The organism is Serratia sp. TMDUHS_CL (assembly GCF_037137105.1).
GTDB classification, from domain to species: Bacteria; Pseudomonadota; Gammaproteobacteria; order Enterobacterales; family Enterobacteriaceae; genus Serratia; species Serratia nevei.
The window spans coordinates 510491-568161 of record NZ_JBBBDV010000001.1; the positions used below are offsets into that span (position 1 = coordinate 510491).

Below are 57671 nucleotides of genomic sequence, written 5' to 3' on the forward strand. Positions count from 1 at the left end.
CCTCAACCAGGTGGAGGAGCAGGGCTTTGAATGGCAGATCCCCGGCATCCGCCGCGAGCTGGTGATTGCGCTGATCAAATCGCTGCCGAAGCCGGTGCGCCGCAACTTCGTGCCGGCACCGAACTACGCCGAGGCGTTCCTTGGCCGCGTCACTGCGCTGGAATTGCCGCTGCTGGACGCGCTGGAGCGCGAGCTGCGACGCATGACCGGCGTGACCGTGTCACGTGATGATTGGCAGTGGGATCAGGTGCCCGATCACCTGAAGATGACCTTCCGCGTGGTGGGCGAGAAAAACCAGACGCTGCGCGAAGGCAAAGACCTGGCCGCGTTGCGCCTGCAGCTGAAAGAGAAGGTGCAGGAGACGCTGTCGGCGGTGGCCGACGACGGGCTGGAGCAGAGCAATCTGCATGTCTGGAGCTTTGGCCAACTGCCGGCGTTTTACGAGCAGAAGCGCGGCGGCTATTCGATGAAGGCATACCCGGCACTGGTGGATGAAAAGGACAGCGTGGCGATCCGCCTGTTCGACAGCGAAAGCGAGCAGCAACAGGCGATGTGGCAGGGTACGCGCCGCCTGCTGTTGCTGAATATTCCTTCGCCGATCAAATACCTGCATGAAAAGCTGCCGAACAAGGCCAAGCTGGGGCTCTATTTCAACCCGTACGGCAAGGTGCTGGAGTTGATCGACGACTGCATTTCATGTGGCATCGACAAGCTGATCGCCGAACACGGCGGCCCGGTCTGGCAAGAGGAAGGCTTTGCCCGCCTGCAGGAACAGATCCGCGCCGAGCTGAACGACACGGTCGTCGAGGTGGCCAAGCAGGTTGAGCAGATCCTGACGGCGGTCTTCAACATCAACAAACGGCTGAAAGGCCGGGTGGACATGTCGTTGGCGCTGGCGCTGTCGGACATCAAGACCCAACTCGGCGGGTTGGTCTACCGCGGTTTCGTGACCGGCAACGGCTGGAAACGCCTGCCGGACACGCTGCGTTACCTGCAGGCGATCGAACGCCGGTTGGAAAAACTGGCTATCGATCCGCATCGCGATCGCGCGCAGATGTTGCGGGTGGAGCAGGTGCAGCTGGCGTGGCAGCAGTGGCTGAACAAGCTGCCGCCGAAGCGACAGCAGGAGGAAGAGGTAAAAGCGGTGCGCTGGATGATCGAAGAGCTGCGCGTCAGCCTGTTCGCGCAGCAGTTGGGCACGCCTTACCCGATCTCCGACAAGCGTATTTTGCAAACTATCGAGCAGCTTTCGGGCTAAGCTCAGGTGTGCCGGCCGGCAAGCGGCCGGCACACCACAGGCTCAACAGACCGCACAGCAGCAGCGTGGCGGCCAAATCCTGCCCGCGCGCCGCGATCGTCAACCCCAGGCCGATCAGCAGATAGTACAGCAGCCCGAATAACGCGCCGGCAGTGCCGAGTTGCTCCCGGTAGCGGGTCAGCGCCTGGCTCAGCACATTCGGGATAGCCAACCCGAACGCCAGCATCACCAGCGCGCAGGGAAGCAGCATCCACAGGCTGTGTTGCCACCAGAACAATGCCACGCCGCTGGCCACCGCCAGCAACCCGCCCAGCAGGATCTGACGCTTGGCGCTGACGCCGCGCGCCAGCAGGTGGCGGTTCAACAGCGCTCCCGCCAGGCTGCCCAGCGCCAGCATCACGCCCGAGTAGCCAAACTGCTGGCTACTCAACCCAAGCCTTTCGAACATGAACGGCGCCAGGCTGAAGTAGCTGAACACCATGATATTGAAGCTGGCGACCAGCAGTGCCGAACACCAGATATGCCGATCGCGCAGCATCGTCGTCAGGGCAATGCCCGGTGCGGCGGCCGCTGCGGTCTGCCGCTGCCGCGTTTCCGGCAATGTGCCGTAGCTCCACAGCAGCAGCGCCAGCGCCCAGGCCGCCTGTGCGATGAAGATCGCCGCGCTGCCGCCCCAGGCGACCAGCGCGCCGCCGGCAAACATTCCCAGCAGCGGGCTGATGGAAAGCGCGATGCCGACCAGCGCGAACATGCGCCCCAGCGCCGGGCCTTGATAGACGTCACGCAGCATGGTTTGCGTGACGATGGAACCGACCGCGGCACCGAAGGCGATCAGCGCACGGGCGACCAGCAACAGCGTGAAGCTGCCGCTCAGCAGCGCGATGCCGGCGCCGACCAGATAGAGCGCCAGGCCGGCCAGCATCGCCGGACGGCGGCCGAATCGATCGCAGAAGGCTCCCCAAAAGGCGACGCCGAGGGCGAAGGCGAAGAAATAGATGGATAACGTCTGCCCGGCCTGCGCGGCGCTGATGCCGAAATCGCTGCGGATGGCGGTAAGCGCCGGGCTGTACAGCGTTTCCAGGATCTGCGGCGTCATGATGGCGGTGACGAGCAGCGGTAAAGATAAGCGTTGCATGATGCACATTCTCCCTAAAAGTTAATGCGGCCAGTATAGGGAGCGACGCTTTGTTCGATTACAATCATTCGGACAAAAAACAACGGATATAGGACAATCTGATGGCGCTGATTCAACAGCATCACCCGTTCGACCCGGATCGGCTGCCGGCGCCGGTGCTCGGCATTGCGGCCGAACTGGCGGAGCACGACTCCGGGCTGCATTGGCATCAGCGCTCGCAGCTGCTGTATGCGCCGCAGGGGTGCATGACGGTCACGTTGGCGCTGCAGTGGCTGATTCTGCCGCCGACGCGCGGCGTCTGGATACCGGGCGGCATTGCGCATCGGGTGCAGCTGTGCGGCCGCGTCGCGTATCGCTCGCTGTATTTCGATCCGGTGCTGACCGCCGCCATGCCGCCACAGGCTGCGGTGCTGGCGATGAACCCGCTGTTGGCGGCGATCGTCGAGCGCATCGCGCACTGGCCGCTGGACTCTGCGTTGGCGCAGCCCCAGGCGCGCGATTTGCTGGCGGTGCTGATCAATGAGCTGAGCGAGGCGCAGCGCGAGAATACCCAGCTGCGGCTGCCGCAGGATAGGCGTCTTGCCGCCTGGCTGGCCACGCTGCCGGAGAGTGACGAATTGCCGGGGTTGGCGGCGTTGGCGCAGCGCTTGAATCTGCACGCCAAAACGTTGACACGGCTGTTTGTGCGGGAAACCGGCCTGAGCTATCAGCAGTGGTGCCAGCAGTGGCGGTTGATGCGCGCGATCGAACTGCTGGCGACGTTGCCGTCGGTCAGCGCGGTGGCGCAGCGGTTGGGGTTTTCCAGCGACAGCGCGTTTATCGCCTTTTTCCGTCAGTTCACCGGCACCACGCCGCGACGCTATATGCAAGGGGGCTGAAAAGCACAACGGCGCATAATGCGCCGCTGAGAGAGGATTATTTGCCTGCGGCCAGGGCGTCCAGCGCTTCGCGGATGCCGGGTACCGCCAGGGCGCGGTTATCGGCGCGATAGCGATCTTTCGCCGCCGGCGCCGAACTTTGGATGGCGATCAGCTGCCAGCCGTCGGCGGTTTTCAACAGCAGCGGTGAACCGCTGTCGCCGGGCAGGGTATCACATTGGTGCGACAGTACGCCTTGCTGGGCCCAGCCGGTCACCTTGCAGTTTTGGTGGCTGTAAAGGTCATCCAGATGATCTTCCGGGTAACCCGCCTGAGTAATCAGCCGTTTGGCCTGTTTCAGGGCCTGGGTCAGCGCCTTGCTGTCGCCTTGCCACAGCGGCAACGGTGCGATCGGCAGCGGCTTTTTGTCTTTCAGACGGATCAGCGCAAAGTCATAGGCGGCGGCGGCGGGCGGCACAATCCAGCCATCACCGTCCGGCTTCAGCTTTTTGCCCAGTTTGCTGTCGACCAGGGTCTCGATATTGCCGGTTTGATACTGCCAGGATTTATCGCCTGCCACGAAGCGTAGCGCGATGGCTTTATCCAGTTGTCCGGGCGGTGCCAGTACGCAGTGGCCGGCGGTCAACGCCAGGTGCGGGGAGATCAGCGTGGCGGTGCACAGATTACCGCTGGCGGTTTCGACCTGGCCGATGGCCTGCCACGGCTGGGCGGCGGTATCCGTGACCTTGATTCGTTCATCTTTGCCGAAAAACAGACGCGTTTGCTCGGCCTTGGACGGGCCGTCGGCGCGTGCCGCCTGAGCAGCGATGAGCGGGAGTGAGCACAGCAACAGTAAAACGGATATGCGCATAGATCTCTTGCCTGACAAATACGGATCATCCATAAACACACTGAATGCTAACTATAGACTGATTTAGCAGCCATGTGGATGGGCAATAATTGATTTTTCAATAATTTCCCGCCGGCGACGCGGCAGGCTACAGATAAAAAAAGACGGCGATCAGTCCACAAAGGATCAGGGCGGTCAGAACGATCTCGAACAGGTAGCGGCGCAGCATCAATGAGAACCCCCCGATGAAAAAACACCCGGCGAACCGGGTGTCGTACACGTCAAGCCTGAAGCGGTGAGGGGACCCTCACGTCATTACGCTTTTTTGTGGCTGGCTTTCTTGTGGTGCTTTTTAGCCGCCTGGGCTTTTTGAGCCGGGGCTTTCTTACCGGCTTTTTTGTGATGCTTTTTGGCCGCCTGAGCTTTCTGAACCGGGGCTTTCTTGCCGTGGTGTTTCACCTGAGCTTTAGCCGGCGCAGCGGTGGCGGTGGTTGCGGTAGCCGCAGGTGCGGTGGTGGCAGCCTCGGCAGCGAAAGCCACGGAAGACAGACCCATTGCAGCGGCAACAACCAGAGCTAATACTTTTTTCATCGCAGAATCCTCAACATGACTTTTGGGTATCAACCCCACTGCGGGGCCGTTGAGATGATAGTAGGCAAACGGCGCCCGGCTTTCCGTGAGTGATTGGTTTCGGCTTGTAACCTAATGTACAGGGCGGCGGCGGCAAGCGGGATTGCTGCTATAATGACCGCCAAGCGCGATAAAAGGGATTTAAAATGAAAGAGATAACGATTCGCTGTGGCGTGACTGAACAGGGCGAGGTGCCGCTGGCCTATGAGGACTGGGGCGATGAGGCGCACCCGCCGCTGCTGCTCATCATGGGCATCGGCGCACAGCTGCTGCTGTGGCCTGACGATTTCTGCCGTGCCCTGGTGGCCAAGGGATTTCGGGTGATCCGTTATGACAACCGCGACGTTGGCCTTTCCGGCAAAACGCAGGCGCAACGCACGCAGCCGTTGTGGCTGCTGATGCTGCGCGCCCAGCTCGGTTGGCAAACGCCGGTGCCTTATACCCTGGCGGACATGGCGGCGGACGCGACGCATCTGCTCGATCACCTGCGTATCCCACAGGCCCACGTCTTGGGCGCCTCGATGGGCGGCATGATCGCGCAGGTGCTGGCCGCCGACTATCCGCAGCGCGTCGCCTCGTTGTGCATTTTGTTCTCCAGCACCAATCAGCCGCTGTTGCCGCCGCCGGCACCTTCGCTGCTGTGGCTGTTGGTGCGCCGGCCTGCGGCCGATCTGACGCTGCAGCAGCGCCGCGAGGGGATGAAAGCCTTCCTGCGCGCGCTCGGCACCCGGTTTTACCCACCGGAGGAGGCGGAGCTGGATGCGTTGGTGCATCGGCTGTTAAAGCGGGGCGTGGATCCGGAAGGCATGCAGCGGCAACTTTCCGCGTTGCTCGGCAGCGGCGATCTGCGTCGCTACAGCCGGCGCATTGCCGCGCCGACGCTGGTCATTCACGGCGATCGCGATCGGCTGGTGCGCAAGGCGGGCGGGGTGGCGATCGCCCGCGCGGTCGCCAACGCCAGATTACATATTATGCCGGGCATGGGGCATGACCTGCCGTCCCCGTTGAGGCCGCAGCTGGCGGCGATGATCGCCCATCATGCGCTGGGATGAGAGGCCGGAACGCCGGCGTTTTTTGCTATTTTAGTTACAACATACAAATGGAGGGAGGCCACCCGCCACTCTGTAGCCAAGGCGATGTCGGCACAGAACGTGCGTTATGAAGCATTATCCGGTCTTGCAGGCGAGAAAAGGGCGCGGCAGGGCCGCGCCAGCGGAGATTACAGGTAGCGGTTTTCCAAATGCTGACGGAAATAGCGTGGGTTGAGCGCTTCGCCGGTTGCGTTGGCGATCAGCGTCTCGGTCGGGAAACGGCTGCCGTGGCGCCAGATGTTGTGCTGCAACCAGTGGAACAGCGGCTGCAGGTTGCCGGCGGCGATGTCCTCGCCGAGAGAAGGCAGGGCCTGACGCACGCTGTGGAACAGCTGCGCGGCGTACATCGCGCCGAGCGTGTACGTCGGGAAGTAGCCGAAAGCGCCGTCGGTCCAGTGAATATCCTGCATGCAGCCGTTGCGGTAGTTGCCGATGGTGTCGAGGCCGAGGTAAGCATGCATCTTCTCATTCCACAGTGCCGGAATGTCTTCCACTTCGATATCGCCTTCGATCAGCGCTTTTTCAATTTCGTAGCGCAAGATGACGTGGGCAGGATAGCTCACCTCGTCGGCGTCGACGCGGATCAGGCCCGGTTTAACGCGCTGGTTGAGGCGAATGAAGTTGGCTTCTTCCAGCGCCGGCTGTTCGCCAAATTGCGCGGTAACCAGCGGACGCAAAATTTTCAGGAATTCGTTGCCGCGCGCCAGCTGCATTTCGAACAGCAGGCTCTGCGATTCATGGATAGCGGTGGAACGGGCCAGGGCGACCGGCTGGCCGAGCAGATCGCGCGGCAGATTCTGCTCGTAGCGGGCGTGGCCGGTTTCATGCACGATGCCGAGCAGCGCGGTCAGAAACTCTTTCTCGTTGTAACGGGTGGTGATGCGCACATCTTCCGGCACGCCGCCGCAGAACGGGTGGGCGCTGACGTCGACGCGGCCGTTGTCGAAGTTGAAACCGAGCAGTTTCATCACGCTGAGGCTCAGCTGGCGCTGGGTGTCCACATTGAACGGGCCCTGCGGCGTCTGGCAAGGCTCATTGGCCTGTTTGGCCACCACGCGCTGCAGCAGATCCGGCAGCCAGGTTTTCAGATCGCCGAAGATACGGTCGAGATCGCTGCTGCGCATGCCCGGTTCATACAGGTTGAGCAGGGCGTCGTAACGGCTGGTGCCGGCTGCCTGTGCGCGGATCTGCGCCTCTTCCCGACTGAGTTTGACCACCTCGCGCAGATTCTCGACGAAACCGTCCCAATCGTTGGCCGGGCGCTGGGCGCGCCAGGCGTGTTCGCAACGCGCGCCGGCGAGCGACTTGGCTTCGACCAGCGACGCCGGCAGCAGCACGGCGTCTTCATATTGGCGGCGCATTTCGCGCAGGTTGGCGCGATCGAGTTCGTCCAGCGTCTCTTGCTGTGCGCGATCCAACAGCTCGCCGGTGCTTTGTGCCGTTAAAATTTGGTGCTGCAGCACGCTCAGCTCGGCCAGCGCTTCGGAGCGCGCCTTGCTGCCGCCAGGCGGCATCATGGTTTGCATGTCCCAACCGGCGATGGCGGACAGGTGGCCGAAACGCGACAGCCGGCTGAACAGGGCGCGCAGGTGATCGTAAGCAGACGTGTTGGAATGTGCAGATGTCATTATTATTCGGCTCCAATGAGAAGGTCCGGCGGTATTACGCCAGATCGGCTTTTAAACTGAATGTCGGCTTCACCGGCCAGCAGAAACGGAAGCTGGCGCCGCCGAGCGAACTGCCTTCGACGAACACCTGTCCCTGGTAGGCGACGGCGATGGAATGGACGATGGCCAGCCCCAACCCGCAGCCGCCGGTAGCGCGATCGCGGCTGGGGTCGAGACGGACGAAAGGTTCAAACACCCGTTCGCGCTCTTCCGGCGGGATGCCCGGCCCGTCATCCTCGACCTGCAAGCAGGCGAGGTCGCCGTCAAACCACAGCCCCACGCGCAGACGCTGTTCGGAATAGCGCAGCGCGTTGTTGACCAGGTTGTCGAGCACGCGCTCCATCAGGCGCAGATCGACGCCGCCGAAGTCGCCGACGTGCGGGATATCGAGCTGGATGTCGCGTTCCTGATGAATAAGACGGATATCATCGACCTTGTCCTCGAGCCACTTTGGCAGATCGATGGGTTCAATGTTTAACGCAACCTGCGGACGGTCCAGACGGGCATAGGTCAGCAGCTCGTCGATCAGCGACTCCAGCTGGCCGATATCGCGGTTCAGCGCCTGCTGTTCGCTTTCGGACAGGTTATCGCTCATTTCGAGCCGGTAACGCAGGCGCACCAGCGGCGTGCGCAGCTCGTGGGCGATGCCGTCGATCAGCTGTTTCTTGCTGGCAATCAGGGTGTTGACGTTGTCGGCCATCTGGTTGAACGCCACGCCGAGCCGGCTCAGGCTGGAGGTGGGATCGAAGTGGGTACGTTCATCCAGATGCCCGGCGCCGAGCCGCTGGGCGGCGTTTTCCAGCTTGAGCAGGTCTTGCCAGTGCGGCCGCATCCACAGAAACACCGGCAGCGCCAGCGACATGCCGATAAACACCAGCAACACCAGATCCAGCAGGCGCATCTGATGCAGATAGAACAGATAAGGAATGGGGCCGACCACCAACACGTAGTGGCTGCGCGGAATGCGCTGCATAAAGGTGTACTGATCGTCGAGGGCGATGATTTCCCCCAGCCGCAGCCGTTTTTTCAGATCCTCGCTCAGCGCCTGTTTGCCGAGCGGCTCGATATGCAGCTTGAACGACAGGTTGAGATCCAGCGTAGCGATGGTCTTGTTCCAGTCCTTCAGCGGGATTTCGCGCAGCTCGCTGCGCATCAGATACAGCGAACTTTTCATCAGATCGTCCATCGACTGGCGGCCGGCGCGCTCGGCGGTCACTTTGTACACCAGGCCGACCAGCATCGCCATCACCAGAAAACAGACGAACAGCAACAGGAAGAACTGGACGAAAAGTTTTCTCATTGTTGCACCGATGCCCAGGCGTTAGGGGCGAACAGATAACCTTTATTGCGCACGGTCTTGATACGGAACGGTTCCAGCGCATTGTCGTACAGCTTGCGGCGCAGGCGGGAGATCGCCACGTCGATGCTGCGGTCCATACCGTCATAGCTCACGCCGCGAAGGTTTTGCAGCAGCGCCTCGCGATCCATGATCTGCCCGGCGTGGGTCGCCAGTTCCCACAGCAAATCGAAATCCGAGGTGGACAGGGTGACGGTTTCTTCGCCCAGTGTGACCTGCCGGTTGACCGGATCGATGCACAACAGCCCGAAATGCAGCGCGTTGTGCTGGGTGAGCGGCTGAACCGACTCTTCTTTCGGCTGCTGGCTGTGTTGGCGCAGGTGCAAACGCAGGCGCGCCAGCAACACCGCCGGCGGCGTGGTTTTCAGGATATAGTCGTTGGCGCCCATCTCCAGTGACAGGATATGGTTCATGTCGCTGTCGAGCGAGGTGAGCAGCACGATCGGGCCGGGGAAGGTGGGGCGCAGATCGCGGCACAGCGTCATGCCGTCTTTGCCGGGCAGCATGATGTCCAGCAGCACCAAATCGGGTTGCTCGCGCTCGATGCGCGCCTGCGCGCTGTCGCCGCGCGGCTCGATCAGCACCTCGATGTCGTGTTTGCCCAGATAGGCGGCGATCAGTTTGCCGACTTCAGGATCGTCTTCCACAAAAACAATTTTATGCATATGCCCGTGTTTTAATAAGAAAAGCGGATTTCAGCATAGCGCGGCCCGCGAGGATGCGCCATGCGGATCTTTGCATCAGCGTAGCGGCCGCCCGCCGTCGACGCCGTGGGTGCGGCCGGTCACGTAGCGACTCTCCAGCAGGTAGTTCACCAGGTTGACCACTTCGCTCTCGCCCGGCGCGACCTTCATCAGCGACTTCGCCAACGCCTGCTGGCGATAGGCTTCATCGTCGCCCGCATTGAAGATGATCAGCGCTGGCGCGATGGCGTTGACCTTGACCTCCGGCGCCAGCTTGCGGGCAAATGAACGGGTCATATTGTCCAGCGCGGCCTTGCTGGCGGCATAGGCGATGTGTTTGTCGCTGCCTTTTTCCACCACGTAGTCGGTCAGATGGATGATGTCGGCACCGGCCTGGCCCTGGCCGGTCAGGCAGGATTCGAGCAGCTGATTGAGCAAATAGGGCGTATAGACGTGAATCTGCAGCATCGCCGCCATTACCTGCTCCGGCGGCACCTCCGGCGACTCGGCCTGCCAGGCGCTGGCGTTGTGGATCACCGCGCGCAGTTTAGGCGCCACCTGCCGCACCCGGTCGGCGAAAAGGTAGATGCCTTCGTGCGTGGAAAAGTCGCCCTGAATGCAGCAGGCGCCCAAGGTTTTCAACTCGGCCATCGCCGGATATTCGCTGCGATAGGCGATGATGACGGGAACGCCGCGCTCGAGAAACGCTTTGGCGAGCGCCAGCCCGATGCGCCGCGCGCCGCCGGTAATCAGCACCGGGGCAGAGTTGGGGTGTTCCATTGATTAAAGCTCCTGGACAGACTGGCAAACAATAGGGGAATTATGCCATTATACGGCGGAAAGTCGTTAAAGCTTCGCATGATTATCCATTTCTGGATGTAAGATCCCCAATGCATTTCAGGTTGTCGCCCGGCGGCGGCTTGAAAGACCACGGGTTAACACTGGCCATGAGAGGAATGAGGGGATGAACAGCAATCACCTTGCATCCATCGCGCGCAGTGAGAAAATCTGTTTCGACTACATGGATTTTCTGTCCGCATCGTGCAGGAAGCACTGGCGCTTTGTTGATGCTATTTATGGTGTGATGCCGATCTTCGGCATGGTGTTGAAATCGCGCGTGACCACGTCACAAACGCGCAAAGAGCAGTTGAAAGAGCTGGCGCTGCAGGTGGTGTCAACGCAGGTCAGCGATGAAACCAATATCGTGCGCCTGATTGACCTGGCGCAGCAGCAGGGCCTGACGGTGTTTGATATTCAGCTTCCCTATGCGCTGGAGACTCAACAGCTGGCGGCCATTCAGAAAGAGTGCGCGGAAGGCATCGCGATTGCCCTGGTGGGTGAGCGTATGACCGTCACCATTCCCCCTAAAAGCTGACCGGTTGCATCGACCGGCCGCCCGTTCATGGTTAGGCAATTGACTGACCGCGATGGCCTAACCATGAACGTGAAATTCCGCGCTGCGTAGCGGCCTGCCTTTAAAGCCGGGTCCCGGCATTGGGGCCGGAGCGCAGGGTATAAATACTGTCTATATGAATGAGCACCGCGTATTTCGGCGGCTTCATTCCATTTTTTTCTGCAAATGCCAACGCGTCGTCAAACGGCTTGCCCGCCAGGAACAGTTCCGGGGTGCCGACGAAGCGGTAACCGTCCAGCGCCTCGCGGTCGATGACCACGACGGCCATTTTCGATCCCTCCCTGATATTTTGCAGCGTCTGGCCACCGGTATTTTCGTTGTAAATCAGCGTACGGTCATCATAGAGGCGCAGAGAACGTTTGGGGCCGATATCGGGCACGCCGTTCGGGCTGCTGGTTGCCTGTACAGGCAGCTGTTTGGCCAGCATTTTCTTCATGTCGTCATTCAATTCATTCATTGGCAGATTACCCCTCAGGTCGTGGTGTCGTTGTTAATGCACGGTGGCGGAATGGTTTACCGTGGGTGCGCAGACGCTGGTTTCCGGCAGCCGGTGTTCGCGCAGCACCTGCAGCGTCTCTATTCGGAAACGCAGCAGGTGCCGTTCGGCGACCTGCTGCATCTGTTCGCACAGCGAGGTATCGTCCATCACCTGCTCGATGGCGAGCCGGGCCTGATGCACGTGCGGCTCAACGCCGCGCAGGGGCTTTTGCCGCAGGCGCAGATGGGTCATGTTGTTGAACGTGACGATCAGCGCGGCAAGGGCTGACTCGAAAATATTCAGCGCTTCAAATCTGGCGGTATAGTCCGCATTTAACCAGGGTTTCTCGGCGAGGATCGCCTGAGCGACTTCCAGCGCCTGTTGATAGTGCGTCATTGCCAGGCGATCGCGTTGCTGATTGAACGCCGTGTTGCCTTCGGCGATCAGCGCTTCCCAGGCGGCAAACAGGGGGAGTGCGTGCAGCAGTTTTTCAGCCATGAAATGCCTTCCATTTTCAGCCTGTCTTAACAAGACCTCCTGATGTTTGCCATCGGGGGCCTCACCTGTGTCCTGCCGGTGATGCTATAAATGATAATGATAATTAATTGCATTTAAGATCGCAAGCATGGCAATTGACCGATCAACAACGGGGAGAGAGGTAAAAAAGAGGGAAGCGGCGAAACGAAATGCGGCTGCAGGGCAGCCGCATTGGCAGACGATGTTAGTGCAACATAAACCAGCCGGCAGGCAGCGTGGCCACCAGCAGCAAGAAGATGCTGCTCTTTTCCAGGCGATTCAGTAGATTGATATCCCGGTGGCCGCGGCGGGCATACATGAACACCAACAGCCCTGGCGCATACAGCAGCACCGACATCAGCAGGTGCATCAGCCCGGACGCGTACAGCAGCCACAGGCCATAGACGCAGGCGCCGGTCGCGGCGAAGATCAGGCGCTTGTCGCGGCGGCGGTAAGCCACCTTGAACAGAAACGCGCCGACCAGGAAGTAAGGCACCAGGATCATTTCTGAAGCGATGGTCAACAGCGAGTTGTAGTTGCTGCCGGTCAGCCAGATCAGCACCAGCGCCAGCTGCACTGCAATGTTGGTCAGCCACAGCGAAGAGGACGGGGCGTGATGGCGGTTCTGCTTGCCGAACACGCGCGGAAACGCGCCGTGCTGCGCGGCCAGCAGCGGCACTTCGGCCGCCATGATGGTCCAGCTCAGGTAGGCGCCGCACACGGAAATGATCAGGCCGGCGGCGATAAGCACGTCTCCCCACGGGCCGATCAGTTCCACCATCAGCACCGCCATCGACGGGTTGCGCATTTCGGCCAGTTCGCTGCGCGGCACCACGCCCAGCGACAGCAACGTGACCATCAGATACACCGCCAGCGCCGACAGCACCGCCAGCATGGTGGCGCGGCCCACGTCTTTCTTATTGCGGGCGCGGGCGGAAACCACCACGGCGCCTTCCACGCCGATAAACACCCACAGGGTGATCAGCATGGTGTCCTTGACCTGTTCCCACACCGGCTTGCCGAGGGCGATGCCTTTGAAATCCAGCGTGAACACGTCCATTTTAAAGGCGATCGCCGCCAGAACGGCGAACATCCCCAGCGGCAGCAGCTTGGCCAGGGTGGCCGCCAGATTGATGCTGGCCGCGGTTTGCACGCCGCGCAGCACCAGCGCATGCACGATCCACAGCAGGGCGGATTCGGCGATCAGCGCCTGCCAGGTATTGCCGTCACCGAGAATGACGCTGCCGCCGCGATCGGTGAAGATACTCAGCGCCGCGAACACGATCACCAGATACGAGACGTTGGCGATCACGGCGCACAGCCAGTAACCCCAGGCGGAGCAGAAGCCCACCAGCTCGCCGAACCCTTCCTTGGCGTAGGTGAAGATGCCGCCGTCCAGATCCGGACGCAAACGCGTAAGCAGCAGCATGGCGAAGGCCAAAAACAGAATGCCGACGCCGGTGATCCCCCAGCCCAGCAGCAGCGCGGCGGGGCTGGCGACCTGCGCCATGTTTTGCGGCAGACTGAACACGCCGGCGCCCAGCATCGAGCTGAGCACCAAAGCGGTTAGCGCGGTAAGACCGAGTTTTTTTTCCAATGACGGATCCTGAACGCAGAATAAACAACTGGAAGGGAACTGCTTGGCGGCAACAATGTATTAACAACCACTGCGCGAATAGACAATAGCCCTAAAAATTGGCGCAAATTTTACGGAGGGATGATTAGAGATGCAATGATTGAATATGCGGAATTTACAAAAAACTATTCAACGTGCGATGAAAAAAGCGGCAATAAAAACGGGCAGCTCAAGGGCTGCCCGATGGTAAACCGAAAAGCGGGTTTTATTTGAACAGATCGGCGCTGACGGTCAGGTTGCCGCCGCTCTTGTTCTGCCACTGGCGGGTGACGTGGTAGTACTTGGCGCCTTTCTCGGCCGCGCGTTTCGCCACTTCGGTGGAGACATCGGTCATGCTGTTGAAGTGGCCGGTGAAGGTGACGGAATCGAACGGTACCATCTGCGCGGCGGTCACGTTGTTCACTTCCTGGATCTTGGTGCCGTTAGGCAGCGTGACGGTATAGCGCTGGCCGGTAGAGGACTGGGTTTCGAAGAAACGGCCCACGTCGCGGCTTGGCGAACCGGAAGACGCGACGCCAGGAATTTCGACTTTCGCGGCAGCGGCGCCACCGGCGGCCAGCGCGGCGCGGCCGGCGTCAGAATCGGCCGGAATGGCATCCGGGCTCTGCACGCGGCGTTTTGGCGCATCGGCCTTATAGATGTAGGCGGTGACGAACTGGTTACCGCCGGAGTTGGCGTCAACCTGGCGCACGATGAAGAAGGATGCAGCGCCTTTTTTCTTCGCTTCTTTGGAGATGGCGTCGTTGATGTCCGGCTGGCTGCGGTAGAAACCGCTGACGCTCACGGTATCGTAAGGCTCCAGCAGATAGGCTTCATCTTTAGGCAGTTCGTTCACGCCGTTAAATACGCGGTATTTTGGTGTTTTGCTCACTTCTGGCGCATCTTTATGATAAAGGTCTGCGGTGACGCGCCAGTTGCCGCCGTTGTTGCTGTTGTTGCTGTCCTGGATATAGAAGGAATCGGCACCCAGTTTGTCTGCACGGCGGGATACGGCGTCGACGGCTTCATTGATGGCATTGAAGCGGCCGGTAATCGTGATGCGATCAAACGGCTTCAGCGCCGCTGCTTTCTCAGGAGTTAACTCTTGCGCCGCATGAGCAGACAGCGCGGTGAGTGATAACAAGGCTGACGCGATGATCGTGTTCTTCAGCTTCATAAAAAATCCTTTCGCCTAGCGCATTAACGTTTATAACGTACTGAACTGTTTAAGTGTAATTCAGCCGTCGATTATTACATGTAATTCTGAAAACTGTCTCAGCATTTTATGTTATCCCGTGCGACAAATCGCCGACGTTGACGCGGGCCGCACGGATGGCGCCATCGTCATAAGTTTCCATAATAAAGGCTCTGGTGTCATTAATGTTAATTATTCACAAAATGATAACTTTTATGCTTTTTCGCCGCGCGTGGCCATAAATCGTTACGCCGAGCGTAAACCTCTTGTCACGCAGAATGCGCTGTTCTGTATGGGTTTTTTCACGGTAAATTGCGATTTGTCATATCACGCGCGGCGTTTTTATGTAAAAACAGAGCTGAATGCGTAAGCAATTATGGATCATCGACCTTATTTTCAGTAGGTTATAGTTGGCGTCTGAAATCAGTGCGGGCAAGTTAACGCCTCGCTCGCCGCTGGCGTCATGCTATGGGCAGGAAAATAATAAACATCATCCAAGACAGGTGAGAAGGGAACATTATGCGTATTGGTGTACCAAGAGAGCGGTTGGCCAATGAAGCCCGGGTCGCAGCCACGCCGAAAACGGTGGAACAACTGCTGAAGCTGGGTTTTACCGTCGCGATTGAACGCGGGGCGGGCAAACTGGCCAGTTTTGAGGACGTCGCCTACGAAGCCGCCGGTGCGGCGCTGGTCGACGAAAGCGAAGTGTGGCAGTCGGATCTGATCCTGAAAGTCAACGCGCCGAAAGACGACGAGATCGCCTTGATGCGCGAAGGCAGCACGCTGGTCAGCTTTATCTGGCCGGCGCAAAACCCCGAATTGATGGCCAAGCTGGCGGCGCGCAACGTCACCGCGCTGGCGATGGACTCGGTACCGCGCATCTCGCGCGCCCAGTCGATGGATGCGCTGAGCTCGATGGCCAACATCGCCGGCTACCGCGCGATCGTCGAAGCGGCGCATGAGTTCGGCCGCTTCTTCACCGGCCAGATCACCGCCGCCGGCAAAGTGCCGCCGGCCAAGGTGATGATCATCGGTGCCGGCGTGGCCGGCCTGGCGGCGATCGGCGCCGCGGGCAGCCTCGGCGCCATCGTGCGCGCCTTCGACACCCGCCCGGAAGTGAAAGAGCAGGTGCAGAGCATGGGCGCGGAATTCCTCGAGCTGGATTTTGAAGAGGAAGCGGGCAGCGGCGACGGCTACGCCAAAGTGATGTCCGAAGCCTTTATCAAGGCCGAGATGGCGCTGTTCGCCGCGCAGGCCGCGGAGGTCGATATCATCGTCACTACCGCGTTGATCCCGGGCAAACCGGCGCCGAAGCTGATCACCAAAGAGATGGTGGCGTCGATGAAACCGGGCAGCGTGATCGTCGATCTGGCGGCGCAAACCGGCGGCAACTGCGAACTGACGGTGGCCGACACCATTACCGTGACCGACAACGGCGTGAAAATCATCGGCTATACCGACCTGCCGAGCCGCTTGCCGACGCAATCTTCGCAGCTTTACGGCACCAACCTGGTCAACCTGCTGAAGCTGCTGTCGAAGGAGAAAAACGGCGAGATTGACATCGATTTCGACGATACGGTGATCCGCGGCGTTACCGTGGTGCGCAGCGGTGAAATCACCTGGCCGGCGCCGCCGATTCAGGTCTCCGCCCAGCCGAAAGCGGCACCCGCCGCCGCACCGGTGGCCAAACCCGAAGCCAAACCGACCTCGCCGTGGCTGAAGTACGGCCTGATGGCCCTGGCGATCCTGCTGTTCGGCTGGCTGGCGGATGCGGCGCCGAAAGAGTTCCTGTCGCACTTTACCGTGTTCGCGCTGGCCTGCGTGGTCGGTTACTACGTGGTCTGGAACGTCAGCCATGCGCTGCATACCCCGTTGATGTCGGTCACCAACGCGATCTCAGGAATTATCGTGGTCGGTGCGCTGTTGCAGATCGGCCATGGCGGCTGGGTGAGTTTCCTCTCCTTTATCGCCGTGCTGATCGCCAGCATCAATATTTTCGGTGGGTTCACCGTCACTCAGCGCATGCTGAAGATGTTCCGCAAGAACTAAGGGGTAACAAATGTCTGGAGGATTGGTTACAGCTGCATACATTGTTGCCGCTATTTTGTTTATTTTCAGCCTGGCGGGCCTGTCGCGCCATGAAACGTCGAAGCAGGGCAACCTGTTCGGCGTCGCCGGTATGGCGATCGCGCTGATCGCCACCATTCTGGGGCCGGATTCCGGCAACGTCGGCTGGATCATCATCGCCATGATCATCGGCGGCTCGATCGGCGTCTATCTGGCCAAAAAGGTCGAGATGACCGAAATGCCGGAGCTGGTGGCGGTGCTGCATAGCTTCGTTGGCCTGGCAGCGGTGCTGGTCGGTTTCAACAGCTACCTGGATCACGGCGCGCCGATGGAGCCGGTGATGGCGAATATCCATCTGACCGAAGTGTTCCTCGGCATCTTTATCGGCGCGGTAACCTTCACCGGTTCGATCGTCGCCTTCGGCAAGCTGCGCGGCATCATCTCTTCCAAACCGCTGATGCTGCCGAACCGCCACAAGCTGAATCTGGCGGCGTTGGTGATCTCGTTCCTGCTGCTGGTGGCGTTCGTGCGTACCGACAGCGTGGGCTGGCAGGTGGTGACGCTGCTGCTGATGACGGCGATCGCACTGGCGTTCGGCTGGCATCTGGTGGCCTCGATCGGCGGCGCCGACATGCCGGTGGTGGTGTCGATGCTCAACTCCTACTCGGGGTGGGCGGCGGCCGCGGCGGGCTTCATGCTGAGCAACGATCTGCTGATCGTCACCGGTGCGCTGGTGGGCTCCTCGGGTGCAATCCTGTCTTACATCATGTGCAAGGCGATGAACCGCTCGTTTATCAGCGTGATCGCCGGCGGTTTCGGCAGTGACGGTTCGTCCACCGGCGACGCCGAAGAGATGGGCGAATACCGTGAAACCACGGCGGAAGAGGTGGCCGAGCAGTTGAAGAACTCCACCTCGGTGATCATCACGCCGGGTTACGGCATGGCGGTGGCGCAGGCGCAATATCCGGTGGCGGAAATCACCGAGAAACTGCGGGCACGCGGCGTGAAGGTGCGTTTCGGCATTCACCCGGTCGCGGGGCGTTTGCCGGGCCACATGAACGTGCTGTTGGCGGAGGCGAAGGTACCGTACGACGTGGTGCTGGAGATGGATGAAATCAACGAAGACTTCCCGGATACCGACACCGTGCTGGTGATTGGCGCCAACGACACGGTGAACCCGGCGGCGCTGGAAGATCCGCGCAGCCCGATCGCCGGCATGCCGGTATTGGAAGTGTGGAAAGCGCAGAACGTGATCGCGTTTAAACGCTCGATGAACACCGGCTACGCCGGCGTGCAGAACCCGCTGTTCTTCAAGGAGAACACCCAAATGCTGTTCGGCGATGCCAAAGACAGCGTGGAAGCGATTCTGCGGGCATTGCAGAAGTAGTTGAGCAACCAAAAAAACGGGCCGCTTATTAGCGGCCCATTTTTTTATGCGTGAAGGCTAATCTTCGTCGTCGTGCTCATCGTCTTCATCCGCCTCGATCGGGCAGTTGAAGTTCTCCGGCTTAATCACCAGCAGATCGCATTTCAGATGGTCGATCACATGTTCCGCGGTGTTGCCGATAAAGGCCGCCGAAATGCCGGTGCGGCCCAGGGTGCCCAGAACCACCACGCCGGCCTGCAGGTGTTCGGCCAGATCGGGGATCACCTCTTCCGGCAGGCCTTTTTCCACGTGGGTGAACTCTTCCTTAATGCAGAATTTCTGCCGCAGCGCCTTCATGGCGATCAGGTGCTGGCCGCGAATGGCGTCGTTGTAGACGCTCGGATCGAAGTCGGGCAGCTCGATGGCGATGTTGATCGGGGTAACGGGATAGGCGCCGACCAGGTGAACCTCGGTCTGGTTGACGTTCTGCGCCAGTTCGACGGTTTCTTGCACCAGTTTGATATTGAGCGGGTCGTGATAGGGTTCTTCGCTGGCCAGGTTGACCGCCACCAGCGCTTTGCCGTCTTCTGGCCAGGGTTGGTCTTTTACCATCCACACCGGGCAAGGGCATTTGCGCAGCAGGTGCCAGTCGGTGGGGGTGAAGATCACCGACTCCAGCCGGTCGTGCTGGTGCGCCATTTTCAGCAGCAGATCATGCTGGCCGGAAAGCACTTCCTGAATGATGGCTTCGAAGGGGCGGTTATGCCAGACCACTTTGATTTCGATCGGCACGCCGTCGTTGAGATAGAAGCGGCACTGCTCGTTGATCCAGGCGGCGCGTTGGCTGATCACACCTTGCCGCATCGCCGTTCTTTCGTCCGGGGAGAGCAGGGTCGTCATTTCGTAAGAGAAGTCATAAATGGGCAGGAAGGCTTTGATGCGCCCGCCGTTCCGTTTTACCAGGTACACAGCGCGGCGCAATGCCGGCTGGTCGTCCTGATTGGGGTCAATAGCCACCAGAAGATTCTGATACTTCGCCATAGGGCCTCCTTACAGCTGAAATCAACAGTCTGTTAATTTACAGAGTAACCCAACATTGAAAAACAGAACAACAACAGAAGCGTGCCGGATCAACAATTTCGGTGAAATGTTGATCCGGCAGGGGAATCAGGCGTTGACGGTCACGTTGATGCGTGGCGTACCGGCCAGCACCGACAGGGCGTCGGCGTTTTCGATGGTGATGTATTTGCCTTTCACGCTGAGGATTTCGCTTTTCTGGAAGCGGCCCAGCAGGCGGCTGATGGTTTCCACCGTCAGGCCGAGGTAGTTGCCGATGTCGCCGCGGGTCATGGTCAACCGGAACTCGCGCGGCGAGAAGCCACGCTCCGCGAAGCGGCGCGACAGGTTGTAAACGAACGCCGCCAGGCGCTCTTCGGCATTTTTCTTCGACAGCAGCAGGATCATGTCCTGGTCGCCTTTGATCTCGCCGCTCATCAGTCGCATGATCTGCTGACGCAGATTAGGCATTTTGCCGGACAGATCGTCGAGGGTTTCGAATGGGATCTCGCACACCATCGAGGTTTCCAGCGCCTGAGCGAAGCTTGGGTGCTTCAGACCGCCGATGGCGTCGAAGCCCACCAGGTCACCCGCCAGGTGGAAACCGGTGATCTGCTCGTCGCCTTGCTCGGTGATGGTGTAGCTTTTGATGGTCCCGGAACGGATCGCGTACAGCGATTTCAGCTCGTCGCCGGCCTTGAACAGGGTCTGGCCTTTCTGGATGGGCTTTTTCCTCTCGATAATGTTGTCGAGCTGGTCCAGCTCGTGGGCATTAAGGGTGAAAGGAATGCACAGCTGGCTGATGCTGCAGTCCTGGCAATGGATCGCACAACCACCAGACTGGATACGACGAATCACGCGTTTTTCCGGGATCATAGATTACGCTCATTCAATAATTGATATGAGTCAATTTTAACATCTTTTGCTGCAGCTGATAAGGGTGGCATTAGCATGAATAGGGGTATTGTGTGCGAATTTTGCGCACACATGCCGCCGATTATTCTGTATCGCGCTGAAGTCGCTAGATTTATTTGGCACTTATGCGCAACGTGCGGTCGCCATTCCGGCGGCATAAGGCAGGGCAATCGGCGCGGGTGGTCTGCGCGGCTCGCATTGACAGGTTTTAGCGGCGTGAATCAATCATCCTTTGACACATTTACTGGCGAAAGCTTGTCGCATTCATCCGAATCCTCACCGCAAAGCCGCGCCGCATCGGCGTTAAGCTGAAGGTCAGAAAGGCAGGTGAACGATCCTGTTCGGGAGTGGATGATGAAAAAGCGCATACTGTTGATGGCGGCCGCCGCGGTGTTGATGACGGCCAGCGCCGCCGCCTTCGCCCACGGCTATTACGGCCACGGCTACTACCGGCACGGCTATTATTACGGCGGGCCGCGCGTGGTGATCGGCGTGCCCTGGGGGCCGCCGCCGCTCTATTACCCGCCGCCGCCGGTGGTGTATGTCACGCCGCCGCCGCCGCAGACCTATATCGAAAAGCCGCCGAGCTATGCCTACTACTGCCGCCGCCCGGCGGGCTATTACCCCCAGGTGCCGCGTTGTCCTGACGGTTGGATGAAAGTGGTGCCAGACGGTCCGTTCTCCCGGTGATTAAAGGCGGTGCGTGATGAGACACTCTTTTGCTTTCCCGATAGTGGCGCTGGCCGGGCTGTTGGCCGGCTGCGTCTCTGCGCCTTCCGGGCCCGGGGTCACCGCGCTGCCCGGCACGGGGAAAAGTTACGAACAATTCAATCGCGATGAGGTCATGTGCCGCGGCTATGCGCAAAACAGCCTTGGCAGCGGCGCGCAAACGGCGGCCAATTCGGCGACGGGAACGGCGGTGGCGGGAACGGCCGTCGGCGCGGCGGCAGGGGCGTTGATTGGCGCCGCATCCGGTCATGCCGGCCCCGGCGCGCTGATCGGCGCGGGCGGCGGGTTGCTGGTCGGCAGCGCGATGGCCAATAACTCGGCCTGGCGCAGCAGCGATGACCTGCAAGACCGCTACGATACCGTGTATACGCAGTGCATGTACGCCAAAGGTAACAAGGTGCCGGTGGCCTACGGTTATGGTGAGGCCACCTCATCGCCGGTGCCGCCGGACTACTATCCCGCCGCCCCGGCGGAGGGCGTCCCGCCGGACTATGTGCCGCGCTAGCGCGAGAGCAGATCCTGCGGCAGGTACCCTTCGTGCTGCAGCAGCCACTGCTTGCGCTGCACGCCGCCGGCATAGCCGGTCAGCGCGCCCTGCGAACCGATCACCCGGTGGCAGGGCACCACGATGCTGATCGGATTCGAACCGTTGGCCATGCCGACCGCGCGTGAGGCGGTCGGGCGGCCGATACGTTGCGCCAGTTGGCCGTAGGTCAGGATCTCGCCGCAGGGGATTTGGCGCAGCTGTTGCCACACGGTGCGTTGGAACTCGGTGCCGGCGGTCATCACCGGCAGCCGATCGATAATGCCCAGTTCCCCGGCGAAATAGCGTTGCATCGCGTCGGTCAGCCCGCTGGGATCGCGCTGCTCACGCAGGGTGAAGCGATCGGCGCGGTAGTGGGTATTCAGCAGCTTCATCAGGCGCGCTTCGTGATCGGTCCAGTCAATCGCCCGCAGGCGCCCCTGTTCATCGGCAATCAGCACCAGTTCTCCCACCGGCGTGGCGGTACGATCAATCAAAAAAGTCTGCATCTGGATCACTCCTCGGTTTGGTATGGCGATTATCGCATGAAAGCGGAGGAAGCGATGGCGGATTTCGGACATGCTGATGGGCAACCGCAGGGTTGCCCAAATAGCCGGCTCAGGGTAAGCCGGGGAGTCATTGCACGTTAAATTTATAAAATAAATTTATAAGTCATCAAGACAAGTTGTGTCTTGTTTATTATTTCATCAGACATTAACGCGTTGGCGTTACTTATAGCTGATGGTCACGCGCTTTAAATGGGGATCGTTATTCACCATTTCGCTGGTGACGGCAGAGACTAATTCTTTTGGCATTTCTTTTAACGAAGAGGAAATATACCCGTTCTGATATTCCGTCACTTTACCGAAGCAGTTGGAGATAAGCTGTTCATCCTGATGTGTGATGGTGCAGGCCGGGGTGGTAATGGCGCCGGTGAAGCGCACGACGCCGGAGGCGACCGGGCTGCCGGAAAGCGGTTTTGCTTGCAGAGCGAAGGGCAGAATGACCAATGCGCTTAATACGGCTAAGTAATGGTTCATACGCTGTTCCTCTCAGAGTAAAAATGCTGCCAATTAAAAAACAAGCACGCTTGTTTTCATCAAATAAGCTATTTCGCCTGGCGAAATAAAAACGAATGAGCAAAAATCCTACTGCCTGCATCCAATGAATTTGATAATAGGGAGGTAGGGTGAGTAAAACCATGATTTGGATCATAGTGAAGACCGGTTAATGGTTTCCGGCGCGGGCAGGGTAAAAGGCTGTGATCGTTCTCTCAGGAAAGCGGGAAATGGCGGGATGTTTTCGCCCCCGTGGTGCAGCCACGAAACCGGGGGCGAGCGCGGGGTTACAGCATGCCGCTGCTGCCGCAGATGCGGATCTTTTCCGCCACCACTTCTTTCATCGCCAGCTTGCCGGGGACGATATATTTGCGCGGGTCGTTGGCATCCGGGTGCTGTGAAAAGTAGCTTTTCACCGCATCGGCGAAGGCGATTTTCAGTTCGGTGGCGACGTTGACCTTGCAGACGCCGAGCGAGATCGCGCGTTTGACCATCGCCTCCGGAATGCCGGAGGCGCCGTGCAGCACCAGGGGCACGTCCACCTGTTCGCGGATCAGCGCCAGGCGCTCGAAGTCCAGCTTCGGCTCGCCGTGATACAGGCCGTGGGCGGAACCTATCGCCACCGCCAGCGAATCGATGCCGGTGGCGGCGACGAACTCGCGTGCCGCCACCGGGTCGGTATAGAAACTGTCCACCGTATCGACGATCAGATCGTCTTCCTGCCCGCCCAGGCGGCCCAGTTCCGCTTCCACGCTGGCGCCATAGCGGTGGCACAAGGTGACCGCAGCAGCCACTTTGGCGATGTTCTGCTCGAACGGCAGATGGGAACCGTCGATCATCACCGAACGGATGCCGCTTTTCACCTTGTGCTCGATGTCGTCCAGCTCTTCGTGATGATCCAGATGCAGCGCCAGCGGCAAATCGTAGCGGTGCGCGGCCGATTGGCAAATGCCGATCAGGTAGTCGGTGCCGGCGTAGCTGAAGGTGCCGGGCGTGCCGGCCATGATCACCGGCGAGCGCAGCTCGGCGGCGGTTTCCGCCACCACCTGCACGGTTTCCAGATTGTGAACGTTAAACGCCGGGACGGCGTAACCCTGGCGCTGCGCCTTGAGCAGCATTTCTCGGTTGGCTATCAGATACATGGGATCTCCTTACTGCACGGGGGAAGGGAAACGGTAAATCGTCACGCCTTTCACCACCCGGTTAACCTCGCCGGTTGGGCAAGGGTTGTCTGGGGTCAGCCCCAGCGCCAGCGAACTCTCGAAGGCCAGCATCTGGGTGAACAGCAGATACGGGAACAGCAGCCAGATATCGTCCGTGGCCTGATGCATAGGCAGCAGGGCATCGGGCGGTGTCCGGGGCTGGCCGGTCAAACCGACCAATTGCATCGCCAACCCGTCGCGCTGCAGCTCGTTCCACAGATCGCGGTCATACTGGCGGGCGTAGTCGTCGTGGGAGAACATCACCACCACCAATGTTTGGCCGTCGACCATAAATTTCGGGCCGTGGCGCAGGCCGAGCGGCGAGTCGTAGCGCGTCACGATGCGCCCGGCGGTCAGCTCCAGCATCTTGAGCGAGGCCTCTTCCGCCAGGCCGGTAAAGCAGCTGCCGCCGAGAGTGATATAACGGCGGAAACCGCTGGCGGCCAGCGCCTTTACCTGTGGCTGCAGCGTTTCGCGCAGTGCACGGCAGCGCTGCACCATGGCGTTCAGCGGCGCCTGGGCGGCCTCGAGCGAAAGCGGGCCGAGCAGCAGCGCGGCGCTCAGCATCATGCAGCTGAAGCTGGAGGTCATGGCGAAGCTCTGATCGTTGGAGCCTTGCGGCATCACCAGCGAACAGACGTTGTCGCGCCGATGCGCATACTGCGCCAGCTTGCTGTCCGGGTTGCAGACCAGCATCAGGTGGTAGCTTTCCGGCAGCAGTTGGTCGGCCAGCTCCACCGTCGCCACGCTTTCCGGGCTGTTGCCCGAGCGGGCGAAGGAGACCAGCAGCGTCGGCCGCTCAGGATCGAGATACTGCCGCGGGTTGGCGACGATATCGGTGGTGCCGTAGGCCGCCACGTCGCGGCCGGTTCGTTCGCGCAGCCAGGGCGCCAGGGCGCGGCCGGCGAACGCCGAGCTGCCGGCGCCGCACAGCACGATTTGCAGCCGAGGATTGGCCAACAGCGGCGCCAGGAACGGCTGCCACTGCGCCTGTTGCTCCTGCAGTTGCCGATGCAGCGCCGCCCACAGATCCGGCTGCTGCCAAATCTCTGCGGCGGTGTGCCAGGCGTTGCGCTGCTTCAGCCAATCCGCCTCGTAAGAGAAATACGCGTTCATGATGACAACTCCTTAAAAGCCTCGGTTAACGGTCGGCGATAATCACGTCGATCCCTAAATGGTGCAGCGCCTGCAGATAGTGTTCCGGAATGCGGCCGTCGGTGACCAGGCGGTGGATCTGGCCGATTTCGCGGATCATGCAAAAGCTGGTGCGGCCGAATTTGCTGGCGTCGGCGATGGCGATCACTTCGCGCGCCACCTCGCACATCACGCGGTTCAGCTGCGCTTCGCCCGGATCCGGCGTGGTGATGCCGCCCGCCAGATCGAAACCGTCGACGCCGAGAAACAGCTTGTCGAACCGGTACTGGCGCAGCTGCTGTTCGGCGGCGGGGCCGTACAGCGACCAGGCCTTGCGGCGCACGCTGCCGCCGACCACCATCAGATCGATCTGCTCGTTGTTGGCCAGCTCGAAGGCGATGTTCAGCGCGTTGGTCATCACCACCAGATCCTTTTTCCCCGCCAGCTGCGGCGCCATCTGACTGGTGGTGGAGCCGGAGTCGAGGATGACGGCGTCGCCGTCTTCAATCAGCGCCGCCGCCGCGCAGGCGATGGCGTGTTTTACGTCGCGGTTGATGCGGCCCTTGTCCTGCAGCGGGCGATCGAAGGCGAACTGTTTGTTCAACATGGCGCCGCCGTAAGCGCGCACCGCGCAGCCGTGTTTTTCCAGCTGGCGCAGATCGCTGCGGATGGTGACGCTGGACACCGAAAACTGCTGGCTGAGCTGTTCCACGCGCACCGAGCCTTCGCGGCACAGCTGGTCGATAATTAATTCCCGGCGTTTTGCGGTATTGATCATTAACGCAGACTCCTGATTTACCTGTAGCCGTGCCCGACCGCGGCTTAATAAGCCGCAGCGATACCGACCGGAGCGCTTTCAGTTGTTCGTGGCGAATTACAGCAAACGAAACACTGAAATGCAATCGATTAATTTTAAAATATCTATATCTATCAGTTGGTTATATTTAATTTTGCTTTCGGTTTAGCGGTAACCGAAAGCGGTATTAACACAAAGTGAAAACGGCAAATTCGTTATTTTTCAGTCGACAATTCTCGCGATGGCTTTATTCGGCCCTGCGACGGCGAAAGCCGCAGCGATCATTCGACAGCCGCCGGGCTTTCACTGTTTTTTTATGCCGCCGCCTGTAATAGCGCTGCGCCACGCACGCCGCTGCTGTCACCGTGCACCGGTGGGAATACCGCTGCCGGTTCCACGCCCGGCAGCAGCCAGTGCCGCATCGCCGCCGGCAGCAGCCGATACAGCTCGCCGACGTTCGACAACCCACCGCCCAACACGAAGGCATCGACGTCCAGCAGCAGCTGCAAACCGGCCAGCGCGCTGGCCAGAATGTCGACGTAGACGGTCATCAGCCACTGTGCGAGCGTATCCCCCGCGCGATAGCTGGCGACCAGCGCCGGCACGTCGGCGGCCGGATGGGCAAAGTGGCGGCTCAGCGCCAGCAGCCCGCTGCCGGAGACGTAGCGTTCAAAGCAGCCGGTCAGCCCGCAGTTGCAGCCGAACAGCGGCAGATCGTAGCGCTGCGCCAGCTGGGCGGAGATCGGCATATGGCCCCATTCGCCCGCCAGCCCGTTGCGCCCCTTGTGCAATTGCCGGTTCACCACTAGGCCACCGCCGGCACCGGTGCCGATGATGGCGCCGAACACCAGCGGCAGATGGGCGGTTTGCGGCGTGCTGGCTTCCGACAGCGCGAAACAGCGGCAGTCGTTCTCGATGGCGATTGGCCGCGCCAGCGCCTGCGTCAAATCATCCGCCAGGCAATGCCCGGTCAGGCAGGGCACGTTGACCGCCAGCTGGCGGCGGCTGACGGGGTCGGTGATCCCCGGCAGGCCGATGCCGATGCTGCCGCGTGTATGCAGCTCGCGGTCCGCCTGCTCGACCAGCCCGGCGATGCAGGCCACGAACTCGCCATAATCGCCGGTTGGGGTGCGCACGCGCTGAAGCAGCACCTGATTGAGCTGGCGATCGTAAGCGGCCATTTCGATCTTGGTGCCGCCGATGTCGAAGCCGTAACGCATCTCTCTCGTGCTCATGGTCAGGCTCCGTTCAGGGCGATCACCGCCGCTTCGCGGCGCGCGCGTTCGGCGGCGAACACCATCAGGTGGCTCTCCAGCGCTTCCGCCGGGCCGGCCAACACCTGGCTCGGATCGTTGGTGCGAATGGCCGCGATAAAGTGCTGCATCAGGTAGTAGTCGCCGCCGCCGTGGCCGGCCATGGCGTGCAGATCCTGGCCGGCGTCGGTGTCGTAATGCGCTTCGCCGTCGTCGAGGAACGAGGTGATGCGGATATGGCGGCCGTCGCCTTCCAGGCAGCCGCGGCTGCCGAAGATGCGGGTGTGGCGATCTTCGTGGCGGGTAAAGGCCGTCATGGTGAACGACGCGGTGCGGCCGCCGGCGAACTGCATGTTGACCACCTGATGATCGACCACGTTATTGTCGCAGCGGTAAACGCAGCGGCCGTAGGGCCCGTCGCGCAGCGCCGCCCGCAGCGTTGTCTGGTCGGGTTCTGGCGTCAACACGCGCAGAAAGCCGGGCGTGGCCTTGTGGTCGTCGCCCAGATAGATGCGTTTGGCGGAATAGGGGCAGGACGCCTCCACCGCGCAATCCAGGCAGTTGTCCGCCGCGCCGGCCGGTTGGTTTTCCTGGCGGAAATGGCGCAGGTTGCCGAAGGAGCTGACCTGTTCGCAGGGCTGCTCCATCACGTAGCGGATCCAATCGATGTCGTGGCAGGATTTCTGCAGCAGCATAAAGGCGGCCTGCCGATCGTTGCGCCAGTTGCCGCGCACGAAGGAGTGCGCCTGATGCCAGTAGCCGACCGGCTCCAGGTGTTGCAGGCTGACGATGTCGCCGATCGCGCCGTCGCGCAGCAGCTGTTTGAGCTTTTGGGTATAGCGGGTGTAGCGCAGCACGTGGCCGACCGAGAAGATCAGCTTTTGGCGCACCACCTCGGCGACGATGGCGCGGCACTCGTCGGCGTCCGGCGACAGCGGCTTTTCCAGCAGCATGGCGTAGCCCTGGCGGGCGAAGGCCAGCGCCGGTTCCAGGTGCATCTGATCCTGAGTGCAGATCAGCACCGCGTCGGCCAGCTTGCCGGCATCGGCGGCCTGGCGCCAGTCGGTGAAGACGTTTTCCGACGCGATGGCGTGCTGTGCCACGAACTGTTCGCGGTAGGCGTCGCGCGGTTCCGCCACCGCCACCACCTGCATCAAATCGGGGTGCGCCAGCGCATAGCGCGAGTAGATTTCACCGCGCGCGCCGGCGCCGACCACCAGCACCTGCACCGGGCGCTGGGCAACGTTGTTGGGTTGTGTTGACGACATTGCTGATACTCCGCTGTTGTTATTTGAGGTTTTGGCCGCTGAGCTCGTCGAACAAATGCGCGCGCGTCAGATCGAATGCCAGATGAACGCTTTCGCCGAGGCGCGGCTCCCAGTCCGGCAGCGACGCCATGCGCAGCACGAAGCGCAGGTCGGCCAGTTCACAGTGCAGCAGCTCTTCGTTGCCCATGCGCTCGATGGTGACGATCTGCGCCGGGAAGCAGTTGGCGCTGCCGGGCGCGCACAGCCGCAGGGACTCCGGCCGGATACCGAGGCACACCCGCGCATGCGGATAGTCCATCAACTGCCGTTGCAGCGCCGGCGGCAGCTCGAGCGGGTGCTGCAGGCCGATGCGCAGCCGCACCGTTTGGCCGTCGCGCACGATCGCCAGATCGTGCAGGTTCATCGACGGGCTGCCGATAAACTCGGCGACGAAACGGTTGGCGGGGTGGTGGTACAGGTTGATCGGTTTATCCACCTGCATGATGGCGCCGCGGTTCATCACGCAAATGCGATCGCCCATGGTCATCGCTTCGACCTGATCGTGGGTGACGTACACCATGGTGGCGGCGGCGCCTTCCTGCTTCAGCTGATTGTGCAGTTCGATCAGCTGCACGCGCATCGACACCCGCAGCTTGGCGTCGAGGTTGGACAGCGGCTCATCGAACAGGAACACTTTGGGCTTGCGCACGATGGCGCGGCCGACCGCCACCCGCTGGCACTGGCCGCCCGAGAGCTGGCCCGGCTTGCGCTGCAGCAGGTTGGTGATCTCCAGCTTTTCCGCCGCGTCGCGCACCCGGCGGTCGATCTCGGCCTTGCTCTCTTTGCCGATCAGGCCGAACGCCATGTTCTTGTACACCGTCATATGCGGGTACAGCGCATAGTTCTGGAACACCATGGCGACGCCGCGATCCTTCGGCATGCTGTCGTTGACGCAGCGATCGTGGATCAGGATCTGCCCCTCGCTGACGCTCTCCAGCCCGGCGATCATCCGCAGCAGGGTGGATTTGGCGCAGCCGGACGGGCCGACGAACACCATAAATTCCCCGTCCTCAATGTCCAGATTGACGCCGTGCAGCGCGTGGAAACCGTTGGGGTAGACTTTTTTAACGCTGTTTAACTGAATTCCGGCCATGTCATTTACCTTGTCTGCGCGTTAGCCTTTCACCCCGGCGCTGGCGATGCCCTGGATGAAATAGCGTTGGAAAATAATGAACAGCATCAGCATCGGGATCACCGCCATCAGCGCCCCGGCCATCAGCAACGGGTATTCCACCCCGGCGCGGCTGGAGAGCGAGGCGAGGCCAACCGGCAGCGTCAGCTTCTCGGTGGTGGTATTGACGATCAGCGGCCACATCAGGTTGTTCCAGCTCCACAGGCCGTTGATGATGACGCAGGCGATAATGCCCGGCCGGATCAGCGGCAGCATGATGCGCCAGAAGATGGCGAAGTAGCTGTAGCCGTCGATCAAGGCCGCTTCTTCCATCTCCTTCGGCACCGCCAGAAAGAACTGGCGCAGCAGGAAGGTGGCGTAGACGCTGAAAATGCCCGGCAGCACCAGCCCGGTGATGCTGTTGACCAGCCCCAACTTCTGTACCACCAGAAATTGCGGGATCAGAAACGCCTGGCCGGGCACCATCAGGATCGACACGCACACCAGGAACACCGCGTCGCGGCCGCGAAAATGCAGGCGCGAGAAGCCATAGGCGGCCAGGGTGGCGATCGCCATCTGCAGGGTGACGGTGAAGAAGGTCGCCAGCAGCGAGTTGAGATAAAAACCGGCGAACGGGATTTCGTGCATCACCCGGCCGTAGGCCTGCAGGCTGGGGTGCGCCGGCAGCAGCGTCAGCGGGATCTGGATGCTCTCGGCCTGGGTTTTCAACGAGGTCACCAGCATCCAGATAAAGGGCACGACCGAGGCCAGCGCCGCCAGCCCCATAAACAGGTACACCAGCGTTTTCTTGCTTGCGTTCATGTGCAGCTCCTCAGCTGACTTTCAGGCGCTTGCCGATCGCCATTTGAATCAGGGTGATCACCAGCGTGACGGCGAACAGCACCACGGTGATGGCGGAGGCGTAGCCTTTTTCCTGCAGGTAAAACGCGTACTTGTAGAACAGGTTGGTGACGGTCATCACGTCGTTTTCCACCAGCGCGCGGTCGAACATCAGGAACACCACGTCGAAGATTTGCAGGATCTCGATAAAGCTCATCACCGACACGAAGAACAGCGTCGGCACCATCATCGGCAGCGTGATGCAGAAGAAGCGCCGCAGGGTGCCGATGCCGTCGATATCCGCGGCCTCGTACAGCTGGCGCGGAATACTCTGCAGCCCGGCCAGCAAAATGATGATCTTCAGCGCCAGCGACGACCAGATGATGATGATGGACACGCTGATGCGCACCACGTCCGGATCGGACAGCCAGGCGACCGGCGCAATGTGCAGCAGGCCCAGCGCCTGGTTGATCAGGCCGAAATCCTTGTTGAACAGCCATTGCCACACCATGGCCACCGCCGCGGGCATGGTGACCGCCGGCAGGAACAGCAGGGTGCGCAGCAGGCCTTTGCCGCGGATGTTCTGGTTGAGGCCGATCGCCAACAGCAGCGACAGGCTCAGGCTGATCGGTACGCACACCACCACGTAGAACAGGGTGTTGGCGGCGGCGGTGTAGAAGTCGTCGTCTTCGAACAGGTTGAGATAGTTATCGACGCTGATGCTGCTCCAGCGCATGAACTGGTTCAGATCGGTAAAGCTGTAAAAAATGTTCTGCAAAAAGGGGATTAGGTAAAACACCGTGACCCCCAACAGCAGCGGCAGGATCATCACCCAGCCCCAGAAGCGTTCGGCGCGTTCGAGCCGATTGAGCGCGGGGCGGGCGGTGCGCCGGGATGATTTCAGGGTGACCGTAGCCGTTTCTGCCAGCGACATGTTGCCATTCCTCACCTATCACTTTCAGCGTGGGTCCACCGCGGCGCACACTCGGGGTAGCGCGCCGCGGCGGGGCGATTACTGCTCCATGACGCGCGCGATCTTCTTGACCGACTTGTCCATTTCCTGCTTGGCGTCCGCGCCCATAAAGATTTTCTTCAGGCTGGCGATCCACATGTTCTGCCATTTCGGCGTATTGGTGCCGGCGGTGGGGTAAGCCTGGGTCACTTCAAGGGTCTGGATATAAGGCGAGACGTCGACTTTCTGGATCTGCTGCGCCCAGACCTTGGCCGCCGTCTTGTTGGCCGGGATCACCACCTTGGCCAACTCCGCCTGCGAGGCTTCGCTGCTCATGAAGGCGATATATTTCCAGGCGGCCTGTTTGTGGGCGCTTTTGGCCGACATGGCGAAGGCCAGGCTGTGCGCTACGCCGGACTGGCGTTCAATTTTCGGCATCATTACCACGCCGATGTGATCGTTGATCAGCGGGTTGTTGGCGAACGGCGCCGCCAGCCAGGAACCGGCATAGACCATCGCGGCGCGGTTGGACTGGAAGATGTTCTCGGTTTTGACTTCGCTCATTTGCTGGGCGCTCGGCATCAGGCCGTCTTTCATCATGCCCTGCAGCTGCTGGTAGACCCAGATGGATTTGTCGTTGGCGATGTCGGTGGGTTGGCCGTCTTTCGGTACGATGTGATTGCCGTTTTGGAACAGCAGGTTCATATAGCTGTCCTGGCCGTCGATGCTGAGATCCATCACCAGCGGGAAGGCGGCGCCTTTCAGCCCGCTTTTCAGGGCGGTGGCTTTGTTTTTCAGATCGTCCCAGCTCCAGTCGCTGGTGGGGTAGCTGACGCCGGCCTGATCGAACAGTTTTTTGTTGTACCACACGGCGATGGAGTCGACGTCGCGCGGAATGGCCATCTGTTGGCCGTCGTACTGGTAGGCTTTTACCGAACTGGCGACCACGTCGTCCAGCTGAAGGCCGCTGTCCTTAATATAAGGCGCCAGCGGTTCCATAATGCCGTTTTTGGCATATTGCACAAAATAAGGCATATTGATCCAGAATATATCCGGCGCCACGCCGCCGGCGGCAGCGGAATCCAATTTAACGAAATATTGCGCAGAGGGCGTTAATTCTATTTCTATTTTTATATCCGGATTGGCCTGTTCAAAACGTTTGGCGATCTCCTGTTCGGCAGGTAATTGGTTTCTGTCCCAAACGGCATAGCGCAATGTTATTTTATCTGCGGCGTGGATCAGGGTGGGTAATAATAATGCGCTGGCAAGAATAGAGTGCGCCAGCAGGCGTCCGGTATTTTTTATCGGTGACATTGCTTTCCCCTCGGTGAGCGACGAATAACGTTTTTCGCAACGTAAATTCTTTCTATCCCTTAACTTTCAATGTGTCAATACACCCCCGAACGCCCAAAAATGGGGCGAGAATGTTTCACTGTTGTTAAAATCGAAAGGCTTTCACGGCCAAGTGAAAGGTAGTCTTGTTCACATTTCGTTAACCTGTTGATGGGTTTTCTCCCTGCTATTGCGGCATTTAGCGGCCCTCGCAGGCATAGGAATAACTGATAACCCTTGCACCATAATGGGGATTAAAAACATTTTTATTGTGCAAGCATCAGCTTCTTTCATTTTTGTGATGCAAATAAACAAAAAAATCGGGTCGCGGCAGTCAAAGAAGGGCGTGGGAACGATTTTTATTACCGGCTATTGTCTGTGGCGATAAAAGGCGCTAGCCTGAATTTCACCGTGTTTATTCATTAAAAATAAAGAGGGCCGAACATCATGCGCCTGTCTCTGGTATTTACTCATTGCCTGGAGAAAGTATTTCATCGCCACAGCGTGCCGCCTATTTCCGTGGAGGAAAGGCTGAGCGGGTTAAATAACGAGGTGCTTTCCTGGCAGGCGGTGTATTGTTTGCAAACGCCCGGCAACGAAACCCGCCATGAGCTGTGTTATCAACTCGACGGGCAGCTGGCGGAGTATATCAGCGTGCGCCAGGTGCAATCGGTGCCGAGCGGTTTTCCCTGTTATCGCGAGACCGACGAGAATTACCTGACGACCGAGCCGGGCTTATTTCCCGATCCGCTGATGCCGCTGCCGCAACGGCGTTTTTTCGCCGCCTGCCGCTATTATGGCAGCCTGTGGCTGACCCTGACGCCGCCGGCCGACGCGAAACTGGCCGGCGACTTTCCGTTGACCCTGCGGCTGCTGGATGCCCAGAGCGGCGAGGCGCTGGCCGAGGCCACGCTGACGCTGCATCTGGTGCCGGCGGCGTTGCCACCGCAAACGCTGTTGCACACCGAGTGGTTGCACACCGACTGCCTGGCGGATTACTACCGTCTGGCGGTGTTCAGCCCGGATTACTGGCGCGCAGTGCGCCACTTTGTGCGCTGTGCGGTGCGCGCCGGGGTCAATATGCTGCTGACGCCGCTGTTTACGCCGCCGCTGGATACCGCCGTCGGCGGCGAACGCACCACGGTGCAGCTGGTGAGGGTGACGCGTTCGGCGCAGGGGTATGGCTTCGATTTCAGCCGCCTGGCGCAGTGGGTGGCGCTGGCGCAGGAAGAGGGCATCGAGCACTTCGAAATCGCGCCGCTGTTTACCCAATGGGGCGCGGCGCATGCGCCGAAGATCGTGGTGGAGGAGCAGGGCGAGGCGCGACCGCTTTTCGGCTGGCACACCGATGCGCAGGGCGAACCGTATCAGCGTTTCCTGCAGGCGCTGCTGCCCGAATTGACCGCCTGGTTCCGCGAACGGGGGCTGGAACGGCAGGTGTGGTTCCATGTTTCCGATGAGCCGACGCTGGACAACCTGGCGGCCTACCGGCGCGCCGCCGCCGCGCTGCGGCCGCTGCTGGACGGCTTCCGCACCTTCGACGCGCTGTCGGATTTCGCTTTCTATCAGCAAGGCCTGGTGGAAACCCCGGTCGCCGCGACCGATCATATCGATCCCTTTATCGAACACCGGGTGCCCGGCCTGTGGGCCTATTACTGCTGCGTGCAGAAAACCGAGGTCGCCAATCGGTTCTTCGCCCAGCCTTCGGCGCGCAACCGCATATTGGGCGTGCAGCTGTATCTGTACCGCATTGCCGGCTTCCTGCATTGGGGATTCAACTTCTATAACAGCGCCCATTCGCGCGAGCGCATCAATCCGTACGCGGTGACCGACAGCGGCCATGCGTTTCCCTCCGGCGATCCGTTCGTGGTCTATCCGGGCGAGGATCTGCAGCCGGTGGAGTCGCTACGCCTGCGGGTGCTGCACCAGGGGCTGCAGGATATGCGCGCGCTGCAGCTGCTGGAGAGTTTGACCGACCGGGCGACGGTGGAGGCGCTGATCGAACGCGAGCTGGGCATGCGCATCACCTTCAAGCGTTATCCGCACCAGGCCGGGCCGCTGCTGCGCCTGCGAGAAGCGGTGAACCGCCGCATCGAAGCGTTGCTGGCGCCGATGTGAGGGGCAATGGGGGCGAAAATGCGTCTTTCGCTCCCAAATCGCCATTACTTTGCTATACCTGATAGTCGATGGATTCATTTTATTGTCATGTAACTGACACGTCAGAGTCACGGCTCTGGCTTAAGTTTGCAGCGACTACGTCAGGAGATAACGCGATGTTCAGCCTGGATTCTCTGTTGCAAGATGCATTTCCACACCGCAATACCCCTGCCTGGCAGCGCAGCCTGCTAAGAACCCTTCTCTTCGAAAAAGAATTCAAACAGTTCGCCGCCGACTATCCCCACCTGAAAGGGCTTGATCTGATCGAGCAGGTGGTGGACTACTTCAACCTCAGCTGCGAGCTGGTGGACGGCGATCTGGAAAACATTCCGAGCCAGGGGCCGGTGGTGCTCGTGGCCAATCACCCGATCGGTTCGCTCGACGGCCTGGTGCTGCTGCGCGCCGTCGCGGCGGTGCGCCCGGATGTGAAAGTGGTGGCCAGCCAGCTGCTGACCTACATCGAACCGCTGCGCAACCTGTTCGTGCCGGTGGATAACGTCGCTTATAAAACCAGCCGCAAGCAGATTGAAGGCATGCAGCAGCAGCTGGACAATCAGGGCGCGCTGATCCTGTTCCCGGCAGGCGAAGTGTCGCGTATGAGCCCGAAGGGCATCCGCGACGGCCACTGGCATACTGGCTTTCTGCGTCTGGCCGCCAAGGCGCGCGCGCCGATCGTGCCTATTCATATCAGCGCGCGCAACAGCAACCTGTTCTACTTTACCTCGCTGGTCTACCGGCCGCTGTCGACGCTGCTGCTGGTGCGCGAAATGTTCCAGCAGCGGGGCGGGCGCATCAAGATCCGCATCGGCGGCCGCGTGCCGTTCGCCAACTGGCATGACGGTCACACCAGCGCCAAGGATCTGGCGGAGCGTTTTCGCCGCCATGTGTATCGCCTGGGCCAGGGCAAGCCGGGGCTGTTCGCCAGCGAATCGCCGATCGCGCTGCCGGAAGAGCGTTTGGAGCTGAAAAAAGCGCTGGCGAACTGCGAACGCTTGGGGGTGACGCCGGACGGTAAAACCATCTACCTCTACCGCCGCCACGACGAAGCGCGCACGCCGATCCTGCGCGAACTGGGTCGCCTGCGCGAGATCGCCTTCCGTGCGGTAGGGGAAGGCTCCGGCCGCCGCCGCGATCTGGACAGCTACGACGACGACTATTATCACCTGGTGCTGTGGGATGAGGAGGAGCTGGAGATCGTCGGCGCCTATCGCTTTATCCCTACCGCCGAACAAATCGAACGCAAAGGGCTGGAAAGCATCTACAGCAACAGCCTGTTCCACTACGACCGCGATATGGAACCGATCCTGGCGCAGGGCATCGAGCTGGGGCGCAGCTTCATTCAGCCCGCCTATTGGGGCAAACGCGGGCTGGACTATTTGTGGCTGGGCATCGGCGCCTACCTGTCGAAATACCCGCAGTACCGTTATCTGTTCGGCCCGGTGTCGATCTCCGGCGGCATGCCGCTGGCGGCGCGCGATCTGCTGATCGCCTTCTATCGGCTCTACTTCTCGCCGGATCATGCCTTCGCGCAGTCGCGCCGGCCTTATCCGGCGTCGCTGCCGCAGGTGCTGGCGCAGTTTGCCGGGGACAACTACCAGGAAGATCTGGTGCGGCTGAAGAGCCTGCTCAGCAACATCGGCTGTTCGATCCCGACGCTGTACAAACAGTACACCGAGCTGTGCGAGCCGGGCGGGGTGCAGTTTATCGACTTCGGCACCGATCCGGCGTTCAACAACTGCATCGATGGGCTGGTGCTGGTGGACACCACGCGGCTCAAGCCGTCGCGCTATCAGCGTTATATTGCAGTGCATCAGCCACAGCCAGCCGAGACGGCATGATTGTAGTCTGACTCATGCCTTTTTGATCTAAGCACGACCTTGGGGCCGGCGACGGGATAGCGCTACGATAAACGTTTCGCTTTCAACCGCCGGAGCCTTGCATGCCTCACTCGTTTATCCCGCCGTTATTGTCCGCCGATGAACCCTCTGCCGCCGCCGTTGAAATCCCGCATGGCAAAGCGCCATTTTTGCTGCTGTGCGATCACGCCGGCAAGGCGATACCGCAAGCCCTCGGCGATCTCGGCTTACCGCCCGGGGAGATCGAACGCCACATCGGCTGGGATATCGGCGCGCTGAGCGTGTCGCGCCATCTAAGCCGCCAGCTGGACGCAACGCTGATCCATCAGCGCTATTCGCGGTTGGTGATCGACTGCAACCGGGCGCCCGGCATCGCCAGCTCGATCCCGCACTTGTCCGAGCTGACGCCGATCCCCGGCAATATCGGTATCGACGCCGAACACGCGCTGGCGCGCGAGCGCGAGGTGTTTTTGCCGTATCACCACGCCATTGACGATCATTTAGGGCAACGTCAACTGCGTGAACTGCCGACGGCGGTGATCGCCATGCACAGCTTTACGCCAGTATTCAAGGGGGAATCGCGCCCCTGGCAGGTGGGGCTGTTGTTTAACCGCTACCCGGAGTTTGCCCATCTGCTGGCCGAGCTACTGCGTGAAGAGGGGGATTTGCAGGTGGGCATCAACGAACCTTATGCGATGACGGACGCCACCGACTATACGTTGCCGGTTCATGCGGAACGCCGCGGTTTGCCTTATGTCGGCATCGAAATTCGCCAGGATCTGATCGCCGACGAACGCGGGCAGCAGGCGTGGGCGAAACGTTTCGCGCGCCTGTTGCCGCAGGCCTGGCAACGCTGGCAAATTTGACTTTAGGAATATTCCCAGAGATGATAACCGTAAGGAATACGTAAGACGTCATTAGAAAAAAAGTCAGGAGAGACGTGTGGAGCACAGCGATAACGGACTGTTTATCAAACGGGAGCGTTTTGAAGTTCTGGCGATTCTGCGTGAAATTTGCAAACAACGCACGCCGCTGCGCGTAGAAAATCAGCAGCACCGGTTTCAAAGTCTGTTATTGAGCGTCGGGCCGGACAATATCGTGTTTAGCGGTGAGGAAGCCGCGAGCGCCATCGACGGCGCCTGCACCATCGTGATTGAAAGCAACGACGCCAAAATCGAGTTTTCCGTCGGCCAGGCGGAGCTGACCGAACATCAGGGCGTCCAGGCCTGCTCGACCCGTCTGCCGCAGGAGCTGGTTTACATTCAGCGCCGTCGCCAGTTCCGCATCACCACGCCGCACTGGCGTCAATTCTTCTGCACCGGCGAATACCCGGACGGTACGCCTTATGAGCTGCGGATCCACGATCTGTCCGCCGGCGGCGTCGGTTTGCGCTTCGACGGCCCGCTGCCGGAATTCTTCCAGCCGGGTTTGCAGTTCAAGAAAGCGCTGCTGGATCTGGGCAGCTACGGCAGCTTCAAGGTCAACATGGAGCTGGTGGTGGTCAACGACGATCAGGAAACTGACGACAACGATCAGGTGGTACACTTCTCGCGCCTGTCATGCCGCTTCCTCAAGCTGGGGCTGGCGATGGAGCGCAAAATCCAGAGCGCGGTGTTCGCCTTCGAGCTGGATTTCAACAAAAAGAAAAAACGCTGATCCTCTGTTCCGGCGCGTCGGGCTGGATGCCGCCCGGCCGCGCCGCCATTCTCTCCCCGTTCAGGGGACGTAAATAATCTCGAAGCTGGACGTATTGTCGTAGGAGGACTTTTTGCCGCCGTCGACGTAGATAATCTGCAAATCGTAGTGATACACCAGCTTCTTGTCCGGATGCAGGATCAGTTCCAGCACGGAAATCTTCACGTTAACCGATTGAACGGGGTGCTCCTTGTCCAGCTCAATGGTCTGATTGTCGATGCTGACCAGCATGCGCTTGATCGGCCGCGGCCCGGCGGGATCGTAGGCGCCGGCATCGCTGCGGAATTCCACGGTCTTATTGATGTCCGCCGGTGCGGATTGCTTGATGAAATCGGGCAGCCTGTTCTGGTATTTGGCGTCCAGCGCCAGCGCCACGGGCAGATTATCCGGGTTGAAGCCGGTGAATTGCACCGCCAGATACCCCTTGAGCAGCAGGTTTTGCGGCGACCGATCGAAGAAGGCATCCCAAATTAATCCAAATTGGCTGGCGGGCAGCGTGAATGAATCCACGATACCGCTCTGCAGATTGATCAGCGCGTTTTTTTCCTCCGTTTTGCCGTCCGGCAGCCCCAGCAGCAGCGTCAGGGTGTCCGCGTTGGCGAACGGTGCCAGCTTGCCGTCCGGCTGCATCTGCGTGAACTGTGCGGTGGCGTCGCCGATGCGCGCCTGATTGACCTTGGGTGACAGGAAATAGTCGAACGTCACCTCGACATCATTGAGCGAGGTCGCGTGCGGCGCTGCAGAAAACGAGATAGACAGCATCGGTTTGTCGTCGTCGGCGGCGTTGGTCGCCAGCAGGAAAGTATCCGGCAGGTAATAAAGATAGTTTTTTCGTACATAGTCCTGATAGTAGTTGTACCACAGCTGCCCGAAGGCCAGCGGCGTGAGGATCAGCTGCAGGCGCGGTGGCGGCGGCAGGATGCCCTGATAGATATAGGGATAGTAGTTCTCGGCGAAGTAGAAGACTTTCGGCGAGGTGATGGTGTTGAGGAGCCCGTTATCGGTGACGATGGCGACCACCAGCGTGGTTTGCGAGTCATAATCCGACAGCGCTCGCAGCAGCGCGTCACGCTGTTCCAGGCGGTCCAGGTCGAGCTGGGCGCGGTAGCGGGTCGGCGGGACGTCCAGCAAAACCTGTTCGAAGATCATTTCTTCAACCTTGCCGAAAGTGCTGAAGGTCAGCACCACGTAGGGCACCTGCTGAACGGCGCGGCTGAGCGCGAAATCCACCGTCATATGCCAGCGCGTACCGTCACTGCTGGTGGCGATGCGATAGCGCGTCTCTCCCGAGACGACTTCGGTACAAACATCGGCCTGCAGTTCGTCGGCCACCGGCGCGGGCGCGGCGCGGTAGCGCAGACGGGGGGCTTCGGCGTCGGGAAACTGTTCGCGCGCGTTGTCCAAAATGACCTTGTTCAGCGTCACCAGATCATTGAGAAAGATGTTCATAGCGATCCTCCAGGGAAGAAAGGCGTGCCAGATGTCTGAACTGGTTCAGGCAGGCGGAAGTCCAAAGAAAATGACCGTCGTGACGGCGATAGAGCGGGCTTTCGTCGTTGGTCGCCGGCAAGCGCCAGGCGGCCAGCGCATCGATCGCCGGTGCAAGCTGCGGCACCCCTTGCCGCCTGGCGTATTCCAGCGTACTTAGCCACTCATGCGGGTGGGCATAATAGGGCGTTAACGCGTTGAGGCGGTTGTAATCGCCGTCGCTCCAGCTCACCGCCTGATTCAGCATTTGGATAATGCGCGGATAGGCCGGCGGCGGGCTGCCGTGAGCGGCGGTCAACGTATGGATTAAAATCAGCGCGTTGGTATTCACGCAGCAGTCCAGTTGCGTGATGTCGCCGTCGTCTTTCATCCAGGTGTGAAAGGCGTAACACTCGGCCCAGGGATAGGGCGTCGTCTTCAGCCGCCGTTCGACGCGCTGTACCTGATAAGCCTGCATCTGCGCCAGCGTCTGTCTGGCTTGCGCCAACGAGCGCCGATGAAATCGATACAAGAGCTCAGTGATAATGGCGGTATCGTCGATGTCAGCGTCGATCCGCTGGCCCGCCATCCAGGCGGGGTGCTTGCCGGCAGGCCAAAAATGGAAGTGGTGCGGGCGGCTCTCGCAACCGAGCAAAAAGTCGAGCGCCAGCTCGATATGGGGCGCGGTCTGGGCGGTATAATCCAGCGTGCGCAGCACCTGGGCGGTGACAAAAGCATTTTCATCCTTGTGCCAGCGGCCATCCGGCGTTCTGACATGAGAGGGAAAGGCGCCGCTGGCACACTGCTGCGCCAACAGCTCCGCCAACGGCAATGGCACAAGCGGTGCCGTTTCGCGCGCTTTGCATGGCAGGATTTCGAAATGCGCGTTTTGCGGGCTGAACGTGCAGCTGACGCTGTGATTGCCCTGGCGATCGCAGGAAAAGCCGACGACGTTGTACTGCAACGGAACCTGTTCGCTCACCGCGCGGTTAAGCAGCGGCATGGCTTGGCCATCGGGCGCCAGCAGCGCGGTGATGCCGTCGAAAACGCGGCGGTTGTCGCCGAAAAAACTTGCCGCCATGGCGAACAGCGTAAAACTCTCCAGATTGCCGTCCGGCGCGTATCCCAGACTGAATCCGTAGGTGGTCGGGGGGAAGTCCCGCCTGTCCTGCTGCCGCAGCGCGCGGTCCAGCAGCGGCATCAGGGCGGAAAAACGGCTTTCTCCCTCGAACAGCCGCATGACGGCGAGGATATCGTCACGCGTGATCCGCGCACTGTGCCACTGGTAGTAATATTCGCGCGGAGAGTCGGCAGATTCCGGGTAATACCCCACCATCAGCAGCGTCAATCCCGCCGCGCGGCGGGCCTCGGCGGTGAGCGGCCCTTGCAAGCCATCGGGTGCGGCCGCCATGTCCGCGGGGGTTTCAACGTAGACCTTGGTTTTGATCGCGTCCGGGGCGTATTTTCGCCCCAGCCAGGCACCGAAACGCAGCGGCTGAACGCTTGCACATTGCATACGTCGCACCGCCTCCAGGCTGTTGGCGGGATCGGCGAGCGGGGCCGCGGTGAGCGCCTCACAGTGTCGGGCAAAGGCGCCGGCGCTGCGGCGCTGCGCATAGCGCGGTAAAAAGGGATCCAGCGTGCAGGCGAGCCCCTGCGGTTTGGCCGACGACACGGTGAACTCCAGCGGGCTGCCGTTATAACCGAGCAGGCTGGTGGTAAACGCGACGGACAAACCGCCGGGCGTCGCCTTCGTCCGGCTGAAGCGGGCGACGTCCGGGGCCAGCGTGTTTTGCAAATGGGGCGCTTCCTTGCACAGGGCGTTGACCAGGGCGTTCCATGCCGCGGGTAACACTGCGTTGCGATCGATCATGGTGCTCACCTAAACCAGGTTGGGGATGACGATCGCCGGCGGGTTTTCGCTGCCGCTGCGTTCGACGGTTTCCCCGCCAACCAGGAAGTAGATCAGTGTGTAATTGACCGCCCAGGGCTTCTCCGTCAGACAGCGGTATTTGAACGTTTGGCTCTCGTGCGCGCCTTGCGTAAAGGTATATTTCTTGGTCTTGCGGCTTCCTTTGTCGTCCTGATAGCTCAGCTCCACCATGACCTGGTTACAGTTTTCCCACGAGAATTTGCGGTCGAGGAAGATACTGATCTCGTTGAAAGACAGCACCGAGCCGGGATCCATGTTCAACAGGGTCGAGGCCGATTTGGACTGCGGCTGATAGCTGCTGCTGCCTTCCCAGCCCGAGGAGGCTGCGGATTTGAACGCGAATTCGCTGGTGATATGGAACAGCTCGTTCTTATCGCTGCTGCGGGCAATGCGTTTGGTCCATGTCCCGTCATCGTTGGTGAAAGGCGCGCCGGTATAAACCTGGTTGTTGTAACGGATGTTGAAGGTGGCGGCCTTGATACCGTACTCCTCGAAGCTGTCCGGCCCGAGCACGGTCAAATCCAGCTGTTGGAAGAACGGATCGTTGACGTTGACCTGAATAAAGTAGGGCGCGGTTTTCTGGGCGTGCAGGATATCGCTGCCGATGAAGTTTTGCGGCACGGCGGACTGGCTGAGGGCTTTCGACGAGGTGTAGTTGAAGTTCAGGCTTTTGGTTTCCTCGATCCGCACCAGCTTGATCTCCAGCGAAGCGCTGGGGAACAGGCCGCCTTTGCCGGCTTCTTCGCCTTCTTTCTTGTCGCTGGCGATCAGCGAATCCAGAATGGCGTCGCTGGCGGATTTCGCCTGCGGGTTGCTGTCGTCGTTAGGTTTGAGCGTGGCGCTGAAAAAGCTTTTCAAGATCTCTTCCTTGACGAACTGCAGTGCCCACTCTTTCTCTTTGGCCTCTTCGTCGCCCGGCATGCTTTCGGTGACCTTGATCACCAGTTTCTGATCCTGCTGCAGTTTTTTGATGACGCTGTCGAAGCCCAGCCAGAAGCTGGCCGGCGTCTCAACCGGAATGGGAATGTTGGCGCCGAATTTCAGATCGAATTCTTTGTAGATGCTTTCGAACTGTGCGGTCACTTCGACCTTCAGCGCCGGCGTGATGCCGGTGAAGCTGAGGTTATAGGCGACGGCGGCCGGCGCCTTGGCCTGGGTGAACGCGGCTTCGAGGATCACCGCCTGGGACGGCGTCAGCTTGGCGCTGAAAATGGCGCTGTTGTTGCCGAACAGGCTGGGGCAAGGGGCGCTGATCAGCTCACCGTTGGTGGCGCCCGCGTCGAGCACGAAGAAGTTCACCGTGCCTTTATCATACGGCACCTGGGCCTTGCGGGCATTCTTGGGATCAACGTTCAGTTTGCGCAGATAGTCGTTGAAGGCACGGTTCAACACCGCTTCGTCGATCGCCGTATTGACCTCGAAGTTGATGTATCCCCCTTGCGGATCGCTGGCGTCGCCGGTGTATTTGATCAGCGAAAACACCGGTTCGCCCGACTTCTGCGCAATGTGGATATCACCGGGCAGATACCAGAACTGGTTATCGTCTGAATCGTCGGCGAAGAAGGTGATGTTGTTGATGGTGGCGGTTTTGGCTCTGAGTAATAACATGGCGTTTCCTTAGTTAACTGAGGGTGGCGAGATCGAGAGCGTTGGCGTCGGTCGAGCACTGCACGTTTTCGGGCCGATCGCCGCCTTCGCCGGGTTGATAGGTAAACCAGATATCCAGATCGACGCTCATCTGCTCCGGATCAAGCTGATCGGCGCTGAAACAGCGCGGGGCGGCATCGGATTCGGTAAATTGAAACACCTGCTGCAGCGTTTCCGCCGGCGTGCAGGCGTAGCTGGCGGAAACGATGACCATTTCCACCCGGCGCCAGTCCATGTCGGCCGACAGCGTCAGCACGCGCTGGCGATACAGGGTCGAGAACAGGTAGACGTCCTGACCGGTCGGTTCTTGCAACTCGGCGGAAATATGCGGTGAGTTGACGGCGGCGCTGTAGGTTTTGTCGACGTCGAATTGGTATTCGTCCGGCTCCGGCAGCATGACCGGGTAGTGGGCTCGCGGGCTGGTCTGGTCAAGTTGGAAGCTGCGCGACACGCTGCTGTTCGGCTGTTGCCGGTGGCGATAGCGCAGCGTGACCAGCACGGATTGATAGCGCTGCCAGTCAAACTGTTGCGCCGCTTCGATCGCGAAATCATAGCGGCCGTAGAGCGACTCGACGTCCAGAAAGACCTCGCTCATCTCCGTTTGCAGGCTGCCGGAGCTGACCGAAGTCACGCCGCCTATCGACTGGTTGAAGTACACGGTGAAGTCATACTCGACCGGCCACAGCATTTTTCCCGTTTTCGGGTCGATCAGGCTGGGTTCCTTAAACGGTTTGGGCCCGAAGTCGTCGCGGGTAAATTTCAGCTGTCGGCTGTTTGAGCCATAGCGCAACCGGGCCGTCACCAGCAGGATATTGGCGTCAAGCGCATCCGACAGTAGGCTGACCCGCACCTCGCGATAGGCGAAAAAGTCATCCTGCAGATCGCGTTTAACGATCGCGCGATCGGCCTGATAGTCCGTGCCGTTGACCAACTGGGCGAACAGGGCCTGCGGATAGAGCGAACGCTGCACGACGGTGGTTTCGCTGATCTTGCCGCTCAGGCGGCGTTGATCGATGTTTTCAACCGAGACCTGTTGTAGATAAAAGCCGGCTTTGGGGCTTGTCTGCTGCGGTTCGTTGGCGATAACCGGCGTGAAGAACTGGCTGGTGAGGATCTGCGTCAGTTCGGCGGCCGCCTGCGCCATATGGCCGTCGGGATCGGTGTCCCTGACTTTGACGGTGACGATTTTCTCGCTGATCAACTGGGCGGATGTCTGCTCGATACCGACGCTAAAGATCAGCAGGTTAAAGCCTATCGAGCGCTGCAGGTAACGGTAAACCTGGTCCCAGTTGGCTTCCAGCTCGAAGGTGGCCGGCGGCAGTTGCTGCAGGTAGTCGATTTTGTAACTGACGGCGATCGGCGTCGAGGCCGGCGTGCGCATCAGGCTTGCCAGCAGCAGGATATCGTCGTCGTCGTCCAGTTTGGCGGACAGGTAGCAATATTGCTGGTCGCTCAGCGAGGTTTTGCTGGTCTGCCCGGGGATAAGATCGGGGATATTCAGCGTCGCGCTGCAGGCGATCGCCTGCAGCGGCAATAAGATCGCATCGCGCGGTATATCCGGGCTGGCGTCGGCGGCGCGTTGCGCCGCGTCGGGCGAACTGGCCAACTGGGTCTGCAACGATAGCGTGGCGTAGTAAAGATCGTCCGGTTGGTTGAGGTTTCTGAAAATTTGCAGTTGGACATCGGGTTGATTGCCTGCGGTGACCTGCACGCTCGGCGCGGCGGCACAGTAGTAATACACGGGCCGATCCGGGTCCGCTCGAATAAAACAGATGTCTTGCATGATTACCTGATCGCGCATAGCGGCAACCTCACGTCATCGGAGAGGGAGCCGGAGCAAGGCGTGCTTGCTCCGGCGGAGACCGGCCGTCAGAAGGTCACGACCACGATGGTGCTGGTGCCCGTGATCGGCTTGGTGACGGTTTTCTCCTGGTTATCGCCGTAATAGACCGTGGCGGTGTAGCTGATCTGCGGCTCGTTGCCTTTCTCTTGCTGCATCAGGTTGAATGTCAGGTACTGCGTGAGTGACTTGGTGTCGAACTCGGTTAACGCAATGGGCTGCGTTTGCGAGAAGTCCCATTTCGGGTAGTTCACCGTCATCTCGAAGGTGATCAGCGAAACGTCTTTTTGCGACGGTTTGAAGATGATGGTGTATTTCTGCTGCTTCGGCAGGGCGTTGGCGATCAGGATCTGATTGCCGCGCGTTTCGCCATAGCCGGGCAGCTGCGGGTTGCTTTCCACGCCCGGCGGGAGGTAGGTCAGGCTGTCGCCGTCCAGCGCATAGTAGTCGGCCGAATAATAAAGCGGCTTTTCCACGTTGGTGCCGATCGGATAAATAAACGGCACCGGCGGGTTCTTGTCGCTGATCACCTGGGTGTATTGCTTGAGCGGCACGCTGTGCTCTTTGTCTTCGTACTGGGTCTTGACCACGACCTGGCTGAAGACCTCCCAGCCCAGCGGGTTGAGCAGGGTGGAGATATCTGCGTAGACGATGCCGCTTTGCGCCGCGTTGATGGTGACCACCAGATCGTCTTTGACCTGGATGTCCCCAGACAGGTAAGGCCTGGCCTGCATGCCGGTGAAGTTGACGGTGTAATGATAACGGTAGGCGCGGCCGAGCTCGGGTTTGATAAACCACTTGTCGGTTTTCTTCGGCCCCGGATCCTTCGGCGTAAAGGTCAGCGTGCTCTTGAGATCGTCGTCGTACACCGCGGTGACCACGATATTGGCGATGTTATACTTGGCCATGTCTTCGGTGACGAAGAACTCCGGCTGGATGTACTGATAGAACGGGTCGTGGAGATCGTACTCTTTGAAGTACTGATCCAAATCGGCTTCGCCGACGATTGAGCGTATCGACGGCAGCTGAGTTTGCGGGTAAATGGTGGAGGACACCACGGCGTTCTCTTCATATTCGCGGGTGAAGCTCAGAGTTTGCGAGATTTTGGACTGGAATTTTTCGAAGCTGCCGGCGTCGTTCAGCAAATTGAGACTCATGTCGATGCCGGTTTGGCTGCTCAGGATCTGCTCGACCTGCTGTTGCCCCCAGTTCCGCAGACTTTCCTTCCATTTATCATAGGCGGCGGGTTCCATGCCCATTTCTTGCGCCGTCAACCCGATCCGCACGTCCACCTTGATCGCTTCCTTGGCGTAAAACTCCTGCTCGATCTTTTTCTCGTCGGCCGACCAGGTGTGGTAGTTGATGGTTTGCGCTACGAACTTGGCCTGCTCGCTGTTGTAGGTGACGATCACTTTGGCCGCCGACATGGAGGCATCCAGGGAGAGGTCGAAGCGCACGCCGACGCTGGCGTTTTTATCGGTGCCTTTCAGCACCTGTTCAAACAGCGTGGCGCCTTCCCCGGTCAGCGACAGGCTGAACACGGTATTGTTGTCGCCGAGGCCGGAGGGGGACAGCGGCGTTGGGATCTGGCGATAGAACTTATCGTTGCCGTCGAGGATCAGCATGGCCTGCGCCGAGGTGTAGCGCGGCTGCATCAGTTCGATTTTCGCAGCGTCCGCCGGCATCAGTTCGCTGAGGAATTGATCGTCGCCCTTGTTGCCGTCGTAGAGCGCGACAAACCGGTTAAGCTGTTCATCGCTCAGGCCGGTATTCTTCTGCGCCTGGTCCATCGCGGTCTTCTTGGTGTTGTTTTCCGGGTCCGCTTCATAGGCCTGTTTTGCCTTGATGTAGTCGACAATGAGCTTGGATTTTTTATCCAGCGGGCCGTCTTTTCTGCCAAGGCCGTTATACAGCTGCAGGCGGATGCGGTCTTTCATTTCCGCATTCGGCTGCGGCAGCTGCACGGTGAATTGCGCGTAGCCGCCTTGCGTATCTTCGCTGCGGTATTTGTAAAACATGAAGCTCGGCGTATTGGTATCCCGTTTGGCAAACACCGGGATCTCCGGCACCACATAGAAGATATCCTTGCTGTCGCTGTCGCCGTAGCAGGTATACGCGTATTCCTTGACGCCCAAATACTCGGTGACGTCGATTTTTATCGATTGCTGCAAAGCGGTGGTTAACATAGGGCGGTCCTCTTGTTTATGTCACTTGTGGTATTGCAGTTTGATGGGGCCGGTGGTGGCCTGCAGGGGGCCGGAGTCGTAATTTTTGGGGAATAGCGCCGCCGTTTTCCCTTGCCAGCGATAGTCCACCCGGCCGTTGAGGCCGGCGGCATGGGCGTTGATCCACCAGATGGCTTGCCACTGCGCGGCGGAAAAGGCGAAGGTGAAGTTTTGTTTCTTGCCCTGGCCCGCCGGGAGATAGCTGGCGCTGCCGGAGATCGTTTTGAATTCGGACTTCAGAGACTCGGCGTCGAACAGCAGGCTATAGAAACCCACATCCTGCGGCGTCAGCGCGATGGCGTTCTGCCACGCCAGCCGGCTCTCGAAGCTGGTGTAATCGGCGAAGGTCACCTTGAGTGCGATATCGCTCACCGCCGCTGTCGTTTCCAGCGTCACTGGCGGGAAGCTGGGCCACGCCATCGGCGTTTGTTGATCTGCCCAGCGCAGCTCTATCGCCATGATATTGAAGCCTTTCGGATCAAATCCCAGGCTGACGGTGCAGCGTTGAGGCTCGATCGGCTTATCCGGCCTGCTGGGTTCCGGCAGGGGCGTAGCGGTAAAGGAGATGATGCCGTCGGCCGGCAGCCGATTCAGCAGTTCGGCAATGTCGCGTTGCTGCTCCAGCAGATAGCGCTGGGGCACGGTGTCGTCGTATTCGATCTGGTAATTCAGCTTGTTGGGGATTTGTTCTGGCGACGAGATATTGCGTAGCGTGTTGGCGATCAGCAGTGAGGCGGTGTTTACCAACGCCTGGCGAACGCGAGCTTGCGTCTGTTCTGAAGGCGTATTGTCGAACTGCGCTTGCACAATGACGACGCCGGCGTCGATTTGTTGGTTCAGCAGCCTGGCGATCGCTTCCGGTTGCCGCGCCTGCTCGTTGAAGGCCAGGGTGACAAACGCGACCCAATCGGCCTGCAAACGGGCATTGACGCGGCTGTCGACGCTGAATCGGCTGCGAGTGAGAAAATAGACCTGGTCTTTTGTTCCCTGGATCGCGCCCGCCAGCCGGCCAGACTCCTCATGGGTCAACGCCATTTTGGACTGTTCAAATTCGACGCTGTAGGCGGCAGCAGCCGGCCGCTGCGCGAAGTGCAGCCACAGCGATTGCTGGATCTCCTCCTGCTCCAGGGTGATGGTTTCCGGAGCGGGGACGAAATGGCGGCGGATATAGTCCTCGATCGCAGCCCTGTCGACCGGCAGCTTCGGTGCGATGAAGGTCGCCAGGCCGCCGCCGGGGCTGGTCAGCAAATGCAGCGAGCTGATCTTGCCGGCCGGCGTTTCCTGCACCACCTGCGGCGTATAGCTGCCGTAGGTGTAACAGCCGCTGGGGCGCGTTTGGTCGTGAAACGCCAGCGCGCGGTCAAGAAGAAAGAAGTTTTGCAACGTACGTTGCGGATCCAATTCGTCGGTCATGGTGTATCACCCTTGATATCGATCGTTTGGTCGCCGGTGACATAAGGCGACCAGGGGCCAGTGGGAGTCTTGTAGCGGAAGCCGGCGGCGAAAATGGAGGTGACGTTCCATTTGTAGACGAAGCTCGGCTGCGAATGCGTAAAAGTGCGGTCGCTGGTGCGCTCGCTGTCCTGCGGCTGAAAACTCAGTACGGCGCTGAGCGACTGCGGCGGCAGCCGAACGGTGATCGTCGCCTGCTGTGCGCCGAACTGCGGAAAACTGTAGGCGCCGATGGTGGCGTTTTGCACGATCGGGGCGGGTAACGGGACGGCGCCGTCGCCGGAAAGCGAATAGGCGGTCGCCTCGGCAAAAGTCGGGTCGCCCAGGATCGGTGCGCTGAAATAGGGCGCCGATGCGCTGAGCGCCCACGTTTGGCGCCAGTCGGCGGAGTAATAGGGGCCGCCAAGTCGGCTTTGCTGGGCGAACGTTGGGTCGAGATAAAGGGTCAGGAAGCGGCAAGGCAGCGCGGCGTAATCCAGTACCAGGTTATCCTCGTCGCAGCGACGTTGTTCGCCGGGCAACGTGCGGTAAACGCCGTCTTGCGGGTAATTCACGCGGATCTGGTAGAAAAACGGCTGTGCATCCAGCGCGCTGTTGTGAAACTTGAAGGTTAACCAGGTGCGGTCGGGGCGCAGCGCCAGCGTTTGCGTTTGCTCGATCGGGTAGATATTGCCGGGCGGTACGGTCAGCTGAATATCGATCGTAACGCCGGATTGCAGCCCCAGCGGGTAGGCGTAAAAGACGTTGATCTCTCGCTCTCCCGCCGGCAGCGGCGGTGCGGTGGTACGATGGATAATGGTATCGGGCGAAACTTTGGCGATCTGCTGCGCGGCGGCGAACGGATCCAACGTGAAGCAAAGTGGCCGCTGAGTCAGCGCGACATTGGCCAGATCGCACCGGGTCCGGCCGGTATGCGGGGGCGGCGTCAGAAGGATCTGCGCCACATTGCCGGCGGCGGGGCCGGCAGACGGCGCACCGTACAGGTTGTATAGCCGATCGAGCAAAGCCTGGCTGAGCAACAGATCCCCGGCCGGATCGTTAGCCGGTGGCGGTGGGTCGATGTCGAGCGGCAAGTGGGTGAGGTTGCGGCTGAGGTAGAGGGTCAGCCCGTCGTAGGGAAAGACAATCCCGGTATCGCCCACGGCATGGGCACCTTCCACGCCGGCGGCCAGGGCCAGGATCAGCGCACGGGCATCAAATTCCACCCGGTAGGCCAGACGCGGCGATACGCCTTCGACGAAACCGTCCAGACGCGCGTTGAAGCCTATCGTCTCATCGAGCAGGGTGCGCTCGATCAACTGAGTGCTTGCCGCATTGAGCAGAATGATGAATTGACTGCACTGTGCCGAATACCAGGTGGTGTCGTAGTGCCGGCCGTACAGTTCGCTGTGGTAGTCGATGGGCACGTCGAATCCCAGGCTGCCCGGCAAGACCGGCAGCGCCTTCACCGCACAATCCGGATACTGTTGCTTGAATACCTGCAGGCTTTGTTCACCGGCGAACTGCAATTGCGTGGTGAAATTCAGCCAGCCGTAGAGGCTTTCGGTACTGTAGCTGCGCACGATATCCAGCGAGAAAGCCAACGGGTCGGCCGCCAGAATGCTGAGCGCCTGAGGATATAAATAATAGGCGTCGTTTTGCCGATACGCGGCGACGAAACGTTGAGCATCGCAGATAATAATGCGCTGGAAGTCGGGGTAGCCTTCATACATGATATTATTCTTCCGCTGCATTGATCATATTGTGGTAATCCTGGTGCCACTCGGCAGGCAGCGTTTTCAGCACGTTTTTAGGGCGTTGGTGATATTCGTCTTCATAGAGGTGTTGAACCAGCGCGTCACCGACCAGCACGCCGTTAGCATAAAAAGTACTGAGGGCGCATTGCGTTTTTTGCAGCGGAGAGTCAGCGCTGAGTTGCAGGTTATAGACGGTTAACTCACCGGACTGGAGAGAGAGGGCGGTAATTTCGCACTCACCGTGCCGAGTTTTAAGACGCATGCCTGAGGTCAATTCACGGGCAAGACAAATACCGTTTGCGGTGACGAAAGGGTGCCCCAGGCTGGCTTTTATGCGATATTCACGTGCCGCCTGGTCGCGGGCGGTAATATCAATGTAATGCTGCTCCTGCCCCGTGGTGATATTCTCAATGCGTCTGGGGTGGTTATTGCCGCAAATAACGAATTCATCTGCCGTGAGGGCATTGATCGGCTTTTCTGTCCCATCCTGCATTAAAATCAACGTATCCTCTGCCAGGCAGCCATAAATAATCTGCATCGGTTTGATTTGTACGGTATTGAGCAGGCGGCGATCCGGATCGCTTTCTTTGGGCGCGTTAGTAATAAAGGCGGCGATGCTGCGGCCTTCGACATCAAGCGTAATTTTAAAAACGTAATAAACCATCTCACCGGATTCAAAATCGACGCGGTTGAATTTCAGCCAGTCAAGATCCCAGGTGATGTTATTTCCGCTGATTCGGGTTGCGGCAGAATTAAAAATATTATAGCCGCCGTAAGGGGTGATCGGATCGCCGCCGGCGCGGGTGCGGATAAGATAAATGGTATTGCTGGCGTTGACCGGCTTGCCATTGCTGAGATCAATATTGCCAAAATAGGTGATGTTGCCTTTTATCGGCACTTTAACCGTGCCGTCCTGATCGTAGCCGGTGCGATAATCACAGTCGCCATCGTCACGCGTCAGGCAAATCTTGATCATGCGCTGGTTATACAGATTCCTCGGGGAATCGTTGATCATTTCTTTCGGGTAGCTTTGCGTCGTGACGATTTCGGCGCCGTAAACGGTTTGCTGGCCGACCGTTTGCGCGAAGGTATAGATCACCGTAACCGGAAAGCTGCCGCCGGTCTGGCTTTGCGGATAGTCACCGCTGGCACCGATGGTGCAGTCCGCCGTGTAAACGTAGTCGCTTTTGTATTCCACCTTGCCGACGTTATCGGCGCCGCCGTCGAACAGGCCGAGGGTTTGCGTCACATTGGTCGCCTGAACCGGCAGAGAGCCGATGGCGTCGGTTTGATAACGCTTACCGTCGGTGGAATCCAGCCTGACGATGCTGTACACCGGCTGAGCGCCGCTGGTGTTGGCCTCGCTCATCCGGCCTGCGACCCGTTTGACGCGTTTCGTCTGCTGCCAGAGCTGGGTGAATTGCGGTGCGGCGGCGGCGGTGACGCCGGCCAGTTTTAATTGAATATCATAAAATTCGGTTAAAACCGGATCGCCTGGCTCGATAAGAAATACGCCGCTGTTCTCGTATCGGTCGATAACGTTTTTTACGATGCGTTTCTCATCTGACGTATAATCTTTTGCGAGCATAATATCGGCACCAATAAATTAATGGCATTGCCAGAGATGCACGCCATCATCATGGCGTGCCCATCGTTTTTAACAGGCGTTATTTGCAGGTTTCTTTACAGTAAGCGTAAATGGCGCTCAGGCAATCTGAAGATAAATACTGTTCGAATTCCGCATCGGTGGGTTCAATATCGACATCCAGCGTCATTGCATAAAGTTCTTGAGCAAACATGTCTTTAGTGGCAGCGGGTTTGTTTTTAAAATAGGTTTTTATTTTGCCTTTGCTCACTTTCCGAATCCAGGCAAACTCACCGCCAATGGCCACTTTCCCGGTGAAAGTGAAGTCTTTACTGGTATAAACGCTGATGTCATTGGGGTAAACCTGATATCTTACCACCTGTTCCACGCCGATATTTTGATTGGTTTCTTCCCAAGTTTCTCTTTTTATTACATTCAACGCAAAGTTTTTTCCATCGACCGGGCCATCTTTAGCATCGGCGGTGCCGCCAAATAACATCGGGCAACCTCTGGCAAAACCTTCGTTCTTTAACCCTAATAGAATAAAATCGGAATTGCCGACAGCTTTGGGCGCGCTATCAAGAATGACATACTTTTTAATAGGCATAGTCAGATCCTTATACGCAGGATGGTATAAAAAGGAGGTGGTGAATCGCTTTGTCGCCGCGTTTTACTCACATTCAACAATAGCAATGGCGCTTGAAAAAGCAATACATACATAAAAATAAATTAAGTGTTTATTCTTGCATAACAGATAATCAATAAAATCACGGCGTTGTAAAAGAGGAGAAATAGTTTAAGAAATCAAAAAAACAGAATGTTTTTTGCGGTTTTTATTTTTTTATTGGCTTTAATTTTAATAAATCAATGTGTTGAGTGTGGTTATGATTTTAAATGGTTCTAATCATTAGTTGTTTAATCTTTTATATATAGTGAATTAATTTATCATTACTGTGCGCATCATTGACGGAGTAATAAATAAAATTCGCAGCGGAATGATTGCCACGGTGAGCAATCAAAACGGATGAGGCGGGGCAGCAGGCTGCCCCAGGTCAGGGTTTAGGTTAACGCCCGCAGGCTGCCGATCTCTTCCCAACCGAAATGCGCCGCTTCGGCCAGCACGTCGCACACTTCGCCGCCGGCGGCAACCACTGCTGCGTCGAGCGCGGTGTCGTGCAGCAGATGGCTCACCAGCAGTGCGGTGAACAGATCGCCGGTGCCTTTGACCGCCGATTTGACCTTCGGATGGGTAAAGCACTGCGCTTCCTGCCGGGTGACCAGCATTAAACCCACTTCGTCTTCGTGCTGTGCCACGCCCGGCGCGCTGGTGACCAGCACCCATTCGGTGGTGTCGTTCAACAGCGCCTGCGCGGCGTGTTGCGTCTGCTCCCGGCTGCTCAAAGAGCGGCCGCACAGCTGCTCCAGTTCGAAACCGTTCGGCGTCAGGCCGTTGGCCAGCCGCAGGAACGGCGAGCGATAGCAGTTGACGATGCGCTCATCCACGTAGATCCCTTCGCCGTAATCGCCCATCACCGGATCGATATAGATCTTTATCTGCGGATTGAGGGCGCGCACCCGCTGCAGCCAGTTGGCCAGAATATGGCACTGCATCACGTCGCCCAGATACCCGACGATCACCGCCCGGGTGCGTTTCATCACGCCGCGGGCGATCAGATCGTCGAGAAAGCCGCCGAACCACTCGCCGGAGATGACGCCACCGTGCGGTTTGCCGTAATAGGGTGGGCAGCCGAACAGCACGCTGGGCACCTGCAGCGCTTCCAGCCCCTTTTTCAGCAGGGCGCGGTAGGCGATACCGTTGCCGACGCTGCCGTAGACCACCTGAGATTGAATGCTGATCACGTCGATGGACGGTGACCGTAAGGGTGAAGTCTGTTGCATGAGTTACATCCTTGGTTCGTTATTATCCAGCCAGCGGGCGAACACCTGCCGCGCACGCTGTTCCAGCTGTGTGCCGTGGCGCGCCGCCTGTTCGCGCAGGCTTTGGGGCGCAACGCCGGCCAGTTCCAGCTCGCAGGCATGGCCAATCAGCCAGCGTTCGATATCGCGATGATCCGCCTCCAGATGGAACTGCAGGCCGAGCGCAAACCCCTGATAGTCGAAGGCCTGATGCGGGCAAACCGCCGTACCGGCCAGGCAGCGGGCGCCCTCCGGGATCGTGAACATATCGCCGTGCCAATGCAGCACCGGCGTATCGGCCAGCGGCGCCAGCGGCGAGTCGTCTTCCGCCGCTAGCGTGGTCAGCGGGGCGAAGCCGATCTCTTTGACGCCGAGCGAGATCACGTCGGCGCCCAGCGCCTGGGCGATCACCTGAGCGCCGAGACACACCCCGAGGGTCGGCCGCCGCTGCGCCAGGCGCTGTTTGACCAGCGCCAATTCATGGTCGAGAAAATCATAGCGCAGCGCGCCGGAAAAGTGCTGGGCAGCGCTGATCGGCCCGCCGAGCACCACCAACAGATCGGTCTCTTCATTATTGATAGCACGAATATCATCGCGGCCGGCATCGTAATAGTCGATCTGATAGCCACGCAGCGAGAGCAGGGAACCGAGGATGCCCAGGTTTTCAAAATTGACGTGTCGAATGGCGACGGCTTTTTTCATTGTTTAACCTCGAGAGCGTGGGTGAACGGCGTCAGCGCCAGCGACTCGCCCAGCACGGTGATGCCTTGCGCGCCGCTCTGGTAGACGATACGGCGTTCGCTGACCTGGCTGAGTTGCACCTGATAACCCTGCGCAGCCGGGAACAGCGCGCAGGCCTGCTCCAGCTGATCGGCGGCCCAGGGGGTGAACATCTCCAGGCGGGCAAAGGCTTTTCCTGCATACTGAATGTCGAGCACGTAATGTTTATCCATGGAACCCCTTACTTTTGGCCGCGGAAGCTGCTAATCTTGTTTGAACTAGTACAAAAGGATTTATGTATGGCTTCATTGTATGCAAAAGGCGGCGGCGCTGTCCAGATTGCCGAGCAGATCGCCGCACGCATCAAAGGCGGCACGCTGCGGCCGGGTGAGCTGCTGCCACCGGTACGCCAGCTGGCGGCGGAGCTGGAGGTCAATGCGAATACCGTCGCCAGCGCATACGGCCGATTGCGCGATGCCGGTCTGGTGGCGACGCGTGGGCGGGCGGGAACGGTGGTGCTGGAACCGCCGCTGGCGGCGGTGAGTGCGGCCTATACGCCGCGCCAGGTGCCGGCGGGAATGTGCGATCTGGCCAGCGGCAATCTGGATGCCGCCCTGTTGCCGGCGTTGGCGCTGGGCGCAGCGGAGGGATTCCCGCAACAAAACGGCTATGACATCAGCGGCGATCTCCCGGTACTGACCGGCCTGGGGCGCGAGTGGCTCGGCCGCCAGGGCGTTAGCCTGGGGGAGCCTGCGGTATTCTCTGGCGCGCTGGACGCGATGGAAAAGGCGCTGCGCTGCCATATGCAGCCGGGCGCGGCGGTGTGGGTGGAAGACCCCTGCTGGCCGCCGCTATTGACGCTGCTGCGCCACCTGCGTTTGCGGCCGCTGCCGCTGGCGATGGATGAGCAGGGATGCCGGTTGCCGGAAAGCGGAGCGGCGGGCGCGGTGATCCTGACGCCGCGCGCCCACAATCCGACCGGCGCCTCGCTCTCTGCGCAACGCGCGCAGCAGTGGCGGCGTTTTCTCAGCGCTAATCCGCAGTGTCTGGCGATCGTCGACGACTTCTGGGGGCCGCTGTCGCAGCAGCCGCTGCATCTGCCGTTCGACGGCGATCGCGGCCTGTACGTGCTGTCGCTGAGCAAGTTTCTCAGCCCGGATCTGCGCATCGCGCTGGCCTGCGGTAACCCGACGTTGCTGCAGGCGATGCGCGCCGATCAGTACATCAGCGAACGCTGGGTCAGCCATATCTTGCAGCAGATTGCCGCCAGACTGTGGGGGCAGGCCTTGCGGGAGGGGCAGCTGCAGCGGGCGCAACAGGCGTATCAAGCCAGAAGGGATGAGCTGGTGCGGCGTCTCAACGCGCTGAATCACACGGCGCTGGCGGTGGGTGAAGGGCTGCATCTGTGGTTGCCGGTGCGGTCGGAAACCGCCGCCGCGCAGCTGATGGCCCAGCGGGGGTGGCTGGTGCAGGGCGGCGAACCTTTCCGCCTGAAGGGTGACCCTGCGATCCGCGTCAGCCTGGCCAACGTCGTGCCGGCGCAGCTGGCGCCGCTGGCGCAGGATCTGGCCGACGCCATGCGGGCCAGCGCGGCGATCAACTAGGCCGGTGTCAGGCTCTCCTCCGCCAGCAACTGCAGTGAGGTGAGCCGGGCGCTCGGTTCGCCGATCGGCGTGTCGATGATGAACTCGTCCACGCCGTAGCGCTGCTGCAGCTGCGCCAGTTGCTGATGCACCTGCGGCGCAGTGCCGAGCAGGATATGGCTTTCTCGGGGTTCGATGCGGTAGTCGGTGGCGCCGGCCTGCTGCACGAAACTCTCCGCCTGGGCCAGGCTGCCGACGGTCACGCTCTGCTCACCGGCGACGTGCACGCGGTATTGCTGAATATCCGCCGCCAGCGCCGCGGCCTGTTCCGCGTTTGGCGCCGCGATCGCCGCCACCGCCAGCAGCGCCTTGCGGCCACCGCTCAGTGCGGTGTAGTGCGCCAGCGCCTCGCGGATATCCTGCGGATTGCCGTTCAGATGCGCGGCGAACACGAAGGCCCAGCCGGATTCGGCCGCCAGCGTCGCGCTCTCTTTGCTGGCACCGAGCAGAAAGCGCTGGGCGGCGTGCGGCGGCAGCGGTGTGGCGCTCAGTCCCGGCTCGGCGTCGTCGTTCAGATAGGCGGTCAGCTGCGACAGCTGCTGCGGGAAAGCCGGTTTGTTTTGGCGGTCATGAGCGGCCTGCAGCGCCTGGGTGGCGAGCGGCAGCCCGCCGGGCGCTTTGCCCACCCCGAGATCGACGCGCCCCGGTGCCAGCGCCGCCAGCAGGTTAAAGTTTTCGGCCACCTTGTAGGCGCTGTAGTGTTGCAGCATTACGCCGCCGGAGCCGATGCGAATGCGCGACGTCTGGCCGAGCAGGTAGCCGATCAGCACTTCCGGCGACGGGCAGGCGAGCTGCGGCGTGTTGTGGTGCTCCGCCAGCCAGAAACGCCGATAGCCCCAGCGTTCCGCCTGTTGCGCCAGATGCAGCGTGCGCGCCAGCGCCTGAGCGGCGCTTTCCCCGTCGGCGATCGGACTCTTTTCCAATATGCTCAAGGCATAAGCCATTTTCCCGCTCCTTTCCTCATCAGATATGCCTGACAAATACCATGCGGGCGGCGCGTGCCTTAATACTGATTGGCGATAGGATATTCCATTGATCCAAAACGGATTTGGATATGCGCAGAACGGTAAAGCGCCGCGATGTTATCCCTCGAGCCAGGCCTTCAGACGAATGGCGTCACGGTAGTGGCCGTAGCGCGGCTGCGCGCCGAGCAGGATCATCACCACCGGTTGTCCTTTGATGGTGGTGCGCATCACCAGGCAGTGGCCGGCCTCGTCGGTAAAGCCGGTTTTCTGCAGCTGAATCTGCCAGGCCGGGTTATTGATCAGGCCGTTGGAGCTGCGGTAGACCAGTTGGCCGCGGCCAGGGCGCACGATCTGCTGCTTGTCGGTGCTGAAGCGGCGAATCGACTGATAGCGATAGGCGTGATTGACCATCTTCAGCAGATCGTTGGCGGTCGCTACATTGCGCG

51 protein-coding genes (2 of these 51 running past the window's edge) are annotated in these 57671 nt (G+C 59.9%); 13 read left to right on the forward strand and 38 right to left on the reverse strand.

Annotated elements, in window-relative coordinates; genetic code table 11:
• On the forward strand, positions 1-1258 hold the 3' portion of the coding sequence (gene hrpA, locus WCL58_RS02500) for an ATP-dependent RNA helicase HrpA (protein ID WP_336850408.1). It extends 2630 nt beyond the left edge of the window; only the last 1258 of its 3888 coding nucleotides appear in the window; the start codon falls outside the window, past its left edge; it ends in the stop codon at positions 1256-1258.
• On the opposite strand, the gene WCL58_RS02505 is transcribed toward hrpA, so the two are convergent.
• Positions 1236-2393, reverse strand: a complete 1158-nt coding sequence (locus tag WCL58_RS02505) for an MFS transporter (protein WP_336850410.1) — start codon at positions 2391-2393, stop codon at positions 1236-1238. The genes hrpA and WCL58_RS02505 overlap by 23 nt on opposite strands.
• 101 nt (positions 2394-2494) lie before the next feature.
• On the opposite strand from WCL58_RS02505, the gene WCL58_RS02510 reads away from it, so the two are divergent.
• Entirely contained in the window at positions 2495-3271 is a 777-nt protein-coding gene (locus tag WCL58_RS02510; RefSeq protein ID WP_197813892.1) for a helix-turn-helix domain-containing protein, read from the forward strand.
• 37 nt (positions 3272-3308) lie between these two features.
• On the opposite strand, the gene WCL58_RS02515 is transcribed toward WCL58_RS02510, so the two are convergent.
• Together WCL58_RS02515 and asr are read right to left on the reverse strand one after the other, a co-directional pair.
• Positions 3309-4121: a trypsin-like serine peptidase gene (locus WCL58_RS02515; RefSeq protein WP_049198285.1), complete on the reverse strand. Its 813-nt coding sequence runs from the start codon at positions 4119-4121 to the stop codon at positions 3309-3311.
• A gap of 294 nt (positions 4122-4415) precedes the next feature.
• Complete coding sequence (gene asr / locus WCL58_RS02520) at positions 4416-4691, reverse strand: acid resistance repetitive basic protein Asr (RefSeq protein WP_025302975.1); 276 nt, start codon at positions 4689-4691, stop codon at positions 4416-4418.
• Between the two features lie 185 nt (positions 4692-4876).
• On the opposite strand from asr, the gene WCL58_RS02525 reads away from it, so the two are divergent.
• The gene (locus WCL58_RS02525) at positions 4877-5782 is read left to right on the forward strand and encodes an alpha/beta fold hydrolase (RefSeq protein WP_336850412.1); all 906 of its coding nucleotides are present in this window, start codon (positions 4877-4879) and stop codon (positions 5780-5782) included.
• Between the two features lie 167 nt (positions 5783-5949).
• On the opposite strand, the gene WCL58_RS02530 is transcribed toward WCL58_RS02525, so the two are convergent.
• From WCL58_RS02530 to folM, 4 genes are all read right to left on the reverse strand, one after another.
• A complete protein-coding gene (locus WCL58_RS02530; RefSeq protein ID WP_060418634.1) occupies positions 5950-7449 on the reverse strand; it encodes a carboxypeptidase M32 in 1500 nt (499 codons plus the stop codon).
• A 34-nt stretch (positions 7450-7483) separates the two neighbouring features.
• Entirely contained in the window at positions 7484-8788 is a 1305-nt protein-coding gene (gene rstB / locus WCL58_RS02535) for a two-component system sensor histidine kinase RstB (protein ID WP_049198288.1), read from the reverse strand.
• Positions 8785-9510, reverse strand: coding sequence for a two-component system response regulator RstA (gene rstA / locus WCL58_RS02540; protein ID WP_049198289.1), 726 nt, complete (start codon positions 9508-9510; stop codon positions 8785-8787). The genes rstB and rstA overlap by 4 nt, the downstream gene beginning before the upstream one ends.
• Positions 9511-9585: 75 nt before the next feature.
• Positions 9586-10308 carry a dihydromonapterin reductase gene (gene folM, locus WCL58_RS02545; protein ID WP_060418637.1) on the reverse strand — a complete coding sequence of 241 codons (723 nt, stop codon included), beginning with the start codon at positions 10306-10308 and terminating at the stop codon, positions 9586-9588.
• Positions 10309-10492: 184 nt separating this feature from the next.
• Between folM and WCL58_RS02550 the strand changes: the two genes are divergently transcribed.
• Positions 10493-10903, forward strand: coding sequence for a hypothetical protein (locus WCL58_RS02550; RefSeq protein ID WP_038880297.1), 411 nt, complete (start codon positions 10493-10495; stop codon positions 10901-10903).
• Positions 10904-11003: 100 nt separating this feature from the next.
• Here the strand turns inward: WCL58_RS02550 and WCL58_RS02555 are convergent, their stop codons facing one another.
• From WCL58_RS02555 to ydgH, 4 genes are all read right to left on the reverse strand, one after another.
• Positions 11004-11399, reverse strand: a complete 396-nt coding sequence (locus WCL58_RS02555) for a pyridoxamine 5'-phosphate oxidase family protein (RefSeq protein ID WP_060418640.1) — start codon at positions 11397-11399, stop codon at positions 11004-11006.
• Positions 11400-11432: 33 nt separating this feature from the next.
• Positions 11433-11918, reverse strand: a complete 486-nt coding sequence (locus tag WCL58_RS02560; protein ID WP_060439851.1) for a hypothetical protein — start codon at positions 11916-11918, stop codon at positions 11433-11435.
• A gap of 223 nt (positions 11919-12141) precedes the next feature.
• Positions 12142-13533, reverse strand: coding sequence for an amino acid permease (locus WCL58_RS02565; RefSeq protein WP_047730635.1), 1392 nt, complete (start codon positions 13531-13533; stop codon positions 12142-12144).
• A gap of 244 nt (positions 13534-13777) precedes the next feature.
• Positions 13778-14728, reverse strand: a complete 951-nt coding sequence (ydgH, locus tag WCL58_RS02570; protein WP_336850413.1) for a DUF1471 family protein YdgH — start codon at positions 14726-14728, stop codon at positions 13778-13780.
• 537 nt (positions 14729-15265) lie between these two features.
• On the opposite strand from ydgH, the gene pntA reads away from it, so the two are divergent.
• Both pntA and pntB read left to right on the forward strand, forming a co-directional pair.
• On the forward strand, positions 15266-16795 hold the full coding sequence (gene pntA / locus WCL58_RS02575) for a Re/Si-specific NAD(P)(+) transhydrogenase subunit alpha (protein WP_201966427.1): 1530 nt from the start codon (positions 15266-15268) through the stop codon (positions 16793-16795).
• A 10-nt stretch (positions 16796-16805) separates the two neighbouring features.
• Positions 16806-18200, forward strand: a complete 1395-nt coding sequence (pntB, locus tag WCL58_RS02580; RefSeq protein WP_049198296.1) for a Re/Si-specific NAD(P)(+) transhydrogenase subunit beta — start codon at positions 16806-16808, stop codon at positions 18198-18200.
• Positions 18201-18257: 57 nt separating this feature from the next.
• Here pntB and uspE read toward each other — a convergent pair whose 3' ends face one another.
• Both uspE and WCL58_RS02590 read right to left on the reverse strand, forming a co-directional pair.
• Positions 18258-19220 (reverse strand): universal stress protein UspE, encoded by a 963-nt coding sequence (gene uspE, locus WCL58_RS02585; protein WP_336850415.1) that lies wholly within the window; start codon positions 19218-19220, stop codon positions 18258-18260.
• Between the two features lie 126 nt (positions 19221-19346).
• Positions 19347-20111, reverse strand: coding sequence for an FNR family transcription factor (locus tag WCL58_RS02590; protein ID WP_004938278.1), 765 nt, complete (start codon positions 20109-20111; stop codon positions 19347-19349).
• A 393-nt stretch (positions 20112-20504) separates the two neighbouring features.
• Between WCL58_RS02590 and WCL58_RS02595 the strand changes: the two genes are divergently transcribed.
• Positions 20505-20840, forward strand: coding sequence for a hypothetical protein (locus WCL58_RS02595; RefSeq protein ID WP_060418645.1), 336 nt, complete (start codon positions 20505-20507; stop codon positions 20838-20840).
• A gap of 16 nt (positions 20841-20856) precedes the next feature.
• Positions 20857-21384: a YMGG-like glycine zipper-containing protein gene (locus tag WCL58_RS02600; protein ID WP_336850416.1), complete on the forward strand. Its 528-nt coding sequence runs from the start codon at positions 20857-20859 to the stop codon at positions 21382-21384.
• Here WCL58_RS02600 and ogt read toward each other — a convergent pair.
• From ogt to WCL58_RS02655, 11 genes are all read right to left on the reverse strand, one after another.
• Positions 21381-21911: a methylated-DNA--[protein]-cysteine S-methyltransferase gene (gene ogt, locus WCL58_RS02605; RefSeq protein ID WP_060418648.1), complete on the reverse strand. Its 531-nt coding sequence runs from the start codon at positions 21909-21911 to the stop codon at positions 21381-21383. The genes WCL58_RS02600 and ogt overlap by 4 nt on opposite strands.
• 219 nt (positions 21912-22130) lie before the next feature.
• Entirely contained in the window at positions 22131-22442 is a 312-nt protein-coding gene (locus WCL58_RS02610; RefSeq protein WP_049198300.1) for a hypothetical protein, read from the reverse strand.
• A gap of 305 nt (positions 22443-22747) precedes the next feature.
• The gene (locus WCL58_RS02615; RefSeq protein WP_060439855.1) at positions 22748-23602 is read right to left on the reverse strand and encodes a tagatose bisphosphate family class II aldolase; all 855 of its coding nucleotides are present in this window, start codon (positions 23600-23602) and stop codon (positions 22748-22750) included.
• 9 nt (positions 23603-23611) lie between these two features.
• Positions 23612-24778 carry an SIS domain-containing protein gene (locus WCL58_RS02620; RefSeq protein ID WP_336850418.1) on the reverse strand — a complete coding sequence of 389 codons (1167 nt, stop codon included), beginning with the start codon at positions 24776-24778 and terminating at the stop codon, positions 23612-23614.
• Positions 24779-24803: 25 nt separating this feature from the next.
• Complete coding sequence (gene agaR / locus WCL58_RS02625) at positions 24804-25574, reverse strand: transcriptional repressor AgaR (RefSeq protein ID WP_087762745.1); 771 nt, start codon at positions 25572-25574, stop codon at positions 24804-24806.
• 332 nt (positions 25575-25906) lie between these two features.
• Positions 25907-26812, reverse strand: coding sequence for an ROK family protein (locus WCL58_RS02630; RefSeq protein ID WP_336850552.1), 906 nt, complete (start codon positions 26810-26812; stop codon positions 25907-25909).
• A 17-nt stretch (positions 26813-26829) separates the two neighbouring features.
• The gene (locus WCL58_RS02635; protein ID WP_336850419.1) at positions 26830-28113 is read right to left on the reverse strand and encodes a Gfo/Idh/MocA family protein; all 1284 of its coding nucleotides are present in this window, start codon (positions 28111-28113) and stop codon (positions 26830-26832) included.
• Positions 28114-28132: 19 nt separating this feature from the next.
• Positions 28133-29245 carry an ABC transporter ATP-binding protein gene (locus tag WCL58_RS02640; protein WP_100395729.1) on the reverse strand — a complete coding sequence of 371 codons (1113 nt, stop codon included), beginning with the start codon at positions 29243-29245 and terminating at the stop codon, positions 28133-28135.
• Positions 29246-29266: 21 nt separating this feature from the next.
• A complete protein-coding gene (locus tag WCL58_RS02645) occupies positions 29267-30085 on the reverse strand; it encodes a carbohydrate ABC transporter permease (RefSeq protein WP_004938251.1) in 819 nt (272 codons plus the stop codon).
• 10 nt (positions 30086-30095) lie between these two features.
• The gene (locus tag WCL58_RS02650; protein WP_047730640.1) at positions 30096-31037 is read right to left on the reverse strand and encodes a carbohydrate ABC transporter permease; all 942 of its coding nucleotides are present in this window, start codon (positions 31035-31037) and stop codon (positions 30096-30098) included.
• A 78-nt stretch (positions 31038-31115) separates the two neighbouring features.
• Positions 31116-32369 carry an ABC transporter substrate-binding protein gene (locus WCL58_RS02655; protein WP_336850421.1) on the reverse strand — a complete coding sequence of 418 codons (1254 nt, stop codon included), beginning with the start codon at positions 32367-32369 and terminating at the stop codon, positions 31116-31118.
• Positions 32370-32834: 465 nt separating this feature from the next.
• On the opposite strand from WCL58_RS02655, the gene WCL58_RS02660 reads away from it, so the two are divergent.
• From WCL58_RS02660 to WCL58_RS02675, 4 genes are all read left to right on the forward strand, one after another.
• Positions 32835-34505, forward strand: coding sequence for a DUF4091 domain-containing protein (locus WCL58_RS02660; RefSeq protein WP_336850423.1), 1671 nt, complete (start codon positions 32835-32837; stop codon positions 34503-34505).
• 155 nt (positions 34506-34660) lie between these two features.
• On the forward strand, positions 34661-36382 hold the full coding sequence (olsF, locus tag WCL58_RS02665; protein ID WP_049199741.1) for an ornithine lipid synthase OlsF: 1722 nt from the start codon (positions 34661-34663) through the stop codon (positions 36380-36382).
• A gap of 101 nt (positions 36383-36483) precedes the next feature.
• Positions 36484-37266, forward strand: a complete 783-nt coding sequence (locus WCL58_RS02670) for an N-formylglutamate amidohydrolase (protein ID WP_084827747.1) — start codon at positions 36484-36486, stop codon at positions 37264-37266.
• Between the two features lie 76 nt (positions 37267-37342).
• A complete protein-coding gene (locus WCL58_RS02675) occupies positions 37343-38056 on the forward strand; it encodes a flagellar brake protein (protein WP_049199733.1) in 714 nt (237 codons plus the stop codon).
• A 60-nt stretch (positions 38057-38116) separates the two neighbouring features.
• Here WCL58_RS02675 and WCL58_RS02680 read toward each other — a convergent pair whose 3' ends face one another.
• The 12 genes from WCL58_RS02680 to WCL58_RS02735 form a co-directional block, all read right to left on the reverse strand.
• Positions 38117-39544, reverse strand: coding sequence for a hypothetical protein (locus WCL58_RS02680; protein WP_087762752.1), 1428 nt, complete (start codon positions 39542-39544; stop codon positions 38117-38119).
• Entirely contained in the window at positions 39525-41435 is a 1911-nt protein-coding gene (locus WCL58_RS02685; RefSeq protein ID WP_336850425.1) for a hypothetical protein, read from the reverse strand. Before WCL58_RS02685 ends, WCL58_RS02680 begins: the two co-directional genes overlap by 20 nt.
• Positions 41436-41444: 9 nt before the next feature.
• A complete protein-coding gene (locus WCL58_RS02690; protein ID WP_060418681.1) occupies positions 41445-43103 on the reverse strand; it encodes a hypothetical protein in 1659 nt (552 codons plus the stop codon).
• A 13-nt stretch (positions 43104-43116) separates the two neighbouring features.
• Positions 43117-44883 carry a hypothetical protein gene (locus WCL58_RS02695; protein WP_204275787.1) on the reverse strand — a complete coding sequence of 589 codons (1767 nt, stop codon included), beginning with the start codon at positions 44881-44883 and terminating at the stop codon, positions 43117-43119.
• Between the two features lie 128 nt (positions 44884-45011).
• Positions 45012-47168: a hypothetical protein gene (locus tag WCL58_RS02700; protein ID WP_336850426.1), complete on the reverse strand. Its 2157-nt coding sequence runs from the start codon at positions 47166-47168 to the stop codon at positions 45012-45014.
• A 21-nt stretch (positions 47169-47189) separates the two neighbouring features.
• Positions 47190-48620, reverse strand: coding sequence for a hypothetical protein (locus tag WCL58_RS02705; RefSeq protein ID WP_142109956.1), 1431 nt, complete (start codon positions 48618-48620; stop codon positions 47190-47192).
• Entirely contained in the window at positions 48617-50371 is a 1755-nt protein-coding gene (locus tag WCL58_RS02710) for a hypothetical protein (RefSeq protein WP_336850428.1), read from the reverse strand. Before WCL58_RS02710 ends, WCL58_RS02705 begins: the two co-directional genes overlap by 4 nt.
• 4 nt (positions 50372-50375) lie before the next feature.
• Positions 50376-51983, reverse strand: coding sequence for a hypothetical protein (locus WCL58_RS02715; protein ID WP_060439867.1), 1608 nt, complete (start codon positions 51981-51983; stop codon positions 50376-50378).
• Between the two features lie 79 nt (positions 51984-52062).
• Positions 52063-52587 (reverse strand): hypothetical protein, encoded by a 525-nt coding sequence (locus WCL58_RS02720; RefSeq protein WP_060418693.1) that lies wholly within the window; start codon positions 52585-52587, stop codon positions 52063-52065.
• Positions 52588-53039: 452 nt separating this feature from the next.
• Entirely contained in the window at positions 53040-53879 is an 840-nt protein-coding gene (locus WCL58_RS02725; RefSeq protein WP_197785258.1) for a PfkB family carbohydrate kinase, read from the reverse strand.
• 3 nt (positions 53880-53882) lie between these two features.
• Positions 53883-54599 carry a glutamine amidotransferase gene (locus WCL58_RS02730; RefSeq protein WP_060418700.1) on the reverse strand — a complete coding sequence of 239 codons (717 nt, stop codon included), beginning with the start codon at positions 54597-54599 and terminating at the stop codon, positions 53883-53885.
• Positions 54596-54850: a hypothetical protein gene (locus tag WCL58_RS02735; protein ID WP_336850431.1), complete on the reverse strand. Its 255-nt coding sequence runs from the start codon at positions 54848-54850 to the stop codon at positions 54596-54598. The genes WCL58_RS02730 and WCL58_RS02735 overlap by 4 nt, the downstream gene beginning before the upstream one ends.
• A 66-nt stretch (positions 54851-54916) precedes the next feature.
• On the opposite strand from WCL58_RS02735, the gene WCL58_RS02740 reads away from it, so the two are divergent.
• On the forward strand, positions 54917-56221 hold the full coding sequence (locus WCL58_RS02740) for an aminotransferase class I/II-fold pyridoxal phosphate-dependent enzyme (RefSeq protein ID WP_336850433.1): 1305 nt from the start codon (positions 54917-54919) through the stop codon (positions 56219-56221).
• On the opposite strand, the gene WCL58_RS02745 is transcribed toward WCL58_RS02740, so the two are convergent.
• The gene (locus WCL58_RS02745; protein ID WP_060418708.1) at positions 56218-57204 is read right to left on the reverse strand and encodes an MsnO8 family LLM class oxidoreductase; all 987 of its coding nucleotides are present in this window, start codon (positions 57202-57204) and stop codon (positions 56218-56220) included. The two genes, WCL58_RS02740 and WCL58_RS02745, sit on opposite strands and share 4 nt — an antisense overlap.
• Positions 57205-57342: 138 nt before the next feature.
• A protein-coding gene (pbpG, locus tag WCL58_RS02750) for a D-alanyl-D-alanine endopeptidase (RefSeq protein WP_060439870.1) crosses the window boundary here: on the reverse strand, positions 57343-57671 show its 3' end. Its footprint extends 508 nt past the window's final position; only the last 329 of its 837 coding nucleotides appear in the window; its start codon lies beyond the right edge, outside the window; it ends in the stop codon at positions 57343-57345.

Excerpts from the sequence above, each read along its gene's own strand:
- WCL58_RS02615 (WP_060439855.1), bottom strand. The coding sequence starts at position 23,602 with ATGTATCTGATAGCCAACCGAGAAATGCTGCTCAAGGCGCAGCGCCAG.
- WCL58_RS02680 (WP_087762752.1), bottom strand. The coding sequence starts at position 39,544 with ATGAACATCTTTCTCAATGATCTGGTGACGCTGAACAAGGTCATTTTG.
- WCL58_RS02530 (WP_060418634.1), bottom strand. The coding sequence starts at position 7,449 with ATGACATCTGCACATTCCAACACGTCTGCTTACGATCACCTGCGCGCC.
- WCL58_RS02715 (WP_060439867.1), bottom strand. The coding sequence starts at position 51,983 with ATGCTCGCAAAAGATTATACGTCAGATGAGAAACGCATCGTAAAAAAC.
- WCL58_RS02560 (WP_060439851.1), bottom strand. The coding sequence starts at position 11,918 with ATGGCTGAAAAACTGCTGCACGCACTCCCCCTGTTTGCCGCCTGGGAA.
- ydgH (WP_336850413.1), bottom strand. The coding sequence starts at position 14,728 with ATGAAGCTGAAGAACACGATCATCGCGTCAGCCTTGTTATCACTCACC.
- folM (WP_060418637.1), bottom strand. The coding sequence starts at position 10,308 with ATGGAACACCCCAACTCTGCCCCGGTGCTGATTACCGGCGGCGCGCGG.
- WCL58_RS02645 (WP_004938251.1), bottom strand. The coding sequence starts at position 30,085 with ATGAACGCAAGCAAGAAAACGCTGGTGTACCTGTTTATGGGGCTGGCG.
- WCL58_RS02740 (WP_336850433.1), top strand. The coding sequence starts at position 54,917 with ATGGCTTCATTGTATGCAAAAGGCGGCGGCGCTGTCCAGATTGCCGAG.
- WCL58_RS02590 (WP_004938278.1), bottom strand. The coding sequence starts at position 20,111 with ATGATCCCGGAAAAACGCGTGATTCGTCGTATCCAGTCTGGTGGTTGT.
- WCL58_RS02735 (WP_336850431.1), bottom strand. The coding sequence starts at position 54,850 with ATGGATAAACATTACGTGCTCGACATTCAGTATGCAGGAAAAGCCTTT.
- agaR (WP_087762745.1), bottom strand. The coding sequence starts at position 25,574 with ATGATCAATACCGCAAAACGCCGGGAATTAATTATCGACCAGCTGTGC.
- WCL58_RS02700 (WP_336850426.1), bottom strand. The coding sequence starts at position 47,168 with ATGTTAACCACCGCTTTGCAGCAATCGATAAAAATCGACGTCACCGAG.
- WCL58_RS02635 (WP_336850419.1), bottom strand. The coding sequence starts at position 28,113 with ATGTCGTCAACACAACCCAACAACGTTGCCCAGCGCCCGGTGCAGGTG.
- WCL58_RS02620 (WP_336850418.1), bottom strand. The coding sequence starts at position 24,778 with ATGAACGCGTATTTCTCTTACGAGGCGGATTGGCTGAAGCAGCGCAAC.
- WCL58_RS02670 (WP_084827747.1), top strand. The coding sequence starts at position 36,484 with ATGCCTCACTCGTTTATCCCGCCGTTATTGTCCGCCGATGAACCCTCT.
- WCL58_RS02650 (WP_047730640.1), bottom strand. The coding sequence starts at position 31,037 with ATGTCGCTGGCAGAAACGGCTACGGTCACCCTGAAATCATCCCGGCGC.
- WCL58_RS02725 (WP_197785258.1), bottom strand. The coding sequence starts at position 53,879 with ATGCAACAGACTTCACCCTTACGGTCACCGTCCATCGACGTGATCAGC.
- WCL58_RS02640 (WP_100395729.1), bottom strand. The coding sequence starts at position 29,245 with ATGGCCGGAATTCAGTTAAACAGCGTTAAAAAAGTCTACCCCAACGGT.
- WCL58_RS02690 (WP_060418681.1), bottom strand. The coding sequence starts at position 43,103 with ATGTTATTACTCAGAGCCAAAACCGCCACCATCAACAACATCACCTTC.
- rstA (WP_049198289.1), bottom strand. The coding sequence starts at position 9,510 with ATGCATAAAATTGTTTTTGTGGAAGACGATCCTGAAGTCGGCAAACTG.
- asr (WP_025302975.1), bottom strand. The coding sequence starts at position 4,691 with ATGAAAAAAGTATTAGCTCTGGTTGTTGCCGCTGCAATGGGTCTGTCT.
- WCL58_RS02525 (WP_336850412.1), top strand. The coding sequence starts at position 4,877 with ATGAAAGAGATAACGATTCGCTGTGGCGTGACTGAACAGGGCGAGGTG.
- olsF (WP_049199741.1), top strand. The coding sequence starts at position 34,661 with ATGTTCAGCCTGGATTCTCTGTTGCAAGATGCATTTCCACACCGCAAT.
- ogt (WP_060418648.1), bottom strand. The coding sequence starts at position 21,911 with ATGCAGACTTTTTTGATTGATCGTACCGCCACGCCGGTGGGAGAACTG.
- pntA (WP_201966427.1), top strand. The coding sequence starts at position 15,266 with ATGCGTATTGGTGTACCAAGAGAGCGGTTGGCCAATGAAGCCCGGGTC.
- pntB (WP_049198296.1), top strand. The coding sequence starts at position 16,806 with ATGTCTGGAGGATTGGTTACAGCTGCATACATTGTTGCCGCTATTTTG.
- WCL58_RS02610 (WP_049198300.1), bottom strand. The coding sequence starts at position 22,442 with ATGAACCATTACTTAGCCGTATTAAGCGCATTGGTCATTCTGCCCTTC.
- WCL58_RS02685 (WP_336850425.1), bottom strand. The coding sequence starts at position 41,435 with ATGATCGATCGCAACGCAGTGTTACCCGCGGCATGGAACGCCCTGGTC.
- WCL58_RS02555 (WP_060418640.1), bottom strand. The coding sequence starts at position 11,399 with ATGAATGAATTGAATGACGACATGAAGAAAATGCTGGCCAAACAGCTG.
- uspE (WP_336850415.1), bottom strand. The coding sequence starts at position 19,220 with ATGGCGAAGTATCAGAATCTTCTGGTGGCTATTGACCCCAATCAGGAC.
- WCL58_RS02550 (WP_038880297.1), top strand. The coding sequence starts at position 10,493 with ATGAACAGCAATCACCTTGCATCCATCGCGCGCAGTGAGAAAATCTGT.
- WCL58_RS02595 (WP_060418645.1), top strand. The coding sequence starts at position 20,505 with ATGAAAAAGCGCATACTGTTGATGGCGGCCGCCGCGGTGTTGATGACG.
- WCL58_RS02705 (WP_142109956.1), bottom strand. The coding sequence starts at position 48,620 with ATGACCGACGAATTGGATCCGCAACGTACGTTGCAAAACTTCTTTCTT.
- WCL58_RS02720 (WP_060418693.1), bottom strand. The coding sequence starts at position 52,587 with ATGCCTATTAAAAAGTATGTCATTCTTGATAGCGCGCCCAAAGCTGTC.
- WCL58_RS02730 (WP_060418700.1), bottom strand. The coding sequence starts at position 54,599 with ATGAAAAAAGCCGTCGCCATTCGACACGTCAATTTTGAAAACCTGGGC.
- WCL58_RS02600 (WP_336850416.1), top strand. The coding sequence starts at position 20,857 with ATGAGACACTCTTTTGCTTTCCCGATAGTGGCGCTGGCCGGGCTGTTG.
- WCL58_RS02510 (WP_197813892.1), top strand. The coding sequence starts at position 2,495 with ATGGCGCTGATTCAACAGCATCACCCGTTCGACCCGGATCGGCTGCCG.
- WCL58_RS02745 (WP_060418708.1), bottom strand. The coding sequence starts at position 57,204 with ATGGCTTATGCCTTGAGCATATTGGAAAAGAGTCCGATCGCCGACGGG.
- WCL58_RS02710 (WP_336850428.1), bottom strand. The coding sequence starts at position 50,371 with ATGTATGAAGGCTACCCCGACTTCCAGCGCATTATTATCTGCGATGCT.
- WCL58_RS02630 (WP_336850552.1), bottom strand. The coding sequence starts at position 26,812 with ATGCGTTACGGCTTCGACATCGGCGGCACCAAGATCGAAATGGCCGCT.
- WCL58_RS02515 (WP_049198285.1), bottom strand. The coding sequence starts at position 4,121 with ATGCGCATATCCGTTTTACTGTTGCTGTGCTCACTCCCGCTCATCGCT.
- WCL58_RS02655 (WP_336850421.1), bottom strand. The coding sequence starts at position 32,369 with ATGTCACCGATAAAAAATACCGGACGCCTGCTGGCGCACTCTATTCTT.
- WCL58_RS02660 (WP_336850423.1), top strand. The coding sequence starts at position 32,835 with ATGCGCCTGTCTCTGGTATTTACTCATTGCCTGGAGAAAGTATTTCAT.
- WCL58_RS02505 (WP_336850410.1), bottom strand. The coding sequence starts at position 2,393 with ATGCAACGCTTATCTTTACCGCTGCTCGTCACCGCCATCATGACGCCG.
- rstB (WP_049198288.1), bottom strand. The coding sequence starts at position 8,788 with ATGAGAAAACTTTTCGTCCAGTTCTTCCTGTTGCTGTTCGTCTGTTTT.